Here is a 57,671-nt window from a genome sequence, read left to right as displayed (position 1 = left end):
CTCCACGCGCAGCCCGCTCGCGGCCCTCGTGGCACTCGTGGGAGGAGTGCTGGGCCTCGCGGCCTGCCTCATCGCCAGCCGGGTCGTCTCCGGCGCCGCCGCCGCGGTGCTGGCCTCGCGGCGGGGCCGCGACGTCGCCGGTGTCGGGGGACTGTTGTTCTTCCTCGCCGTGGGACCGCTCCTGGGCTTCATCAACGACGGGGGTGTCACCCGTGAGCGCCTCGTCGGCCTGGCCGACGTCCTCGCGTGGACGCCGCTCGGGTGGGCGTGGGCGGCGTCGGGCGACGTGCTGCTCGGTCACTGGGGCCGGGCCGGCCTGCGTCTTCTCCTCGCAGCGGCCACGGCGCTGGTGCTGTTCCTCGTCTGGGAACGCCTGCTCGTGTCGGTCCTGCGCAACCCGAGGGGGTCGACCGGGGAGGGTGGCGGCGCCCGCCGGGGCCTGGGCCTGTTCGCGGCGCTCCCCGGCACACCGATGGGCGCGATCGCGGCCCGGGCCGGCACCTACTGGATCCGCGACCCGCGCTTCAACTTCCCGGCCATCATGACGGTCCTGCTCCCGGCCGGGCTGCTGTTCCCCGGACTGGCTGGTGACGGGTCGGACGGCCTGCTCGCGGTCATGCCCCTCGTGGCCGCCTACCTCATCGGCTGGGGGCAGCACAACGACGTCGGCTACGACTCCACGGCCTTCTGGCTGCACGTGGCCTCGGGGGTGGACGGGGTGGCGGACCGGGTGGGACGGCTGTTCCCCTCGGGGGTGCTGGCCCTCGTCTGCGTGCCCGGCTACGCCCTCCTGGGACCCCTGCTGGGCGGCTCGTGGGCGTACTTCCCGGCGGCGCTGGGCACCGGCGTGGCGGTGGTGCTCAACGGGTTCGCCGTCGCGTCGGTCACCAGCGCGGTCAAGCAGTATGCCGTGCCCTCGCCGGGTGAGAGCCCGTTCAGCAGCCGCCCGGGTTCGGTCGGCGTGACCTTCGCGGTGCAGACCGTGTGCGGGGGCGCCGTCATGGCGTTGTCGCTGCCGGCGCTGGTGCTGTTCGCGGTGGCCCTGTTCGGGCATGCCTGGGCGGCCTGGCTGGTGCTGGTCCTCGGGCCGGTGCTGGGGGCCGCGGCCTTCGTCGTCGCGGTGCGCGTAGGTGCCGACCTGTTCCGCAGGCGCCAGGCGGACCTGCTCCAGGACCTCGTCTCGATGCGCTGACGTGCCTCGCCCCGTCCGCGCCGTGACGGCCGTGGTCGTGCTGGCCACGGTCACGGTCGTCGGTGCCTGCTCGACGGCGCCGGCGACAGGCGAGTCGTCCGGTCGGAGCGCCACTCCCGGGGGGACCGCGACGACCTCGGTGGCACCTTCCGGAATCACCGCCACCTCTGGTCGGTGAGGTTGGGAACGCTGGTGGGGAACACGCATCGACGCGGCGGCCTACGCGACGCTCCTGGTCGCGGCCGCGCACGCCCGCGGCCTCGCGGTCGCCCAGAAGAACACCGTCGAGCTGCTCGACGCACCCGGGCGACCGGCGTTCGACTTCGCGGTGACCGAGGACTGCGGCCGGTACGAGGAATGTGGTGCGTTCACCCGGGTGTACGGCACCCGGGTCCTCGACGTGGAGTACACGGACCGTGGGTTCGCCGCGGCGTGCCGGACCTCGCCGTCGGTGCGCGTGGTCCGTCGGGACCTCGAGCTGGTGGCGCCCGGTGGGGCCGGGCACGTGCTGCGCTACTGCACGCCCTGACCCGGCCCCGGGGGGACTACTTCTTGCGCCGGTCGTGCTCCTCCTGGGCGAGGTGCGCCGCCCCGATGATGCCGGCCTTGTTCTGGAGGGTCGCTGCCACGATCGGGGTCTTGAGCTCGAGCAGGGGCAGGAACTGCGCGGCGTCCTTGGAGACCCCGCCACCGACGACGAAGAGGTCCGGCCACAGCAGGGCCTCGACGTGGCTGTAGTAGCGCTGGAGCCGCTCGGCCCACTCGGGGTAGCTCAGGCCCTCCTTGTCCTTGATCGAGGAGGCCGCTCGCGACTCGGCGTCGAACCCGTCGATCTCGAGGTGGCCGAGCTCGGAGTTCGGGATGAGACGGCCGTCGAAGATCAGGGCCGAGCCGATGCCGGTGCCGAGCGTCGTCATCACGACGAGACCCTTCTGCCCCTTGGCGGCGCCGTAGTGCAGCTCCGCCACCCCGGCGGCATCTGCGTCGTTGACCAGGACGATGTCGTGGCCGAGCTTCTTCTCCAGCATCGGCTCCGCGTCGAAGTCGAGCCACGACTTGTCGATGTTGGCCGCTGAGCGCACCACACCGTGCGTGACGACGCCGGGGATGGTGACACCGATGGGGGAGTCGCCGCGGACGTCCTCGAAGTGGTCGACGATCTGGTCGATCACCTCGGCGACGGCCTCCGGGGTGGAGGTGGCCGGGGTGTCGATCCGCATCCGTTTCGAGGCGAACGACCCGGAGGACAGGTCGACGGGCGCGCCCTTGATGCCGCTGCCCCCGACGTCGATCCCGAGCGGGAGTCCCTGCGTGGCGTGCTTGGACATGGTGTGCCGCCTCCTTGCGGTCGCCGCGCCGTGCGGCGGGTGGGTGGTGCGTTACGGCAGCGTCAGGATCTCGTTGCCGTTCTCGGTGATGAGGATGGTGTGCTCGAACTGCGCCGAACGCCGGCGGTCCTTGGTGACGACCGTCCAGCCGTCGTCCCACATGTCCCAGTCCGGGGTGCCGACGTTGAGCATCGGCTCGATCGTGAAGGTCATGCCGGGCTCGATGATCGTCGCGTACGAGGGCGCGGCGTCGTAGTGGGGGATGATCAGTCCGCCGTGGAACGCGGTGCCGATCCCGTGCCCGGTGAAGTCGCGGACCACGCCGTAGCCGAAGCGCTTGGCGTAGCTCTGGATCACGCGGCCGATGATGTTGATCTCGCGCCCGGGGACCGCGGCCTTGATGCCCCGCATCATCGCCTCGTGGGTGCGCTCGACCAGCTGGCGCGACTCCTCGTCGACGTCGCCGCACAGGTAGGTGGCATCGGTGTCGCCGTGAACGCCGCCGATGAACGCCGTGATGTCGATGTTGACGATGTCGCCGTCCTCGAGGGGGCGGCTGTCGGGGATGCCGTGGCAGATGACCTCGTTGACCGAGGTGCACAGCGACTTCGGGAACCCCTTGTAACCCAGTGTCGACGGGTACGCCCCGTGGTCCATGAGGAACTCGTGTCCGACCCGATCGACCTCGTCGGTCGTCACACCGGGGGCGATGACGGCTGCAGCGGCGGCCATGGCCTGGGCGGCGATCCGGCCGGCGACGCGCATCTTCTCGATGGTCTCGGCGTCCTTGACGTCGCCGCCCTCTTCGCGCTTCGGGGCCGGCCGGTCGACGTACTCCGGTCGCTCGATGGTCGCGGGGACGGCGCGACGCGGCGACACCTCGCCCGGGGCCACGCTTGCGTAGGTCGTCGGCATACGGTGGAGTCTAGAGAGGTCCACAGATCCGTCGAGTTGGAGGGCACCCCCCATGGCTTACTGGTTCAACGTCGATACCCACCAGGTCGAGAGCGACGACGACAAGAGTCAGGGCGCCCAGCTGATGGGGCCCTACGACTCCCAGGAGGCTGCTGCGTCGGCCCTCGAGAGCGCACGGAAGAACACCGAGGACTGGGACGCCGAGGACAAGGCGTGGAACGAGGGCACCACCGAGGCCTGAGCGGCTCCCGCCTGCCGTGTCAGCTCAGTCGTTGAGGCGGTGCACCGACACGGCATACCCGCCGCCGTCCACCCACGGCGACCGCTCCCAGGTCGCGTAGCGGCGCAGGAACGACAACCCGGCGACGTCGCAGGCCCGGTCGTAGTCCGCGAGCGGCGTGACCGGGCAGCCGCCGGGCAGGTGCGCGGCGTCGAGCCCGAAGCCGGCCACGAGCAGGCCGCCGGGCTGCAGGTGGGCGGCGACCCGGACGACCGCCGCGAGGAGGGTGCCGGGGGCGAGCAGCGGCACGACGTTGCCGGCCAGGACGGCGAGCTCGAACGCCTGCGAGCGCAGCTGGAGCCGGCTGAGGTCCTGGCGCACCCAGGTCGTCGACGGGTCCCGCTGCTCGGCGACCGCGATCATGTCGGCATCGGCGTCCACCCCGACGCAGTGGTAGCCCAGCGCGGTGAGCTGGATCGCCACGCGGCCCGTCCCGCAGCCGCCGTCGAGCACGCGCACCGGGGGAGACACGAGGGAAGCGACGAAGGCCGCCTCCCCGTGGATGTCCACGCCCTGGCCCGCCAGGTCGTCGAAGCGTTGCTGGTATGCCGTGGCGGCGCCGGGCCCACCGGACACCTCGGACCAGCGCGTGCGGGGCTCCATCTCGGTCATGATCGTCCCTCTCGTGCCAGGCTCACCCGGTCGGTCGACCGTCCGTACCCAGCGTAGATTCGGTTGGGGCGCAAGGGAACCCGCGGTCAGCCCAACTCGCGCAAACCGGGCAGCACGCGGTCGGCGAAGGTCGTCAGGAAGCGCGACTGGTCGGCGCCCGGACCGTGGAACACCAGGTGGTTGAAACCGAGGTCGACGTACGGCTTGACCGCCGCGACGACCTCCTCGGGGTCGTCGGTGACGATCCAGCGCGAGGCCACCTGCTCGTCGGGCAGCTCGTCACCGAGCCGCTCCATCTCGAGCGGGTCGCTGGTGCCGTGCTTCTGCTCGGGGGTGAGGGACAGGGCCGCCCAGAAGCGGCAGTTCGCCACGGCCTGCTCGCGGTCGGGGTCCCACGAGAGCTTGACCTCGATCATCCGGTCGAGGTCGTCGCGGGTGCGGCCGGACTTGGCCAGGCCCTCGTCCACGGCCGGCAGCAGCTTGTCGCGGTAGAGCTCCTCGCCCTTGCCGGAGGTGCAGATGAAGCCGTCACCCGCGCGGCCCGCGTAGCGCGCGACGAGCGGCCCGCCGGCGGCGACGTAGACGGGCACCGGCTGGTCGGGCTTGTCGTAGATCGTCGCGTCGGTGGTCCGGTAGTACTCGCCCTCGAAGGTGACCCGGTCCTCGGTCCAGAGCAGGCGCATGAGCGTCACCGCCTCCCGGAGCCGCGCGAACCGTTCCTTGAACTCCGGCCACTCGTCCACCGAGCCGACGACGACCTCGTTGAGGGCCTCGCCCGTCCCGATGCCGAGCATGACCCGGCCGGGTTGGAGGGAGCCGAGGGTGCCGAACGCCTGGGCGACGACCGCCGGGTTGTAGCGGAAGGTGGGGGTCATCACCGAGGTCCCGAGCTGCACCCGCTCGGTGCGCTCACCGAGGGCAGCGAGCCAGGCGAGCGAGAACGGAGCGTGGCCGCCGTGGTGCCGCCACGGCTGGAAGTGGTCCGAGACCATCACGCTGTCGAGGCCCACCTGCTCGGCCTGGACGGCGAACTCCAGCAGGTCGCGGGGGGAGAACTGTTCGGCGGAGGCCTTGTACCCGATGCGCAGCGTCATGACCCCACCGTAGGCTGCGGCCTCTCGGCCCGCGCGGGCCGTGGCAGGCTCGCGCCATGACGTCCCCACTGCAGGCCCTGACCGAGCAGGAGCGCCGCGTCCTCTCTGGCGTCGACACCGACGCACTCCTGGCTGACCTCGCGGCGCTCGTGGCGTTCGCCCCGGTGGGTGGGAGTGCCGGTGAGGTGGCCGTGCAGCGTTGGTGCGCCGGGCGCCTCCGCGAGCTGGGCCTGCACGTCACCGAGTGGGACGTCGACCTCGCGGCGGAGGCGTCCCACCCGGACTTCCCCGGCATGGAGGTGGCACGAGATGCGGTCGTCGGCGTGGTCGGCACCTGGGGACCGGCCGGCCGGGACGACCTCCCCGCACTCGCCCTGTGCGGGCACACGGACGTCGTGCCGGTCGAGGACCCCGCCCGGTGGCGGACCGATCCCTTCGTCCTGGGTGTGGCCGGTGGCACGGCTGCGGGACGCGGAAGCTGCGACATGCTCGGCGGCGTCGCCTCGATCCTGGCGGCCGTCCGGGCCCTGACGACGGTGGGCGTGACGCCGACCCGCTCCCTTGCCGTGCACCTCGTCAGCGGGGAGGAGGACGGGGGAGTGGGTGCGTTCGCCACCCTCCGCGCCGGGCACCTCGCCGACGCCTGCCTCATCGCCGAGCCGACGGGTGGTGCGGTCATCCCCACGAACGCAGGCTCCCTGACCTTCCGGCTCGAGGTCGACGGCCGCGCGGCCCACGGGTCGACCCGCACCGTGGGCGAGAGTGCCCTCGACCACCTGGCTGCGGTGCAGGACTGCCTGCGAGACCTGGAGGCGACCCGGAACGCGGACGCACCAGCCGCGTTCGCCCACCTCGACCTGGTCGCGCCCATCTCCATCGGGATCGTGCGCGCTGGCACGTGGGCGAGCACTGTGCCCGACCTGCTGGTCGCCGAGGGGCGGTACGGCGTGCTGCCCGGAGAGCCGCTCGACGCGGCCAGGCGGGTGTTCGAGGACTCGATCGTGCAGCTCGGACACAGGGATCGGTGGCTGGCCGAGCACCCCGTCCGCGTGACCTGGCCCGGTGGTGCGTTCGCCTCCGGAACGCTGCCGGAGGGCCACGCCCTGCTGGGCGAGACGGTGGAGGCGGCGGTGCACGCAGGGGCCGCGGCTCCCCGCGTGGAGGGTGCGCCGTACGGCTCGGACCTGCGGCACTACGCCGCCCACCGGGTGCCGACCCTGCAGTTCGGTCCGGGGGAGCTGCGCCACGCCCACGCGGTGGACGAGTCGGTGGCCATCGAAGAGCTCGTGGACTGTGCGCGCACCTACGCCCTCCTGGCGTTGCGGCGGTGCGTGGCACCGGCCGCAACGCCGGGTCAGGGCGACGACGCGGCTAGAACCTGATGCCGCGAGCGGCGAACCGGTCCTTCACCAGGGCCGCAGCGGCTGCGCCGTCCTTGGCGAGGGCCTCGGCATACGTGGCCTTCGCGGCTGCGGAGAAGCTCGTGCCGGGGGCGTAGGAGAACTGGCTGTTGACCAGGGTGCGGTCCCAGGCCGCACTGGTCTTCCCCATCGCCTGGTAGCCCTTGCGGATCTCCCAGAGCGCCTGGCTCCAGATCTGGCCGTCGTAGTGGACCTCGCCCTGCTTGTCGGCGACCGTGAGGCCCAGGTCGAACCGGCGGATGCAGTGGGGTGCGCCCGTGTACGAGGTCGAGTCCCAGTCCATCGGGCAGGCCTCCTCGGCCCTGACCGGCCACCCGTACTGCTTCGCCGCGGCCAGCCCGACCGACACGGCGAGGTAGTCGCCGAAGGACTCACCGATCGCCCCGGCCTCCTCGCTGGTGCCGTAGCCGGGGACCTGGGAGGCGTGCACGGCGTGGCCGTACTCGTGGACGATCACCTCGGCGTCCTCAGCGTCGTCGACGCCCCCCTTGCCCAGCCGCACCCGGTAGGGCTTGTCGGTCTGGTAGGAGTTGTCGCCGCCGTACTGGTCCACCTTCACGTCGAACGACTGGTGCACGATGCCCGGCAACGTCGACCCGAACCCGAGCGACTGCAGGTACTCCTGCGCCTGGTTCACCCAGAAGTAGGCCATCACCTGCTCGAACTGGTCCTGGTGCCGGGTGTAGGTGAACGTGTTGGTGGCGCTGTAGGCAGGGGTCCCCGTGGCCGACTGGACCGTCACCCAGGACCCGCGCAGGTAGCCCGAGCCGTCGAGGTTGCGCAGGGCGACCTTCGCGTAGGCCGACGCCGGGACGGCCGCGTCCGAGTCCTTCTGGTCGGTGAGCGACTGGTCGCCGGAGGACTGCACGGGGTTGACCATGAAGACCGAGCCGGACCCGGTCGTGGTGCTCGCGGCCCTGGTCGCCTGGGCCGGTCCGGCAGCGAGGCAGAGGGCGAGGGCGGTCACGCCGAGTGCGGCCAGGGTCGTGGTGCGTCGGTGAGGGGTCACGAAGGTCCTCCGATGACGAGGTGGGGCGGACCCGGTCCGGGTCCTCGGAGGGACGCTAGCCGCGCAGGGCGCTCCTCGGCTCCTACCGTTGCGCGATCTTTCGCGGATCCACCCGGCAGCAGCGCCGGTGCCTACTCGGAGAAGGAGTGCTCCGCCGCCGGGAACGCCCCGGTGGCGACGTCCGCGGCATACGCGGCGGCAGCGCGGCCGAGCTCGCCCCGGAGGTCGGCGTACTTCTTGACGAACCGGGGTGCCTTGCCGCCCCGGAGGCCGGCCATGTCCTGCCAGACCAGGACCTGCGCGTCGCACTCCGGCCCGGCACCGATCCCGATCGTGGGGATCGACAGGACCTCGGTGACGCGGGCGGCCAGCGGCGCCGGCACCATCTCCATGACGACGGCGAAGCACCCGGCCTCCTGCAGGGCCAGCGCGTCCTCGACGAGCCGGTCGGCGGTGTCACCGCGGCCCTGCACCTTGTAACCACCCAGGACGTGCTCACTCTGCGGGGTGAACCCGATGTGCCCCATGACGGGGATGCCCGCCCGGACGAGCAGCTCGACCTCGGGAACCATGGGCGCACCGCCCTCGAGCTTCACGGCGTGCGCCATGCCCTCCTTCATGAACCGCGTCGCGGTGGCGAGGGCCTGCTGGGGGCTGGCCTGGTAGGAGCCGAACGGCAGGTCCGCGACGACCATGGCGCGTCGGGCCGCCGAGGTGACCGCACGCACGAGGGGCACGAGGTGGTCGACGGTGACGGGCACGGTCGTCTCGAACCCGTACACGTTGTTGCCGGCCGAGTCGCCGACGAGCAGCACCGGGATGCCGGCCTCGTCGAAGATCTCGGCGGAGTACATGTCGTAGGCGGTGAGCATCGCCCACTTCTCGCCGCGCACCTTCATGGCCTGCAGGTGCGGGATGCGCACTCGCCGCTGGGGCGCGGCCTGCACCCCGGTGCCGTAGGGAGCGGTGACCTCGGAGGAGGCCGTGGGGGAGGTGGGCTGGTCGCTCATGCCCGCATCCTATGCAGGGCAGCGGGTGCGGGCACCGACTCAGGCCTTCGGGACGTGGCGCTCGATCTCGGCCAGCCACGCGGTCGCACGGGCGTCCGAGGGCATGCGCCAGTCACCGCGCGGCGACATCGTGCCGCCCTGGCTGACCTTCGGCCCGTTGGGCAGCGCGGACCGCTTGAACTGGTTGGCGAAGAACCGGGTCACGAAGACCTCCAGCCAGTGCCGGATCGTGCCGAGGTCGTATGCCGTGTGCCGGCTCTCGGGGTAGCCCGTCGGCCACTGGCCGACCTGGGCGTCGTGCCAGGCGTGCCACGCGAGGAACGCGATCTTGCTCGGCCGGTAGCCGCGGCGGACGACGTGGAAGAGGGTGAAGTCCTGCAACGCGTACGGCCCCACCGAGTCCTCCGTGGACTGGATTCGCTCGCCCTCCTTGGTCGGCACGAGCTCGGGGCTGATCTCCTGGTCGAGGATCTCGGTGAGCGTCGCGTTGACCTCGCCCTCGAACTGCCCGCTCGAGACGACCCAGCGGATCAGGTGCTGCATCAACGTCTTCGGCACCCCGCTGTTGACGCCGTAGTGCGACATCTGGTCGCCGACGCCGTAGGTGCACCAGCCCAGGGCGAGCTCGGACAGGTCGCCGGTCCCGAGGACGATCCCGCCGCGCTGGTTGGCCGCACGGAAGAGGTAGTCCGTGCGCAGGCCGGCCTGGACGTTCTCGAAGGTCACGTCGTAGACCTCCTCGCCCCGACCGAACGGATGGCCGAGGTCCCGCAGCATCTGCGTCGCGGCGGGGCGGATGTCGAGCTCCTCCCACGTCGTGCCGAGCGACTCCATGAGGTGGAGGGCGTTCTTCTTCGTGCCCTCGCTCGTGGCGAAGCCGGGCATCGTCAGGCAGACGATGTCGGTACGGGGGCGACCGAGCCGGTCCATCGCCTTGGCCGCGACGATGAGGGCGTGCGTCGAGTCGAGCCCGCCGCTGACCCCGATGACGATCTTGGGCTGCCACGTGTCCGTGGCCATGGCGCGCAGCCGCTGCTCGAGCCCCGAGACCTGGATGTTGTATGCCTCGTAGCAGTCGAGCGCCAGCCGCTCGGCGTCGTCGGGGACGAAGGGGAAGCGGTCGACCTTGCGGCGCAGGCCGATGTCGGTGCGTGGCGGGTTGAGCGTGAACTCCCTGACCCGCACCGGGTTTCCATCACCCAGCAGCGTCGCGGCGTGGCGGTTGTCGTCGAAGGAGCCCTGCCGGATCCGCTCCTGGCGCAGCCGGTCGAGGTCCACGTCGACGACGGTGGCCCGCGGACCGCGCGGGAAGCGCTCGGTCTCGCCGAGGAGGTCACCCATCTCGTAGACCATCGTCATGCCGTCCCACGAGAGGTCGGTCGTCGACTCCCCGCTGGAGGCGGCGGCATACAGGTAGGCGGCGTTGCACCGCACGCTCGCCGAACGGGCCAGGAGGTGCCGGTCCTCGGCGCGGGAGACGGTGATGGGGGAGGCGGACAGGTTGAGCAGGATCGTGGCTCCCTGCAACGCCGCTCGTGAGCTCGGGGGCACCGGGACCCACATGTCCTCGCAGACCTCCGCGTGGACGGCGAGCCCGGGCAGGTCGACGGCCTCGAAGACGAGGTCCGTCCCGAACATGACGTCGCCGTCCTCGTCGGCTCCCGGCCAGTGCGGCACGTGCAGGTGCTGGTCCTGCAGCTCGGCGCCCGAGGCGAACCAGCGCTTCTCGTAGAACTCCCGGTAGTTGGGCAGGGCCGCCTTCGGGGCCACTCCGAGGACCTCGCCACCCTGGATGACGACGGCGCAGTTGTAGAGCCGGTTCCCGTGTCGCAGGGGCGCCCCCACCACGATCACGGGGCGCAGCTTCGCGCTGGCGCGGGCGAGCTCGACCACCGCGGCGTCGACCGCGTCGAGCAGCACGTCCTGGAGGAAGAGGTCGTCGATGGCGTAGCCGGAGAGGCTGAGCTCGGGGAAGACGGCGACGGCGACACCCTCGTCGTGCAGGGTCCTGGCCTGTTGGAGGATCGCCGCGGCGTTGGCCGCCGGGTCCGCCATCGTCACCGGCGTGGTGCAGGCCGCGACACGCGCGAAGCCCTGGTCGTAGGCCGAGGAGAAGTTCACGGGCGAGAGTCTAGGGAGCCCGTGTCCAGCCGCTGCGATGTGACCTGGGTCACCATGTTCGTTAACACGTCGTCCATCGGCCGAACGGGTGAATTTCTTTACGCTTTCCTGACCAATCCGGACAATCCGCCAGACCTGATCCCGTGTTTGGCTCGCCCTTGTGTGTGCCGGACCCAGGTGCACACGTGGTGAACGTCAATTGGAGGATCAGTGAAGAGACGTTACGTCAGCGTTCTCTCGGGGGTGGCCGTCGCGGCCGTCGCCATGAGTGTGGCTTCCGCCCCTGCGCAGGCAAAACCTGCCCCGGTGGTGGCCAAGGACCCGAACTACACGAACCGGCCGCACGACCTGCCGAACCCGCTCGGTGACGCCCAGCGCGACCTGCGCGAGGAGGCCGTCAACCAGCTCATCAAGGGTGAGGCGACCACCGAGACCCGTGGTGGCCAGCGCGTCATCAAGGTCAAGGGCAGCAAGAACGCCGCGGCCCGCGGTACGAAGGCGGCCAAGGACAAGTACGTCTCGTGGCCGGTCAACCGCGAGGAGGACATCTTCACTGTCCTCGCCGACTTCGGCTCCAAGACCAAGACGACCACCGGTGGCACCGCCGGCCCGGTCCACAACCAGATCCCGGCCCCCGACCGCAAGTGGGACGGCAGCAAGACGGACGACAACTCGACCTACTGGACCAAGGACTTCAACCGCCAGCACTACCTGGACATGATGTTCGGCGAGGGCGAGTCGTTCAAGGACTTCTACACCAAGCTCTCCAACGGTCGCTTCCTCGCCAAGGGTGACGTCTCCAACTGGGTCTCCGTGCCCTACAACGAGGCCGCCTACGGCAGCAACAAGCAGAGCGACGCCGCGGGTTACTGGCCGTTCATCGCCGACACCGCGACCGCTTGGTACAACGACCAGAAGGCCCAGGGCAAGACCGACGCCCAGATCAAGTCCTACCTGTCGCAGTTCGACAAGATCGACCGCTACGACTACGACGGCGACGGCAACTTCAACGAGCCCGACGGCTACATCGACCACTTCCAGGCCATCCACGCCGGTGAGGGCGAGGAAGCCGGTGGCGGCGCCCAAGGCGAGGACGCCATCTGGTCGCACCGCTGGTACGCCTACTCGAACAACCAGGGCAAGACCGGCCCCGCCGGAAACCTGCTCGGCGGTGTGCCGCTCGGCAACTCGGGCATGTGGATCGGTGACTACACGACCGAGCCGGAGAACGGTGGCCTCGGTGTGTTCGCGCACGAGTTCGGTCACGACCTCGGTCTGCCGGACCTGTACGACACCGCGGGTGGCGACAACGGCACCGGCTTCTGGACGCTGATGTCCGGTGGTTCGTGGCTCAACAAGGGCACCGACTCCATCGGCACCACGCCCGGCAACATGGGCGCCTGGGAGAAGCTGCAGCTCGGCTGGCTGGACTACCAGCAGGTCAACCACGGCTTCGACCGCGACGTGAAGATCGGCCCGGCCGACCGCGACGACGCCAAGCTGCCGCAGGCCCTGCTCGTCAACCTGCCGGACAAGACGGTCACCACGACCTACAACAAGCCGCACAGCGGTTCGTTCGAGTGGTGGGGCGGTTCGGCTGACGGCCTCAACTCCACGCTGGCCCGGACCATCGACCTGACCGGCAAGAAGTCCGCGTCGATCTCGGCCTGGCTGCAGTACAACATCGAGCAGGACTACGACGCCCTCTACGCCGAGGTGTCGACCAACGGTGGCGGCTCGTGGGAGCAGGTCGGCGGACTCGTCGACGGCCCGGCCGGCAACGCTGGTCTGACGCCGTGGGCCCAGAAGACCTGGGACCTGTCGAAGTACGCGGGCCAGAACATCACCTTCCGGTTCCGCTACGCCACCGACGGTGGCCTGCACTACGAGGGCCCGTTCCTCGACGACATCGCCGTCACCGCTGACGGTGCGAACGTCCTCACGGACACCGTCGAGAACGGTGACAACGGTTGGACCGCCAACGGGTTCAAGCGCACGGGTGGCTCGACCTCCGAGGTCGTGCAGCACTACTACCTCGCCGAGAACCGCGTCTACAACGGGTACGACAAGACCCTCAAGACCGGCCCGTACAACTTCGGCTGGTCCAACACCCGTCCCGACTGGGTGGAGCGCTTCCCGTACCAGAACGGCCTGCTCGTGACGTACGTCGACGGCCAGTACGGCGACAACAACACCAGCGTGCACCCCGGCCACGGCCAGGTGCTCCCGGTGGACGCGCGCTACCTGCCGGTCAAGTTCCCGAACGGCACGCTGCTCGGCAACCGTCGTCAGCCGTTCGACGCCACCTTCGGGCAGGAGAAGACCGACGCGGTCACCTTCCACATGAACGGTGTGCCGACCACGGTCAAGTCGAGCAAGGCGATCCCGACGTTCTACGACCTCGACAAGAAGAAGTACTGGACTGCGGACAACCCGCAGAACTCGGTCCAGGTCGCCGGCTCGGGCACCAAGATCACGGTGGCCAAGACGACGAACAACGCGCAGGACATGCTGCTCAAGGTCCGCTTCGACCGCTGAGTGCTCTGACCTGATCGTCAGCTCCAGTGAGGCCCCGGGATCGAATGATCCCGGGGCCTCACGTGCTGGTGCTGTCGGCCACCGCCAGGTGGCCCGGTCAGGTCATCCCGTCACGGACACCACGGTCGTGGCCACCCCCACTCCGCCGATGGCGTGGCTGACCGTGCCCAGGTAGTCGGTCCCGGCGGTGAGGCCGGACCAGGCCAGACCGACGGTGGTGCTGCCACCGACCGTTGCGGTCACGGGACTGCCCGAGGTCACCTGGAGGCTGCCGCCGGTGGCGTCAGGAACCAGCCAGCTGCGCAGGTCGTACGCCGTGCCCGGCGTCCCGACGGCCCAGCCGTGGACCACCATCGTGTAGGTGCCGTCAGCCGGGTTCTCCAGGGTGATCTCCTCGTTGGTCCCACCGTTGGTGCTCTGGGCGACGATGCTGCCGTCAGGACCACGCAGGTAGAGGTCGAGGTCGGTGGCGCCGGGGAGCACCAGTGACCACCGGGCGAGGTTGACGCCGCTCACGGTGAAGGGGATCTGGTCGACGCCCGAGCCGTCGTCGGCACTCGGGTACGTCTGGTCGGGATCCTGGTCGATGGTCCCGTTGGTGTCCGTCGCAGGCACCAGCCCGTGCGGGGTGGCCGTGTACGCGCCGGCCCGCCCGAACTGCACGGGGATCGATGCCGTGCCTGACGTGCCCGTGCCCGAGACGGTGGCCGGCGTCGCGATGTCCACGCCCTTGACCGCGATGGCGCTGCGCACGGCATACCCGCTGCCTGCCCAGGTGAGCGAACCGAACCGCCACTCGCCCGACGGAGCCTGCCCCCCGTTGGTGAGGGTGACGGTGAACGTCGCCGACTCGTCGGGTGCGAGCCGCAGGGTCGACGGCGTGACCTTGACCGAGTACCCGGGCGGGGCGCTCGACCGGGCCGTGAACGTGGCCTTCTTGCCGGACACGTTGGTGACCGTCCGGGTGACCGTGGTCGCTCCGGGGACGGCCTCTGCGCCGATGGAGGCGTAGTTGAGGTCGGACGCCACCGTCGGGACACCCGCCGCCCGGAGGCTGGCACAGGTGGCATCCGGGTTGCTGAACGCCTCCGGTCCCTCGGCGCACAGGAAGCCGAGGTAGTCCAGGAACCCGGCGTCGTAGACCAGTCCCGGTCGGAACGCGGATCCCTTCTCGCCCGGCTCACCGACCACGGCCAGACCGGCGCCCATGGCGAACGGCCCGGCCTGGGTCCTGCGGTCGTTGTCGCGGACGCGGGTGTCGGCGGTCGTCATCAGGGCCGACTTGGCGGCGGCGGCCGACCAGTCCGGGTGCGCCTGCTTGAGCAGGGCGTAGGAGCCCGCGACGACCGGCCCGGACATCGAGGTCCCGGCGATGGCCTGGAAGAGCTCACCGGCCGGCTGGGTGCCGGGCGACGGGAACGGCGTGTTGCCGGCCATGATCTGGACACCCGGCGCGCTGATGTCGGGCTTGATGATGTCGCCCGACGTGGGGTTCTCGCCACGGCTGGAGAAGCTCGCGACCGTCGGGGTCGGGAACGGAGCCTTGCTGATGCCACCGTTGACGAGGCTGCCGACCGGGTGCGCAGTCGAGTTCACCCAGGTGCGGATCGCGGTGCCCGGGGAGTTGTCCACCATCACCGTCGGGACGAAGAAGTTGTCCGTGAAGATGTTGTCCACGTCGTTCTGGTTGTAGAGCACCATGCCGATGCCGCCGGCGCGCTGGACCTCGAAGCTCTTCTCGATCCGACCGTTGGTGCCGCGACCGCAGAGCACGATCTTGCCGGTCACCTTGGCGGGGTCGAGGGTGCCGGCGAGGCAGAGGTCGGAGCCGGCAGATCCGGCGCGGGCGCCGTCGACGAACTCGGCCCTGGCCGTTCCCCTGGTCACCGATCCGCCCACGTAGCTGCGTCCGTTGCCGAGCTTGACGACCCCCTTGTAGAAGGTCGGGTAGGTCGTGGCTCCGACGCCGGTCACCCACGGCACGTCTGCGGGACCTCCGATCGTCGCAGCACCGGGTCCGGAGTTGCCGGCCGACACCGCGGTGAAGACGTCGGCGTCCGCCGCGAAGAGGAAGGCGATGGTGTCGGCGCTGACGGTCTGTGCGCCGCCACCGATCGAGTAGTTGATGACGTCCACGCCGTCGGCGACGGCCTGGTCGATCGCGTCCGCGAGGTCGGAGGTGAAGCCACCGAGGTCTCCGAGCGCCTTGTAGGCGATCACCTGGGCGTCGGGGGCGATGCCCGAGACGACGCCCTTGCCGACGCCGAAGATGCTGGCGCGGACGTTGCCGTTGCCGGCGGCGGTCGATGCCGTGTGGGTGCCGTGGCCCTCGTTGTCACGGGCAGAGTCGAACTCGTGCGCCTCGAGACCCTGGTTGGCCTTGTAGGTGTCGAGGAACTCGCGTGCTCCGACGAGCTTGTTGTTGCAGGCGAAGGGCTTGTCGTTGGGGTTCCAGGCTGTGTTGCCGAAGGCGCAGGCGGAACGCTCGGCGGTGTCGAACACCGGTGCGGCGGGAAGTCCCGGCCTGGCGGCGAAGCTGGGGTGCTCGGGCCAGATGCCGGTGTCGATGACCCCGACGAGGACGCCCTTGCCGGTGATCCCCCGGGCATAGGCGTCACCCTTGCCGGTCAGGCCGAGGAACCTGTTGAGGCCGTTGACGGACAGGCCCCGCCCGTCGTCGTGGCCCCGCGAGTCGCTGGCGACCGCCGTGGGCTGTCGCAGCTCGTCCGGCAGGACCAGCGCCACGCCGGGGTCGCGGGCGATCTTCTCGGCGCTGCGAAGGCTGGTGCGCACGGCGAACCCGTTGACGGCGTTGCTGTAGTCGGTGGTCTTCTGGGTGGTGGAGACACCGGCGCGCTTGAGCACCGCGTCGTGGGTCGCCCGCAGAGCGGCCTTGCGTTCCCGTCCCCGGGGGGTGCCCAGGTCCTTGACCTTCATCGAACGCACGAGCGGGTCTGCCTTCATGACGACGATGTAGCTGCCCGTCGCGCTCTTGGTGACACTCGGTACGACCGAGCTCTTTGCCGGGGACGCCGACGTGGGCGACGCGGTCGCCGCCCAGCTCGGTGTCGTGGCCATGCACAGCGCCGCAGCCGCGGCCCCTGCCATTGCAATGATGCGCCTCACGACAACACTCCTCCCGTCCGGCTCACCACCGGACACGGCCAACAGGTGGCGGGGTCTCGCGAAGGGCCGTCGGGACGGTCACACGTGCCCCGTGCCGGAATGTATGCCCGGAAGGAGTTCGAGCACATCCCCCGCCGCTGCACTTTCTTGCGTGACCACGGTGCGGTCGACCCCGACCTGCGGCGGACCGAGGGTACGGGGGTGACCGCTCAGCCGTCGCAGAGGAAGATCGGGCGACCTCCGCCGCCGTGGAAGTGGAAGACCCGTCCGCCCGCGCGGAGGCGGACGTACGCCCCGTCGACCGGCCCCTGGGCATACGACCGGTCGGGCTGGGGGCACCCGCACGAGCTGTCCGACCAGGTCACCGATGCCGCAACCTCCACCACCACCTCGTCCGGTGGGACCCCCACCCGGTCCGCCAGGTCCGTGACGGCACGGTCGATGAGGGGCTGCAACGAGGCATCCACGCCGTCGACCTCCACGGGTCGTCGTGACGGACGGCGTCCCGGCAGCCTGGCGCGCGGGCGCACTGCGGCCCTCAGGGCGTCGCCGTCCGGCGGCGTGGTCTCGTCGCGTCGACCCGAGGGGCGGCTCACCGTCCCACCGTAGGCCCTGACGCAGGGGCGGCCGGGCGGACCGGGTGCCGGACTCCGCCTGCTCGACAGCCCGTAGGCTCGGCGCCGTGAACTACGACGACGTCGTCATCGGTGCCGGCCACAACGGGCTCACCGCCGCCGCCTACCTCGCCCGAGCCGGCCGAAAGGTCCTCGTGCTCGAGGCTGCCGACCACGTGGGGGGCGCGGCCGTGTCTGCCCAGGCCTTCCCCGGCGTGGACGCCCGCCTCTCGCGGTACTCCTACCTCGTCTCGCTCCTGCCCAAGCAGGTGATGACCGACCTCGACCTCGACGTCCGGCTGATCCGTCGCCGGTACTCCTCCTTCACCCCTGTGCCGGCCGACCCCGCCCGCGGCCTGCTGGTCGACCACGGCGACCCGGGCGCGACCGCCTCGGGCTTCGCCGCGCTCACGGGTGGTGCCGGCGAGCACACCGCCTGGGACGACTTCTACGGTCGCGTGCAGCGCCTCGCGGAGAAGGTCTTCCCGACGGTCCTCGAACCCCTGCGGACCGAGGACGACCTGGCCGCCCTCGTGGGCGACGACGAGCTCTGGCAGGCGTTGGTGCGCCGTCCCCTCGGCGAGGTGCTCGAGGCGACCTTCACCGACGACACCGTGCGCGGGATCGTGGCCACCGACGCGCTCATCGGCACCTTCGCCGACCTGCGCGGTGACGACCTGCGGCAGAACGTCTGCTTCCTCTACCACCTGATCGGTGGCGGCACGGGCGACTGGGACGTCCCGGTCGGCGGGATGGGCGCCGTCACCGACGGCCTCGCGCGCGCTGCCGTCGCCGCCGGTGCCGAGATCCGCACGGGGACAAGGGTGCTCGCCCTCGACCCCGAAGGGGAGGTCCGCTGGGACGGCGGCTCCGCGACGGCCTCGACCATCCACGCGGCCTGCGCACCGGTGGTGCTCAACCGTCTGCTCGAGGCCGCGGGGGCAGACCCCGTCGAGACGGAGGCCGAACCCGAAGGGGCCCAGCTCAAGGTCAACATGCTGCTCTCACGACTGCCCCGCCTGCGCGACTCCTCCGTGGACCCGACCGGGGCGTTCGCCGGGACCTTCCACATCAACGAGGGCTACACCCAGCTCCAGGACTCGTATGCCGCGGCGGCGGCCGGGCGCGTGCCCGACCTGCCGCCGTGCGAGATCTACTGCCACAGCCTCTCCGACCGTTCGATCCTCGGTGCCGAGCTCGCCGCCACCGACGCCCAGACGCTGACGCTGTTCGGCCTGCACCTGCCTGCCCGCCTCTTCCGGGGCAGTGCGGAGGAGCACGACGCCGCCAAGGACCTCGCCCTGGCCCGCACCCTGGAGTCGTTGAACTCGGTGCTGGCCGAGCCCATCCAGGACGTGCTGCTCCGGGACGGTGACGGGGCGTTCTGCCTGGAGGCCCGCACCCCGGTCGAGCTCGAGGCGGACCTGGGGCTGCCGGGGGGCAACATCTTCCACCGCTCCCTGCAGTGGCCCTGGGCCGAGCAGGCGAGCGAGGTCGGCACGTGGGGCGTCGAGACCCGGCACCCCAGGGTGCGCATCGCGGGCGCCGGCGCTCGCCGCGGTGGCGGCGTCAGCGGCATACCGGGTCACAACGCTGCGCAGTCGGTTCTCGCCAGCTGAACACCACGGTGGTGCGGCACCCCCCGCGTCACCCTTCTAGGGCAGGATCACCCCCATGGATCGTCAGCAGGAGTTCGTCCTTCGCACCATCGAGGAGCGGGACATCCGCTTCGTGCGGTTGTGGTTCACCGATGTGCTCGGGACCCTGAAGTCGGTGGCCGTCGCGCCGGCCGAGCTGGAGGGCGCGTTCGCCGAGGGCATCGGGTTCGACGGCTCGGCGATCGAGGGCTTCGCGCGCGTCTACGAGGCCGACATGCTGGCCAAGCCGGACCCGGCGACGTTCCAGGTGCTCCCGTGGCGCGGTGAGAACCCGGGCACGGCCCGGATGTTCTGCGACATCACCCTCCCCGACGGCTCGCCCAGCTTCGCCGACCCCCGCCACGTCCTGCAGCGCGCGCTGGGGAAGGCGTCCGACCTCGGGTTCACGTTCTACACGCACCCCGAGATCGAGTTCTACCTCCTCAAGCAGGGCTTCACGCCCGGTGACAGCCCGGAACCGGTCGACCAGGCCGGGTACTTCGACCACGTCCCGCACGGCACCGGGCACGACTTCCGCCGCGCCGCGATCACGATGCTCGAGTCGATGGGCATCTCGGTGGAGTTCAGCCACCACGAGGGCGGGCCGGGGCAGAACGAGATCGACCTGCGCTACGCCGACGCCCTCTCCACCGCCGACAACATCATGACGTTCCGGACGGTCATCAAGGAGGTCGCGCTCGAGCAGGGCATCTTCGCCTCCTTCATGCCCAAGCCGTTCGCCGACCACCCCGGCTCCGGCATGCACACCCACATGTCCCTCTTCGACGGCGACAGCAACGCCTTCTACGAGGCCGGGGCGCCCTACCAGCTGAGCAAGGTGGGCCGTCAATTCATCGCCGGCCTGCTGCGCCACGGCGCCGAGATCACGGCCGTGACCAACCAGTGGGTGAACTCCTACAAGCGCCTCTGGGGTGGCGGCGAGGCGCCGGCCCACCTGACCTGGGGCCACAACAACCGGTCCGCGATGGTCCGTGTCCCGATGTACAAGCCGACCAAGGGACAGAGCAGCCGGGTCGAGGTGCGCACCCTGGACGCGGCCTGCAACCCCTACCTGGCGTTCGCGCTCATGCTGTCCGCGGGCCTCAAGGGGATCGAGGAGGACTACGAGCTGCCGCCCGAGACCGAGGACGACGTGTGGGGCCTGACGTCGGCCGAGCGCCAGGCGATGGGCATCGAGCCGCTGCCGACGTCCCTGCACGAGGCCATCCGGGTGATGGAGAAGAGCGACCTCGTCGCCGACACCCTCGGCGAGCACGTGTTCGACTTCTTCCTGCGCAACAAGCGCGCCGAGTGGGACGACTACCGCGGCGAGATCACCCGGTTCGAGCTCGAGCGCTACCTGCCCGGACTGTGAGGACCGGTATCGCGCCGGGACCGCGTCCGCCACGGCGCGGCCGGCGGCAGGCCGGTCCCCTCCGGTCACGCGGCGCGTGGTCGTGATGGCCGGCCGGGCGGTCTCCCAGACCGCGACCCTGGCTCGGCTCGGCTTCGCCGACCCGCCGCGCGCCGAGCAGCTCCTGGCCGACCGGGCGCTCGCGGGACTCGTCGACCCGTTCGACGACCTCTTCAACGACGGCCTGCCGGACGCCCTGTCCGCGGTCGCCGACCCCGACCTGGCGCTGCTCAGCCTGGTGCGGCTGATGGAGTCGCTGCGTGCCGGCGAGCCGAAGCGACGCGACGCCGAGTCCGGGACGGGCGTGGAGGTCAGCGGCCTCGTCGCGGCCCTGCGCCACTCCGGCCCGGCCCGCGACCGGCTGTTCGCCGTGCTCGGTGCCTCGACCGCGCTCGCCGACCACCTGGTCGCGCACCCCGAGCACTGGCGCAGCGTCACCGAGGCCGCACCCCGCACCCCCGCGCAGCGCGTCCACGACCTCGTGGACGCGGTCCGGGACCCCGGTGACCGCACGGCATACGACGCGCTGCGGATCGGCTATCGACGGCAGCTGCTCGGGATCGCGGCCCTGGACCTCACGACGGACGACCCGCCCGCAGCCCTGCCGGAGGCGGCGGCAGCGCTCGCCGACCTCGCGGAGGCTGCCCTCGAGGCCGCCCTGGAGATCGCCCGTCAGCACGTCGGGGAGGACGCCGACCTGTGCGACTTCACCGTGATCGGCATGGGGAAGACCGGTGGGCGCGAGCTCAACTACGTCAGCGACGTCGACGTCATCTTCGTGGCCGAGCCGCGCGAGGGCGTCGAGGAGGCGCGCGCCATCGGTGCCGCGACCTCGCTGGCCACCCACCTCATGCGCGCCTGCTCCACCTCGACCGGCGAGGGCACCCTGTGGCCAGTCGACGCGGCGCTGCGCCCCGAGGGCAAGAACGGGCCCCTGGTGCGGACCATCGAGAGCCACCGCGCCTACTACGAGCGCTGGGCGAAGACCTGGGAGTTCCAGGCCCTGCTCAAGGCGCGTCCGGTGGCCGGCGACCGCGCGCTCGGGGAGGCCTACCTCGACGCCGTCCGCCCCATGGTGTGGCAGGCCGCGTCCCGCGAGAACTTCGTCGAGGACGTCCAGTCGATGCGGCGCCGCGTGGAGCAGCACGTCCCCGCCGCTGAGGCGGACCGCCAGCTCAAGCTCGGTCCCGGCGGGCTGCGTGACGTCGAGTTCAGCGTGCAGCTGCTCCAGCTCGTCCACGGCCGCTCCGACGACTCGCTGCGCTCCGGCACGACCCTCGAGGCCCTGGACGCGCTCGCGCGGGGCGGGTACGTCGGGCGCGAGGACGCCGCCACGCTCGACGACGCCTACCGCCTGCTGCGCACCCTCGAGCACCGCATCCAGCTGTTCCGGCTCCGGCGGACGCACCTCATGCCGACGGGGGAGGCGGACCTGCGCCGCCTCGGTCGGGCGCTGGGACACCGCTCGGACCCCGCCAAGGCGGTCGTCACGCAGTGGCAGCAGCAGGCGCGCGAGGTCCGCCGCATCCACGAGCGCCTCTTCTACCGGCCCCTGCTGGCTGCCGTCGCCAAGCTGAGCAGCTCCGAGGCCCGCCTCGGTCCGGAGGCCGCCCGCGAGCGGCTCGCGGCGCTCGGCTTCCGTGACCCCGCCGGTGCCATCCGCCACCTCGAGGCACTCACCTCAGGCGTGAGCCGCCGTGCGGCCATCCAGCGCACCCTCCTGCCGGTGATGCTGGCGTGGTTCGCCGACGAGGCCGACCCCGACGGAGGGCTCCTGGCCTTCCGGAAGGTGAGCGAGGAGCTCGGCTCGACCCACTGGTACCTGCGCCTCCTGCGCGACGAGGGCACGGCCGCCGAGCGGCTGGCGCACGTCCTCGGGCGCAGCCGGTATGCCGCCGACCTCCTCGTCGGTGCCCCCGAGTCCGTCGCGATCCTCGGCGAGACCGGGGGGCTCACGCCCCTGCCGCGCGCCGACCTGGTCAAGCGGATGACCGCCGCTGCAGGTCGTCAGGAGGACCCGGACCGGGCCGTCCGCGCAGCGCGGAGCCTGCGCCGCCAGGAGCTCTTCCGGATCGCCGTCGCCGACCTGACGGGGCAGCTGGACCTGCGCGAGGTCGGCACCGCGCTGACGGACCTCGTGGCCGCGCTCCTCGAGGCCGCGCTGTCCGTGGCCGTCCGCGTCGTGGCGGAGCAGCACGGCCCGCCCGCCACCCGGCTGCTCGTCGTCGGCATGGGACGGCTCGGGGGCGGCGAAGTGGGGTACGGCTCCGACGCCGACGTGCTGTTCGTCCACGAGCCCGTCGAGGGCGCCTCCGAGGCCGCCGCCCAGGACCAGGCCCTCGCCACGGTGCAGGAGCTGCGCCGCCTGCTCGGCGGTGCCGGACCCGACACCGGGCTGGGGCTCGACGCCGACCTGCGCCCCGAGGGCAAGAACGGACCCCTCGTGCGGAGCCTGGAGAGCTACCGCGCCTACTACTCGCGCTGGTCGCTCACCTGGGAGTCGCAGGCGCTGCTGCGCGCGACCCCCATCGCCGGCGACGTGGGGCTGGGGGAGCGGTTCGTCGAGCTGATCGACCCCTTGCGTTGGCCGGACGCCGGGCTCACCCCCGATCAGGTCCGGGAGATCCGCCGCCTCAAGGCGCGCATGGAGGCCGAACGGCTGCCCCGCGGGGCCGACCCCAAGAGCCATTTCAAGCTCGGGCGCGGTGGCCTGACCGACGTCGAGTGGACGATCCAGCTGCTCCAGATGCAGCACGCCCACGACGTGCCGGGCCTGCGGACCACGAGCACATTGCCTGCGCTCGAGGCGGCCGAGGGCGCCGGACTCATCAGCGCCGAGCACGCCGAGGCCCTGCGGGAGTCCTGGACCCTGGCCTCCCGGCTGCGCAACGCCGCGGTGCTCTACCGCGGCCGGCCCGTCGACAGCGTGCCCTCCGACCTGCGGGTCGCCGACGGCGTGAGCCGCATCCTCGGTGGCGATCCGGGCTCCGGAGCAGACCTCGCGGGCCGGTACCGCCGGGCGGCCCGACACGCCCGGACGGTGACCGAGTTCGACTTTTACGGTTCGCGGTAGCGAGGTACGGTCGGCGCATGGTCAGGGGCAGGGACGGTGCCGTTGTGGTGCCCTCGTACACCGAGGTGCTTCGCGCCCCGGTGTTCCTGCCCGTCTTCATGGCCGCCACGCTGTCGACGTGGGGCGACTACATCGCCCGCATCACGATCGCCTCGGTCGTGTTCGCCTGGACCGGTTCGGCCCTCGCCACGGCGGCCACGTTCGCCGTGTCCTTGGTGCCGAGCATCCTCGGCAGGGCACTGCTGTCGCCCCTGTGCGACCGCTGGCCCGCACGGACCGTCATGGTCGGCACGCACCTCCTGCGCGCGCTGCTCGTCCTGGCCCTGATCGCGACCGTGTCGACGACCGAGTCGCTCGCGCTCGTGCTGTCGATCGTGTTCGTGCTCGAGTTCGTCGGCGGTCCGGCCATCACGGCCGGCCAGGTGCTGCTCACCGACATCTTCCCCGACCGCCGGCTCTACGCCCGCGCGTTCGGGCTGAACACCCTCGCCACCCAGATCAACCAGGCCATCGGCTTGGCCATCGGTGGTGTCATCGTCGGGGTCATCGGGGACACCCAGGCCCTCCTGCTCGACCTGGCCACCTTCGTGCTCGGTGCCGCCCTGCTCATGTGGATCACTCCGCCGAGGTCGCTGGCCGAGACCACGGAGACCCCGCTCTACAGCCTGGCCGGCGACCTGGCCCACGGCTGGCAGCAGATCCGTTCCAGCCGCGTCCTGACCATGCTGCTGCTGCTCTCGCTCGCCAGCGCCCTGGCCATCGCCGCACCCGAGGCCGTCGCCCTGCCGTACGGCACCCAGCACAGCGGCTCGTCCTCGTGGGGCGGCCTGCTCATGGCCGCGCCCATCCTCGGTGCAGTCGTCGGTGTGCTGCTCATCGCCAGGCTCCCCGCCGAGCGCCAGTTCCGGCTCGTCATGCGCCTCGCGGTGCTCATGCCGCTGCCGTTGCTCGCGACGATCTTCGAGCCGCCGCTGCCCGTGGTGTGGGTGGCGTGGTTCCTCTCGGGCGCCCTCCAGTGCTACATGCTGCCGCTCCAGTCGGCCTTCACCCTGCTGGTCCCACCCACGATGAGGGGCCGCGTGTTCGGTCTCGCGGGGGCCATGTCCGTCGGCGTGACGGGCGTCTGCTTCCTCGCGGCGGGGTGGATCTCCGAGCACACCTCGGCCGCGGCCGCGGTCGGTATCTGCGCGGTGATCACCCTCGGCGTGCTCGTACTGCTGGCTGCTCGGTGGCCCCGCGACGAGGTGGCCGACAGCATCGAGGCGACCTTCCGCCACGACGCCCGCAGCGCTGACGGGCAGGTGGACCCCGACGGCTCCACGAGCCGCCCGGGTGCGGGCGGGCTTGGCCCGGACCCGCGGGTGGGCCCCGAGGTCCCGACGGACCCGCTCATGCCACGCCAGGGCTCCGGGGGCTGAGACCGCCACAGGAGCCGCGAACGGCCCCGCCTAGACTTGGCCCCATGATGTCCACGATCGACCTGCGCGGACGCGTGCTCGGTGTCCGCGAGCTGCGCCACCTCCTGCCCCGCGCCGAGTTCGACGTCGCGGCGGCGGTCGAGACCGTCCGGCCGCTGTGCGAGGACGTGCGCCACCGCGGCGCCGAGGCCCTCTACGACCTCGGGGAGCGGTTCGACGGGGTCCGCCCCACGAGCCTGCGCGTGCCCGCCGACGTCATCGCCGCGGCCCTCGACACCCTGGCCCCGGACGTGCGGACCGCGCTCGAGGAGTCGATCCGCAGGGCGCGCATCGTCCACGAGGACCAGCGCCGCACCACCACGACGACCACGGTCGCCGAGGGTGGCACCGTCAGCGAGCGCTGGGTCCCCGTCGACCGCGTCGGCCTCTACGTGCCCGGTGGCCGTGCGGTCTACCCCTCCAGCGTCGTGATGAACGTCGTCCCCGCCCAGATCGCCGAGGTCGGCTCGCTGGCCGTCGCCAGCCCGCCCCAGCGCGAGAACACGGGCGTCTTCACCGGTTACCCCCACCCGACCGTCCTCGCCGCCTGCGCGCTGCTGGGCGTCGACGAGGTGTATGCCGTGGGTGGTGCCCAGGCGGTCGCCGCGTTCGCCTACGGGTTCACCGACGGAGAGGGCGAGGAGGCCGTCGTGGCCGAGCCCGTCAACCTCGTCACCGGCCCCGGCAACGTCTACGTCACGGCCGCCAAGCGCCTGCTCAAGGGCCTGATCGGCATCGACTCGGAGGCCGGGACCACCGAGATCGCCGTCCTCGCCGACGACTCCGCCGACCCGGTGCACGTCGCGGCCGACCTCATCAGCCAGGCCGAGCACGACCCGAACGCCGCATCGGTCCTCGTGACCGACAGCCCGGAGCTCGCCGCTGCGGTCGCCGCGGCCGTGGAGCGCCGGGTCCCGGCGACCAAGCACGCGGAGCGCGTGCGCACCGCCCTCACCGGCCCGCAGTCCGGCGTCGTCCTCGTGGACGACCTCGAGCGAGGCCTGGACGTCGTCAACGCCTACGCCGCGGAGCACCTGGAGATCCAGACGCGGGACGCGTCCTCGGTCGCCGCCCGGGTGCGCAACGCCGGCGCGGTCTTCGTCGGCCCGTACTCACCCGTGAGCCTGGGCGACTACATCGCCGGGTCCAACCACGTGCTGCCCACCGGCGGGTGCGCCTGCCACAGCAGCGGCTTGTCCGTGCAGTCCTTCCTGCGTGGCATCCACGTCGTCGACTACAGCCGGTCCGCCCTCGAGGAGGTCGCGCACCACGTCGTGACGCTCTCCCAGGCCGAGGACCTGCCCGCACACGGCGAGGCGGTCACGGCCCGCTTCGACGCATCCTGAGCGGGGCGGACGTCGTGAGCGACCTGACACCCCTCGAGGAGCTGCTGCGCCCCGACCTGCGTGGCGCGAGCCCCTACGGCGCGCCCCAGCTCGACGTGCCCGTGCGCCTCAACACCAACGAGAGCTCCTACCCGGTGCCGCCCGACGTCGTGGCCGACATCACCGCCCGCGTGGCCGCCGTGGCACCGGACCTCAACCGGTACCCAGACCGGGAGTTCACGGACCTGCGGACCGCCCTCGCGGCATACCTGTCCTCCACCACGGGGGTGGCGCTGGAGCCGGCCCAGCTGTGGGCCGGCAACGGCTCCAACGAGGTCCTCCAGCACCTCGTGCTGGCCTTCGGCGGCCCGGACCGGACGGCCCTGGGCTTCACCCCCGCCTACTCCATGCACCCGCTCATCAGCACCGGCGTGGGCACGACGTGGGTCGACGGGCTGCGAGGGCAGGGGACCGACGCACCGTTCGACCTCACCGTGGAGTCGGCGGTGGAGCAGGTGCGGGCGCACCAGCCGCACGTGGTCTTCCTCTGCTCACCGAACAACCCCACCGGCACCGCGTTGCCGCTCGACGTCGTCGAGGCCGTGTATGCCGCGGCGGAGCGGGCCGTGGTCGTCGTGGACGAGGCCTACGCCGAGTTCGCCCGCCCCGGCACCCCGAGCGCCCTGACCCTCCTCGAGGGACGACCGAGGCTCGTCGTGACGCGCACCATGAGCAAGGCGTTCGCGTTCGCGGGGGGACGGCTCGGCTACCTCGCCGCCGACCCCGCCCTCGTGGACGCGCTGCGGCTGGTGCGTCTCCCGTACCACCTGTCGGCGCCGACGCAGGCCATCGCGCTGGGGGCCCTCGCGCACGCCGACCAGATGCTCGGGACCGTCGAGGTCATCAAGGAGCAGCGCGATCGGATGGTCGCCGAGCTGGCCGCCCTCGGCTACGACCCGGTCGCCAGCGACGCCAACTTCGTGCTCTTCGGCGGACTCGTCGACGCTGCCGCGACGTGGCGCGCGCTGCTGGACCGCGGGGTGCTGGTCCGCGACGTCGGCATTCCCCACTATCTTCGTGTGACGGCCGGGACCCCGGCCGAGACGGACGCGTTCCTGGCCGCCGTGGCCGAGATCGCTGCAACAGCCACGGACAGGAGCCCGTCGTGACCGCAGGTGACCGCAGGGTCTCGCTGAGCCGCTCGACGTCCGAGTCGAGCGTCGAGCTCGAGCTGGACCTCGACGGCACGGGCGTCGCCGACGTGTCGACCGGTGTGCGGTTCTACGACCACATGCTCACCTCGTTGGCCAAGCACTCGCTGATCGACCTGCGCATCAAGGCCACGGGCGACGTCGACGTCGACGCGCACCACACCGTCGAGGACGTCGCGATCGTGCTCGGCGACGCGCTGCGGGAGGCGCTCGGCGACAAGAGCGGGATCTCCCGGTTCGGTGACGCCACCGTGCCCCTCGACGAGGCGCTGGTGCAGGCCGTCGTCGACGTCGCGGGCCGGCCCTACGTCGTCCACACCGGTGAGCCGGAAGGCCAGGCCTACGTCCTCATCGGCGGCAACTACGTCGGCTCCCTGACCCGTCACGTCTGGGAGTCCCTCGCCTACCGCGCCGGCATCGCCCTGCACGTCCGGGTGCTGTCCGGACGCGACCCCCACCACGTCGTCGAGGCGCAGTTCAAGGCGGTCGCCCGCGCGCTGCGGGCCGCGGTGGCCCGCGACCCGCGGGTGGTCGGCGTCCCCAGCGCGAAGGGCAGCCTCTCCACGTGAGCGTCCCGTGGCAGCCTGCGCGGGACTCGCGCGGACTGCTCCTGGTGCGGGCCAAGCCCGGCCCCGTGTCCGGCTGGGTCCGCAGGGGGCTCGTCGCCTGCGACGTCGTGCCGCTGGGGGAGTGGACGGCGCTGCTGCCGGCCGAGCGCTCCTCGCGCGCCCGGGCCCCGTACGACGACGCGGTCACGGTGCTCGCGGGACGGCCCGTGCCCCTGCGGCTGCGGCCGTCCATCGGGGTGTTCGTCATCGACCACCGCGCGGTGGTCAGCCTGCAGGCCAAGGGGTTCCGCGCCGGCCACCGGTGGCTGGTGTGGGAACCCGAGAACGGCCCGCTGCGCACGCCGGGACTCGACCCGGCCCGTCCGCCCGAGCTGGTGGCGGCCGCGCACAGCCGGACCAGCCCTTCCGCGGTCCACGCGGTCCTCAAGGACGGCTCCGGCGACGCTTTGCGGTACCTGCGGCGGGTCCTCGAGGTCCTGTCCCTGCCCGGCGGCGACCTGCTGGCACCGTCCGACCACCCCCGCGGACAGGTCGTCGCACCCACCGCGCAGGCGGTGGCGCGCTTCGAGTCCCGCATGGCAGAGCAGGCGCAGCACCGCGCCGAACTGGAGGAGAGCTGATGGCACACGTGGTGGTGTTCGACTACGGCAGCGGCAACGTCCGCTCCGCGGTGCGTGCCCTCGAGCACGTCGGCGCGCAGGTGACGCTGACGGGTGACCGTCGCCTCGCCCTGGAGTCCGACGGGCTGTTCGTCCCCGGTGTCGGCAACTTCCACGCGTGCATGGCCGGCCTGCGTGCCGCCGACGGGCCGCTCGTCATCGAGACCCGCCTGGCCGGGGGGCGGCCCGTCCTCGGGGTCTGCGTGGGGATGCAGGTCCTGTTCGACGGTTCCGACGAACCCACCGGCACGCCCCAGGAGGGCCTCGGGGAGTGGCCCGGCACCGTCGCCCGGCTCCGCGCCGAGGTCGTGCCGCACATGGGTTGGAGCGGGGTCGAGGCACCGGGCGACTCACGGCTGTTCTCGGGCGTCGAGTCCGAGCGCTTCTACTTCGTCCACTCGTATGCCGTGCAGGACTGGGTCCTGGAGCCGCCCACCGGCGCGTTCGCCGCGGTGGCGCCCAAGGTCACGTGGGCCGACCACGGTGGCCGCTTCGTCGCGGCCGTCGAGAACGGCCCCCTGTCGGCGACGCAGTTCCACCCCGAGAAGTCCGGGGACGCCGGGCTGGCGCTCCTCGAGAACTGGGTCCGCACCCTCTGAGGTGTCCCCCACCCTGTCGAAACAGCCTGTCCCTCAGGCAGAACAGTCACCATCGACCGACACCACTGACGCACCCCACCGACCGCCGCACGACACGTGAAGGACATCGCATGACCACGCCACGCCTCGAACTCCTGCCCGCCGTCGACGTCGCCGACGGCCAGGCCGTCCAGCTCGTGCAGGGGGTGGCCGGCACCGGTGGCCAGTTCGGCGACCCGTGGGAGGCGGCGCTCGCATGGCAGGAGCAGGGTGCCGAGTGGCTGCACCTCGTCGACCTCGACGCGGCCTTCGGGCGTGGCTCGAACCGCGACCTGCTCGCTGACATCGTCGGGCGCCTCGACATCAAGGTGGAGATGAGCGGCGGCATCCGCGACGCCGCCTCCCTCGAGGCTGCCCTGGCCACCGGCTGCTGCCGGGTCAACCTCGGGACGGCGGCGCTGGAGGACCCGGAGTGGACCGCCGCCGCGATCGCCGAGCACGGTGACCGGATCGCGGTCGGCCTCGACGTCCGGGGCACCACGTTGGCCGCACGCGGCTGGACGCAGGAGGGTGGCGACCTCTGGGAGACGCTCGAGCGGCTCGACCGCGAGGGCTGCGCGCGCTACGTCGTCACGGACGTCAACAAGGACGGCATGCTCAAGGGGCCGAACCTCGAGCTGCTGCGGGACGTCTGCGCCCGCACCGACCGCCCGGTCGTCGCCTCCGGCGGAGTCTCGACGCTGGCCGACATCGAGGCCATCCGTGGCCTGGTCGCCGACGGCGTCGAGGGTGCCATCGTGGGGTCCGCGCTCTACCGCGGGGCGTTCACGCTGCCCGACGCGCTCGACGTGGCGGGACGACCGTGAGCGGATCGACGCCCTCGCAGGACTCCGCGGGCATTCCCTTCGGCGGTCGTGAGCTGACGGGAACGGGGTTCGACGGTGACACCGGCGCCGCCGACCCGGCACTCGCGGCCGCGCTCGCCGACCCGTCCGACGAACGCGCCCTGATGGCCGCGGTGGCCGGCGCCCGGCTCCTCGTCCCCATCGTCGCCGAGCCGGTCTCGGTCGACGACAGCGGCGAGCACCTGGTCGAGAAGCAGACGGACATGGCCGCCGTGACGCTGGTCGCGCCGGACGGTGCCCGGGCCCTGCCCGTCTTCACCTCGATGGACGCGATCTCCGCCTGGGACCCGCAGGCGCGCCCCGTGCCCGTGACCGCCGCCCGCGCAGCGCAGGCCGCCGTGAGCGAACGGTGCGACGTCATCGTGGTCGACGTCGCGGGCGAGCAGCCGCTCGCCCTGCGCCCGAGCATGGTCTGGGCGCTGGCCCAGCAGCGCGAGTGGCTCCCGGCGCACGAGGACCCCCAGGTGGCGGCCGCCGTGGCGGACGCCCTGCACGAGCAGCCCGACGTGGTCGGCCACGCCCTCACCGGCGGGACGCCGGGTGAGGGCGTGCTGCGCGTCGCCCTCACGCTCGTGCCCGGCCTCCCGGCTCAGCGGGTCCAGGAGATCGCCACGGCCGTGGGGGAGCGGCTGGCGACGGACGGCGAGATCCGCGCCCGCATCGACGGGCTGGCCTTCTCGATCAGCTGAGCGGCCGCGGGTCGACGTCCTCGCCGTGCGGGGGCGCGAGCTCGGTCACGTGCACGACCGCGGACGTCGGCAGCGCTGCATACAGGTGGGGGAAGGTCTCGCCGGTCGTCGGGTTCCCGACCTCGACGACCGGCGGCTCGGCGAGCGCGTCGACGTCGATCTCCAACAGCAGCAAGGGTTCTGGCACGTCGGCGTAGAAGTTGCGGCGCACCACGGGCCACTGCTCCGCGGACGAGCAGTGGATGAACCCCTCCTGCTCCATCGTGCGTCCGCGTGTCGACTGCGTGTAGCTGCCCGAGAGCTGGGCGGCGGCCCAGTGGGCGGGTTCGGCGAGGTGGAAGATCGTCACGACGACCACGGTATGCCGCGTGCCCCGGGTGGTTCCGGGGGCACGCGGCACACGGTGTCGTGGGACTAGCTGGACGCCTGCGTGTTCGTCTCCACGATCGGGTCCTGGACGACCTTGGCGTCGTCGGCCATGCCGCCGGGGTTGTCGCCACCCAGACCGGCGCGGACGAGCTCCTCGATCTGCTTGCCCGTGTCGGCGTCGACGTTCTTCCAGTAGTCGAACGCCTTCTCGAGCACCGGCGACTTCACGCCACCGAGCAGGTGACCGGCCACGGTCTCGACGAACGACTCGCGCTGCGCGTCGTCCCAGACCTCGCGGACCAGCGTGCCGGCCTGACCGAAGTCGTCGTCCTCGGCGCGCAGCGTGTAGGCCTGGCGCACCATGGCGCCGTCGGCCTCCCAGCCGTCCTCGACCTCGCCGACCTGGTCGGCGTAGCCGCGGCCCTGGCTGTTGGGGGCGTAGACCGGGGCGTCACCGCGGTGCTCGAACGCCATCGCACCGTCCTGCGTGTAGGTGTTGAGGTTCTCCACGCGGGGACGGTTGACGGGCAGCTGCAGGTAGTTGGCGCCGATCCGGTAGCGGTGGGTGTCGGAGTAGGCGAAGGCCCGACCGAGCAGCATCTTGTCGGGGGAGAAGCCGATGCCGGGCACGACGGCCGACGGCTCGAACGCCGCCTGCTCGATCTGGGCGAAGAAGTTGTCCGGGTTCTTGTTCAGGGTCATCGTGCCGACCTTGATCAGCGGGTAGTCGCTGTGCGGCCACACCTTGGTCAGGTCGAACGGGTTGAACCGGTAGGTCTTCGCGTCCTCGTAGGGCATCGCCTGGATCGAGAGCGTCCAGCTGGGGAAGTCACCGGCCTCGATGGAGTCCCAGAGGTCGCGGCGGTGGTGGTCGGCGTCCTGCCCGGCGATGCGGGTGGCCTCCTCGCCGGTCAGTCCCTCGACGCCCTGGTTGCTGTGGAAGTGGTACTTGACCCAGTGCTTCTCACCGGCCTCGTTGATCCACAGGAACGTGTGCGACCCGTAGCCGTTCATGTGCCGGAACGTCTTCGGGATGCCGCGGTCACCCATGAGGTACGTGACCTGGTGCGCCGACTCCGGGTTGAGGCTCCAGAAGTCCCACTGCATGTGGTTGTCGCGCAGGCCCGAGCCGCCGAGGCGCTTCTGGCTGCGGATGAAGTGCGGGAACTTCATGGTGTCGCGGATGAAGAACACCGGGGTGTTGTTGCCGACGAGGTCGTAGTTGCCTTCGGGCGTGTAGAACTTCAGCGCGAACCCACGGGGGTCGCGCCACGTGTCGGGGGAGCCCTGCTCACCGGCGACCGTCGAGAAGCGCGCGAGCATCTCGACCGTCGAGCCCTGCTGGAACAGCGCGGCCTTGGTGTACCGCGAGACGTCCTCGGTGGTCTCGAACGTGCCGAACGCTCCCGAGCCCTTGGCGTGCACGTTGCGCTCGGGCACGCGCTCGCGGTTGAAGTGCGCCATCTGATTCAGGAAGTGCACGTCGTGCAGCAGGATCGGGCCGTCGGCGCCGAGGGTCAGGGAGTTGCGGTCGCTGGGGGCCGGTGCGCCGTTGTCGGTGTGGGAGCCGAGCCGGGCCTCGTCGGAGGGTGCGGTCTGGATGGACTCGCCGGTGTTCTGGGTGGTCATGGTGCTCCTCGGGATCGTTCGTTGCGGTCAGGTCGGTCAGGTTCGGGTATGGCGGGGAGCCTGCCTCCACCCTCGCCGATCCGGGCGGGGTCCGCATCCGAGGGAGCCCGGCCGCGCCGTGGGGGTGAGCTGGTCACGGACGGGGTGTACGGCCTGCTCGTCCCGGTGGGGACGTCGCGGCGTTGGCCGGGGCGCTGGACAGGGGGATGGGCGACGCAGCTCTTCGCGAGCGCCTCGGACGGGCGGCTCCTGCTTCCACCTCGGCCTACTCACGCGACCGGGTGGACGTGCTGCGGGAGGAGCGGTTGTCCGGCCGGTAGGTCGCCTGGAGGAGCCGCGTCGACACCCTTGAGCCCGGTCCCGGGTGTCAGGAGCGAAACCCATTTGGCTGGTGTCGGTCCCGACTGCGACAGTGGGGGAGTGCTCCACCGCTACCGCCGCGTCCTCGCCAGCTCCGCCCTCCGCCGGGCGCTCGTGCTGGGCTTCCTCGTGCGCATGCCGGTGTTCGCCGGAGGCATCGTCCTCACCCTCCACGTCGTGTCCGCCCTCGACCGCCCCTACGCCGCGGCCGGCCTGGTCTCGGCCGCTGCCACCATCGCCATCGCCGTGAGCGGCCCGTGGCGTGGGCGGCTGCTCGACCGGATGGGCCTGCGCCGGGTGGTCGTGCCGTCGATCGTCGTGGCCGCGGTCTGCTGGTCGATCGCGCCGTTCGTGTCGTACTGGCCGCTGCTCGTGCTGGCCTCGGTCGCCGGACTCTTCGTCATCCCCGCGTTCTCCATCATCCGGCAGGCGATCATCGTCGCCGTCCCCGAGGACGACCGCCGCACGGCCATCTCGCTCGACTCGGTGGCCGTGGAGCTGTCCTTCATGGTCGGCCCCGCACTCGGGGTCTGGGCCGCGACGGTCTGGCCGACCACGTGGGTCCTCTTCGCCATCCAGATGCTCGGCGTCGCCGCGGGCATCCTGCTGTGGGCGGCCAACCCGGTCATCCGTGAGGACGCACCGCGCGAGGTCGACGACCAGGGCGTGGCCGTCGCCGCGGCGGCCTCCGTGCCGCGCTCGTCGTGGCTGCGGCCACAGTTCATCGCCATCTGCCTGGGCGCCAGTGCGGCCACCCTCGTCCTCGGCGGCTCCGACATCGCCTTCGTCGCGGCCCTGCGTGACTTCCAGTCGCCCGGGTCGATCGGCTGGGTGCTGGCGGTCTGGGGCCTCGGGTCGCTCGTCGGCGGGCTCGTCTACGGCGGGCTGCGCCGCTCCATCTCGGCCTTCTGGCTGCTCGGGGGGCTGGCCCTGGTGACCGCACCCATGGCGCTCGCGTCCGGGGCGCCGTCGCTGGCCGTCCTCGGGTTCGTGGCGGGGCTGTTCTGCGCGCCCACCATCACCGCGACCGTCGACCAGGCGAGCCGCGTGGTCCCCGCGGACGCCCGCGGGGAGGCGATGGGCTGGCACGGGTCGTTCATGACGGCCGGAGGGGCCATGGGTGCGCCCCTGGCCGGCGTCGCCATCGACCACGTCGGGTGGGGTGCGGGGTTCCTTGTCGTCGCGGCGGCAGGGCTGGTCATCGCGCTCGTGGGAGCTGTCGCCACCTCCGGCCGCGCCCGCCGCCACCGGGCCGGACGGGCGAAGCAGTCCGCCGAGCGCGCCCGCGCCGCAGCCACCGTCTGAGCTCCCGCGCCATACCGGTCCGGCCTGGCGGCTCGGCGCCGCTCCGGCGAGGTCAGACGACGGAGCCGGTGAGCTTCTCCCCGGGACCCTGACCCGGCGCGTCGGGGATGACGGAGGCCTCGCGGAAGGCGAGCTGCAGGGACTTCAAGCCGTCGCGCAGGGGAGCGGCGTGCTGGCTGCCGAGGTCGGGGGCCGAGGCCGTGATGAGACCGGCCAGGGCGTTGATGAGGCGACGGGCCTCGTCGAGGTCGAGGTGGTCGGCGGCGTCGGGGCCCTCCGCGAGCCCGCACTTCACCGCGGCAGCGCTCATCAGGTGGATCGCCGCGGTGGTGATGACCTCGACGGCCGGCACCTCGGAGATGTCACGGGTCTGCTGCGCGAGCTGTCCGTCGTCGGCAGGGGTGGTCTCGTCGTAGCGGGAGGTGGTCGGGTGGGGATTGGGAGATTCCGTGCTCACGCTGGTAGCCTTGCAGATCGACCGGCCGTGACCACTCACGGGGTCGCCTTCGGGTGGCCACACAGGTGGGCGCGGTGTGCAAGAGAAGCAGCACCTGCTTCCACCCGCGTCGACCACTTCGGTCGCCGGGTTCCCGGGTCCACCGAGGCGTGTGCCGCGGGCGTCAGCCCGCACCGCACACGGTACTCGGGGCACCCGTGACGGAACTGGTGAGGCTTCTCGCGCGACAGCGGCGGGGAGCCTCTTCTCGTTGGGTGCGGTCGGACGATTCCCTGACCGAAGGAGCACCACCATCAGCGAGCCTCGCATCAACGACCGCATCCGGGTGCCGGAAGTGCGGTTGGTTGGCCCCAACGGAGAACAGGTCGGCATCGTGCGCGTCGAGGACGCGCTGCGGCTCGCCGCCGAGGCTGACCTCGACCTCGTCGAGGTGGCCCCGATGGCCAAGCCTCCAGTCGCCAAGCTCATGGACTTCGGCAAGTTCAAGTACGAAGCGGCACTGAAGGCGCGCGAAGCGCGTAAGAACCAGGTCAACACGGTCATCAAGGAGATCAAGCTCCGCCCGAAGATCGACCCGCACGACTACGGCACCAAGAAGGGCCACGTCGAGCGCTTCCTCAAGGGCGGCGACAAGGTCAAGGTGACGATCATGTTCCGCGGACGCGAGCAGTCGCGCCCCGAGCTGGGCTTCCGCCTCCTGCAGCGCCTCGCCGAGGACGTCATCGAGCTGGGCACGGTCGAGTCGGCCCCCAAGCAGGACGGCCGCAACATGATCATGGTGCTCGGTCCGACGAAGAAGAAGTCCGAGGCGATGGCCGAGCAGCGCCGCGCGCGCACCGCCGCCCCGGCCTCCGACGCGGACCAGGCCCAGGACGTCTCCACCGAGACGGCCGCCGAGCCCACCGCCCCCGAGGCAGAGACCACCGAGCCGGCCACCTGAGCCCGGTTCCACCCCTGCACCACCCGCACGAACGACACGGTTACACCAACAGCAAGGAGATCGGCCTCATGCCGAAGATGAAGACGCACTCCGGTGCGAAGAAGCGCTTCCGGATCACCGGCACGGGCAAGGTCATGCGCGAGCAGGCTGGCGGTCGCCACCTCCTCGAGCACAAGTCCTCGCGCTTCACGCGCTCGATCGCGAACGACGTCGAGGTGTCCAAGCCGGACTCCAAGAAGGTCAAGAAGCTCCTCGGCCGCTGAGCCGAGCCCCACCCAACCCCATTGTTTGGCCGGGCTCGACAAGCAGCCTCGCAAGCAGTTAGACAGCAAGGAGAACTCACGTGGCACGCGTGAAGCGGGCAGTCAACGCCCAGAAGAAGCGCCGGGTCGTCCTCGAGCGCGCCAGCGGTTACCGCGGACAGCGTTCGCGCCTCTACCGCAAGGCCAAGGAGCAGGTCACCCACAGCCTCGGTTACGCCTACCGTGACCGTCGGGCCAAGAAGGGCGACTTCCGTCGCCTGTGGATCCAGCGCATCAACGCCGGCGCCCGCGCCAACGGCATGACGTACAACCGCTTCATCCAGGGCCTCAAGGCTGCTGAGATCGAGGTCGACCGTCGCATGCTGGCCGAGCTGGCCGTCAACGACGAGGCTGCCTTCGCCGCCCTCGTCGAGATCTCGCGCGCGAACGTCCCGGCCGTGGCCGAGACCGCGAACGCCTGATCCAGCGCGTCACAGCACTCCACCCGAGCGCCGGGACATGCCCCAGCCGAACACCCTTCTGACCAACACCAGGTCGGACCGGGTCAAGTCGGTCAGGGCACTGTCCCGGCGCTCGGTGCGTGACCGGACCGGCCGGTTCCTCGTCGAGGGGCCGCAGTCCGTCCGCGAGGTGGTCCGCCACCACCCGGAGCTGGTCGTCGACCTGTACCTCACCCCCGACGCCGCGGAGCGGTACGTCGAGGTGGTGACGGCGGCCTCCGCTGCCGGCCTGTACGTCCACGAGGTCACCGACGAGGTGCTCGCCGCGATGAGCGAGACCCCGACCCCGCAGGGGCTCGCGGCGGTCTGCCGCACCCCGGTGGCGACCCTCGACGACGTCCTCGTGGGGTCGCCGCGGCTGCTGGTCCTGCTGACCAACGTCCGCGACCCCGGGAACGCCGGCACCGTGATCCGGGGAGCCGATGCCGCCGGGGCCGACGCAGTCCTCGTGAGCGACGCCTCGGTCGACGTCCTCTCCCCGAAGGTCGTGCGTTCCACGGCGGGCTCGCTCTTCCACCTCCCGGTCGTCACGGGGTTGCGCGTCGACGCGACGATCACCCGACTCCGGGACGCCGGGATCCGTGTCCTGGCCGCCGACGGCGCCGGCACGGTGCTGCTCCCGGACGTCGACCTCGTCCCGTCGCACGCCTGGGTCATGGGCAACGAGGCGTGGGGACTGGAGGAGGAGGTCCGGGCGCAGTGCGACGAGGTCGTGCGCGTCCCGATCTACGGAGCGGCCGAGTCGCTCAACCTGGCCATGGCTGCCACGGTCTGTGTCTACGCCTCCGCAGCGGCACAGAGGGGCTAGGGTTCCCCGCATGGACTACCGGCCCGGAGCCATCCTCGACGCCGAGCGGGCCGCCATGGCCAGCGAGGTCCTCCCCGACGGCCTCATCGCCGCCGAGGCGGACGCGAGGATCAGCTTCCTCAACCGCCGCGCGGCGAAGGTCCTCGGCATGCGTGCCCGCGACCTCGTCGGCCGCGACATCCGTGAGGCGCTCACGCTGCGCGACAGCGACGGCACCGACTGGTGGGACGTCACGGACCCGTGGCGCGGGCTCAACATCCGCACGGGCCACCGCGAGAAGTTCCTCATGCTCGAGGGTGGCCGCGAGGTCCTCGTCACCGCGAAGTACCTGCGGCCGGGGCGCAACCAGCCGGTCAACCGGGTCATCGTCATGGTCCGCGACGCCGAGGCCCGCCGCCGCCTCGAGGCCGACCACGCCGCCCTCATCTCGACCGTCGCCCACGAGCTGCGTTCACCGCTGACGTCCGTCAAGGGCTTCTCGTCGACGCTGCTGCGTCGCTGGGACCGCTTCACCGACGACCAGAAGCGCCTCATGATCGAGACGATCGAGGCAGACGCCGACCGGGTCACCCGGCTCATCACCGAGCTGCTCGACATCTCGCGCATCGACGCGGGCCGCCTGCAGATCCGCCCCCAGCCCGTCGACGTCGCCGCGGTCTACGGACGGCACGTCGAGCGCGCGGTGGCCTCCGGGCAGGACCGCGAGCGGTTCGCGATCGAGGTCCAGGACGACCTGCCCGAGGTGTGGGCGGACCCCGACCGGCTCGACCAGATCCTGTCCAACCTCATCGAGAACGCGTTCCGCCACGGCGAGGGTGTCGTCACCCTCGCGGCGAGCAAGGCCTGCGGGGACGCCCAGGAGCTGCTCGAGTCCAAGGGCCACCACCACCAGGGGATCGACCTCGTGGTGAGCGACCAGGGCAAGGGCATCCCCGACGACCACCGGGACATCGTCTTCAGCCGGTTCTGGCACGGCGCGAGCCGGGGGAGCACCGGCTTGGGCCTCTACGTCGTCAAGGGCCTGGTCGAGGCGCACGGTGGCCAGGTGCAGGTGGAGTCGGCCCCCGGCGGTGGGGCGCAGTTCCGCCTGAGCCTGCCGTCGGAGCCGCCGGACTACCTCGCGTGAGCGCGTCAGCCGCCCACGGAACCCGGTTGCGTGGCCACGCGGTCCTGGGTCAGGCTGGTGCCATGACCCGTCTCGCCGAGCGATTTACCGCGCCTTCGGACGCGGTCGCACGGCTGCGCTGAGGGCACCCACCGCGGACGGTCCCGTCCCGCGCGCGCCGGCTCGGCGCCATACCCGTATGCGGGGTGGCCACCACCGAGCCCCCGCTCCGCCCCGCGCCTGCTCGCCGCCACCGAAGGCGCAACCCAGCCCCCAACCCAACACCGGGGACGCCGTCGTGCGCCCCTAGACTCGGTGGGCCCGACCCGGGCGCCGAGCCGTGCGCGCCCACGGGTGGAGAGCCCCCGAGGCTGCGCCGACAGAGGAAGTGGCATGTCAGGACCCAACAAGCAGTACGACCCGGTCGAGGTCGCAGCGCTCGACCCTGCGGTGATCGACCAGGCCGTCGCCGACGCCGTGGCAGCGATCGCGGCAGCCGACTCGCTCGACGCGCTCAAGGCGGCCCGCCTCGCGCACCAGGGGGAGAAGAGCCCTCTGGCGCTGGCGAACCGTGAGATCGGTGCCCTGCCGCCGAGCGCCAAGGCCGAGGCCGGAAAGCGCGTCGGGCAGGCGCGTGGGCGTGTCGGCCAGGCGCTCACGGCCCGGCAGGCCGAGCTCGAGGGCGAGCGCGACGAGCGGATCCTCGTCGAGGAGACCATGGACCTCACGGTCCGCGCACCGCGGCGCCCGCTGGGGGCCCGCCACCCGATCAGCCTCGTGTCCGAGCGGATCGAGGACATCTTCGTGGCCATGGGCTGGGAGATCGCCGAGGGTCCCGAGGTCGAGTCCGAGTGGCTGAACTTCGACGCCCTCAACCTGTCGCCGGACCACCCCGCCCGTGGTGAGGCCGACACGTTCTTCGTCGCGCCGGCCGGCAGCGGCCTGGTGCTGCGCACGCACACCTCTCCGGTGCAGATCCGCACGATGCTCGACCGCGAGCCGCCCATCTACGTCCTCTGCCCGGGCAAGGTGTTCCGCACCGACGACCTCGACGCGACCCACACGCCGGTGTTCCACCAGTTCGAGGGCCTGGTCGTCGACGAGGGCATCACGATGGCCCACCTCAAGGGCGCGCTCGACGCGTTCGTGCAGCGACTGTTCGGTGACGGCATCGTCACGCGGCTGCGCCCCAACTACTTCCCCTTCACCGAGCCCAGCGCCGAGATCGACTGCCAGTGCTGGGTCTGCGGCGGCCAGGACCCGTCCTGCCGCACGTGTGGCGGCACCGGCTGGATCGAGCTCGGCGGCTGCGGCATGGTCAACCAGCGGGTGCTGCGGGCCGCCGGCGTCGACCCCGAGCGCTACTCCGGGTTCGCCTTCGGCCTCGGCATCGAGCGGTCGCTGATGCTGCGCCACGGCGTGGGGGACATGCACGACATCGTCGAGGGAGACGTCCGTTTCTCCCGCCAGTTCGGAATGGAGATCTGATGCACGCGCCCGTGTCCTGGCTTCGTGAGCTGGCCGACGTGCCCGCCGACGCCACCGGTGCCGACATCGCCGCCGCCCTCGTCCGCGTGGGGCTCGAGGAGGAGGGACTGAGCGGTGGCGACATCAAGGGCCCCATCGTCGTCGGCCGCGTCCTGACCGTCGAGCCCGAGCCGCAGAAGAACGGCAAGACGATCAACTGGTGCACCGTCGACGTCGGGGAGCACGGCCAGCGGGTGACCGAGGGCAAGGCCCAGGAGATCGTCTGCGGGGCGCACAACTTCGGTCCCGGCGACCTCGTGGTCTGCGTCCTCCCGGGTGGGGTGCTGCCCGGCGGTTTCGAGATCTCGGCGCGCAAGACCTACGGCCACGTCTCCAACGGCATGATCTGCTCGGCCCGCGAGCTCGGGCTCGGCGACGACCACGACGGCATCATCGTCCTGTCGACGCTCCTGGGCGCCGAAGCCGCCGCCGCGCTCACGCCCGGTGACGACGCCATCGAGCTGCTCGGGCTGGCCGACGAGGTCGTCGAGGTCAACGTCACCCCGGACCGCGGCTACTGCTTCTCGCTGCGGGGCATCGCCCGCGAGTACGCCCTGTCGACCGGTGGTGTGTTCCGTGACCCGGCCCACCTCGACGTCGCAGCAGCCAACGACGACGGGTATGCCGTGAACGTCACCGACGGGTCGCCGATCGACGGCGTCCCCGGGTGCGACCGGTACGTCGCGCGCATCGTGCGCGGTGTCGACACCACGGCCGCCACGCCGCAGTGGATGAGCAAGCGCCTCACCCAGCTCGGCATGCGGCCCATCTCGCTGGCTGTCGACGTCACCAACTACGTGATGATGCTGCTCGGCCAGCCGTTGCACGCCTTCGACCTGTCGACCCTGTCCGGTGGGGTCGGCACGCGCCGGGCCCGGCCGGGCGAGAAGCTCACCACGCTGGACGACGTCGCCCGGGCGCTGGACCCCCAGGACCTGCTCATCGTCGACGGCGACGACCGACCGCTGGCGATCGCCGGCGTCATGGGTGGCGAGTCGTCCGAGGTGACGGCCGCGACGACCGACGTGCTCATCGAGGCAGCGCACTTCGACCCGATCTCGGTGGCCCGGTCCTCGCGACGGCACAAGCTCACCACCGAGGCGTCCAAGCGGTTCGAGCGCGGGGTCGACCCGGCGGTGGCCGCTGCCGCCGCCCAGCTCGCCGTCGACCTGCTCGTCACCCACGGTGGTGGCACGGCGGACCCCGGTGTCACGGACGTGGACCAGCGCTCGTCGCGCGGCCCCATCACCTTCGACACGACGCTGCCCACCCGCTACGTCGGGCTCGACTACCCCCAGGACGAGGTCGTCGGCACGCTGCGTGCCATCGGCTGCGACGTCACCGACGAGGGCGTCGCCGAGGGTGGTGTCGTCGTCGCGGTGCTGCCGCCGACCTGGCGCCCCGACCTGACCGACGGGCCGGACCTGGTGGAGGAGGTCGCGCGCGTCCGCGGGTACGACCAGATCCCGTCCGTCCTGCCGACCCCCAGGGCCGGGCACGGACTGACCCACGGCCAACGGGTTCGCCGGGTCGTGGCCAACACGCTCGCGCAGCAGGGGCTCGTGGAGGTGCTGACCTACCCGTTCGTGGCTCCCGGCCTCTTCGACGCCCTGGGCTACGCGCCCCAGGACGTCCGGCGCCGCGCCGAGTCGCTCGTCAACCCGCTGTCCGACGAGCTGCCGCTGCTGCGCACCTCGGTGCTCGACACGTTGCTGGAGGCGTTGCGGCGCAACGTCGCCCGCGGTCAGCGCGATGTCGCGGTCTACGAGCTCGGACTGGTGACCATCGGTCGTGACGAGCCGTCGAAGGCGCCCGTCCCCGGCATCGAGGTCAAGCCGGACGACGAGACGCTGGCACGGATCCGCGCTGCCGTGCCGGACCAGCCACGGCACGTCGCCATGGCGGCCGCCGGCGACGTCGAGCGGGGCGGCCCGTGGGGCCCCGGCCGCAAGGTGGATGCCTCCGACGCGGTCGCCTGGGCGCTGTCCCTGGGGACGGCCCTCGGCCTCGACCTGGTCGTCACCGCCACCGAGCGTGCGCCCTGGCACCCCGGCCGGGTGGCAGGCATCACGCTCCAGGACGGCACGGTCGTCGGGTACGCCGGCGAGCTGCACCCGAAGGTCACCTCCGCCCTCGACCTCCCGGCACGCACCGTGGCCGCCGAGCTCGACGTGGACGTGCTCGTGGCCGCCACCGGGGTCCCGCTGCAGGCGACCGAGCTGTCGACCTACCCGCCGGCCCACACCGACGTGGCGCTGGTCGTCGCAGAGGACGTGCCTGCGGCTCACGTCGAGGCGGCGCTGCGGTCGGGCGCCGGCGACCGGCTCGAGTCCGTGCAGCTGTTCGACATCTACCGTGGGGAGCAGGTGGGCGACGGTCACAAGTCCCTGGCCTACCGGCTCACCTTCCGGGCCGCCGAGCGCACCCTGACCACCGACGAGGTCAGCGCCCTGCGCGATGCCGCCGTCGCTGCAGCCACGGAGCGCACCGGCGCGGTGCAGCGGTGATCGTGGCCGCGATGTCGAGCGCCCCGGTCGTCGTCGTCACCGGCGCGTCCCGGGGGATCGGCCGACACCTCGCCGACGCCTTCGAGCAGGCCGGGTATGCCGTGGAGCGGGGCTCCAGCGCCGTCGCGGACGTGACGGACCGGGTGGCCGTCGAGCGGTGGGTGGGCGAGGTGCTGGGCCGTCATGGCCGGATCGACGTGCTCGTCAACAACGCCGGCGTCATCGACACCGAGGTGCCGATCCACGAGGCGGACCCCGAGGAGTGGTGGCGCACCATGGAGGTCAACGTCCGCGGGCCGTTCCTCGTGACCCACGCCGTCCTGCCGCACATGGTGGCCGCAGGCTCTGGCCGGGTGATCAACGTCAACAGCGGTGCCGGGGTGCGTCCGGGCGCCGTGGCGTCGGCCTACAACGCCAGCAAGACGGCCCTGGCCAGGCTGACCGGTTCCACGGACCTCGCCGGGCGTGACCACGGCGTCTTCGCCTTCGACCTGGCCCCCGGGGTCGTGCGCACCGACATGACCGAGGCGATGGTGGCGCACGTGAGCCGGACCGAGTGGACCGACCCGGGCGAGGTCTCCGCCCTGGCCCTGGCCCTCGCGGCCGGGGAGCACGACGTGTGGTCGGGCCGCATGGTCCGGGCCGGGGTGGACACCCCGGCGTCGCTGCGCGACCGGGCCGCGGGTGGGCTGGATGCTGCGGACCGCACGATCACGCTCGTGCCGTGGGGGGACGACGACCCGCTGGGTTGAGACCCGGCACGGCACCCGCACGGAGGGTGTCCGGACAGCGAGCACGACTGCATGAACTCTCATAGGGGTGTATGTTCATGCACATGCAGCGCGTGGCAGTCGCCGGAGCCAGTGGCTACGCCGGGGGAGAGATCCTCCGGCTCCTGCTGGCGCACCCCGACGTGGAGATCGGCGCGGTCACGGCCGCCTCGAGCGCCGGGCAGCTGCTCGGGGCCGTCCACCCGCACCTCACGCCGCTCGCCGGCCGCGTGATCGAGGAGACCACGCCCGAGACGCTCGCCGGCCACGACGTCGTCCTGCTCGCCCTTCCGCACGGGCACTCCGGTGCCCTGGCATCCCAGCTCGCGGACGACGTCGTCGTCATCGACTGTGGCGCCGACTTCCGGCTGGCGAGCTCCGCGGCCTGGGAGGCGTTCTACGACACCCCGTACGCCGGCGCCTGGGCGTACGGCCTCCCCGAGCTGCCGGTGGGTCACGGCGAGCAGCAGCGCGCGGTCCTCGCGGGGGAGCAGCACGTCGCCGTGCCCGGGTGCTACCCGACGGCGGTGTCCCTGGCCCTCGCGCCAGGCTACGCGGGCGGCGTCCTCGCCCCGCAGGACGTCGTCGTGGTCGCCGCGTCGGGCACGTCCGGCGCCGGGAAGTCCCTCAAGCCCCACCTGCTGGGCGCCGAGGTCATGGGTGCCATGTCGCCATACGGAGTCGGCGGCACGCACCGCCACACCCCGGAGATCGAGCAGAACCTCACCCGCGCCGCGGGTGAACCCGTCACCGTCTCGTTCACCCCCACGCTGGCTCCGATGCCCCGCGGGATCCTCGCGACGTGCACGGCGCCGCTCGCCGAGGGCGTCGACCCCGCGAGCGTCCGGTCCGTGTGGGAGGAGGCGTATGCCGCGGAGCCGTTCGTGCACGTGCTGCCCCAGGGGTCCTGGCCGTCGACGGGCAGCGTCCTCGGGAGCAACAGCGTCCACCTGCAGGTCGTCGTCGACGAGCGCGTCGGCCGCGTGGTCGTCGTCGCGGCGATCGACAACCTCACCAAGGGGACCGCCGGCGCAGCGGTCCAGTGCCTGAACCTCGCCCTCGGCCTCCCGGAGACGACCGGCCTCCCCGCAGCGGGGGTGGCACCGTGAGCCTGCCCCTGCACCTCATGCGCCACGACCAGGCCGTCGCCTTCGTCCGGCTGCCCGCCGGCGAGGAGCCGTCGTGGGACTGGCGGACCGGCCCGTTGGCGTCGATCACGTACACCGACAGCGAGACCTCGATCGTCTCGGCGTTCGACACGCTCCCCGACGGGGTCCAGAAGGAAGGACCGCTCACGGCGTTCGAGATCGCCGGGCCCCTCGACTTCACCATGGTCGGCGTCCTCGCCGGCCTGCTGGAACCCCTGGCACGCAAGAAGATCAGCATCCTCGCGCTCTCGACCTACGACACCGACTGGATCCTCGTGGACAGCGACCGTGCCGACGACGCGATGGACACCTGGCGCCGCGGTGGGCACACCGTCGCGCCGGCCAAGCTCTCCGGAGGCCTCTCGTGAGCACCACCACCCCAGCCGGGTTCCGCGCTGCCGGCGTCGCCGCCGGGCTGAAGAGTACGGGTGCACCGGACCTGGCGCTCGTCGTCAACGACGGGCCCGACCACCACGCCGCAGCCGTCTTCACGAGCAACCGGGTGGAGGCCGCCCCGGTGACGTGGTCGCGACAGGTCCTCACCGACGGTCGCGTCGATGCCGTCGTCCTCAACTCGGGCGGGGCGAACGCCTGCACCGGGGCCCAGGGCTTCGCCGACACGCATGCCACCGCGGAGAAGGTCGCCGACGTCCTGGGTGTCTCGGCGGGGGACGTGGTCGTCTGCTCGACCGGGCTCATCGGTGAGCTCCTCCCGATGGACAAGGTGCTCGGGGGCGTGGACGCCGCCGCGGCCGCCCTGCACGCCGACGGCGGCGAGGATGCGGCCGTGGCCATCAAGACCACGGACACCGTGCACAAGCAGGCCGTCGCGCAGCGGGACGGGTGGAGCGTCGGCGGGATGGCCAAGGGCGCGGGCATGCTCGCCCCGGCCCTGGCCACGATGCTGGTCGTCGTGACCACGGACGCCGTCGTCACCGGCGGGGAGCTGGACGCGGTGCTGCGGGCGGCGACGGCTGCGACGTTCGACCGGATCGACTCCGACGGCTGCCAGTCGACCAACGACACCGTGGTGCTGCTCGCGTCCGGTGCGTCGGGCGTCACCCCCGGCGCCGACGAGCTCACGACCGCGGTCACGGAGGTCTGCGCCGGCCTGGCCCGGCAGCTCATCGCCGATGCCGAGGGTGCCCACCACGACATCGCCATCGAGGTGCGGGCGGCCGCGAGCGAGGCGGACGCGCTCGAGGTGGCCCGCTCGATCGCTCGCAACAACCTCTTCAAGTGCGCCGTCTTCGGCAACGACCCCAACTGGGGGCGGGTGCTGGCAGCCGTCGGCACGACCCGGGCGGCCTTCGACCCCCACCAGCTCGACGTCGCGATGAACTCCGTCCAGGTGTGCCGGGCCGGCGGGGTGGGGGAGGACCGCTCCCTGGTCGACCTCACGGCACGCGAGGTGCACGTCCTCGTCGACCTCCACGCCGGCGACGCGACGGCGACGGTCTGGACCAACGACCTCACCCACGACTACGTCCACGAGAACTCGGCCTACTCGAGCTGAAGGCAGCCCAGACCCCATGACCGACACCACCACCCCGGCCACCACCGCCCCGACACCGAACGGGGCCACGACCACGAGCACGGTCCGCGGCCACATCGGGAAGGCCGCCCTGCGCGTGGCGCGGGGCAAGGCCCAGACGCTCGTCGAGGCCCTGCCGTGGCTCGAGCGTTTCCGCGGGTCGCTGGTCGTCGTCAAGTACGGCGGCAACGCCATGGTCGACGACGAGCTCAAGGCGGCGTTCGCCCAGGACGTCGCGTTCCTGCGCTACGCCGGCCTGCGTCCCGTGGTCGTCCACGGCGGCGGCCCCCAGATCGCCCAGATGCTCGGGCGCCTCGGCCTCGAGAGCGAGTTCCGCGGTGGCCTGCGTGTCACGACCCCCGAGGTGATGGACGTCGTCCGCATGGTGCTCACGGGTCAGGTGGGCCGTGAGCTGGTCGGCCTGCTCAACCAGCACGGCCCCGTGGCCGTCGGTCTCTCGGGCGAGGACGCAGGCCTGTTCGGCGCCCGTCGCCGAGGCACGGAGGTCGACGGCGAGGAGGTCGACCTCGGGCTCGTCGGCGACGTCGTCACGGTGAACCCCGGCGCGGTGCAGGACATCCTCGACGCCGGGCGGATCCCGGTGGTCTCGACGGTGGCGCCGGACCTCGACGTCGAGGGCCAGGTCCTCAACATCAACGCCGACACCGCTGCCGCTGCGCTGGCGGTCGCCCTCGGCGCCCACAAGCTCGTCATGCTCACCGATGTCGAGGGGGTGTACGCCGACTGGCCGGACCGCGACTCGCTCCTGTCGTCGCTGTCGGTCAGCGGAGCCCGTGAGCTCCTCGGTCGTGTCGACGCCGGCATGATCCCCAAGCTCGAGGCCTGCGTCCGCGCCGTCGACAACGGGGTCCCGCAGGCCCACGTCATCGACGGACGCCAGCCGCACTCGTTGCTGCTCGAGGTGTTCACCTCCGAGGGGATCGGCACCATGGTCGTCCCCGACTCCGCGGCGCCGGCGGCTGCCTCCGCCGGAACCTCCACCGCCACGACGGAAGGCGACGCCTGATGGCCACCCGCAACGACGAGCTGCTCGACCGGTACGAGCACGCCGTCCTGGGCGTCTTCGGGCGTCCGCCCCTGGTCCTCTCCCACGGCGACGGCTGCTGGGTCTGGGACGTCGACGGCAAGCGCTACCTCGACCTCGTCGGCGGCATCGCGGTCAACTCCCTGGGCCACGGCCACCCGGCGCTGGTCGCGGCGATCAGCAAGCAGGCCGGCGAGGCGATCCACGTCTCCAACCTGTTCACCTCGCCCGGCCAGATCGCGCTGGCGGAGCGGATCCTCGGCATCGCCGACGCCCCGGCAGGGTCCGCGGTCTTCTTCGCGAACTCCGGCGCGGAGGCGATCGAGGCGGCCATCAAGCTCAGCCGGCGCACCGGCCGCAGCGGCATCGTGGCCGCGGAGGGCGCCTTCCACGGGCGCACCACCGGCGCCCTCGCCCTGACCCACAAGGCCGTCTACCGCGAGCCGTTCGCCCCGCTCATGCCCGGCATCAGCCACGTGCCGTACGGCGACGAGGCAGCCCTGCGCGCGGCCGTGGGACCCGACACGGGAGCACTGGTCCTCGAAGCGGTCCAGGGCGAGGCGGGCGTCATCGAGGCGGACGCGACCTACCTTCGGCTTGCCCGCGAGCTCACCACCGAGCACGGTGCCCTGCTCGTTGTCGACGAGATCCAGACCGGCATCGGGCGGACGGGCACGTGGTTCGCGTTCCAGCAGGCCGGGATCGTCCCGGACGCGATCACGCTGGCCAAGGGGCTCGGCGGCGGGGTGCCGATCGGCGCCCTGGTGACCTTCGGGTCCGACGTGTCCGGCCTCCTCACGGTGGGGCAGCACGGGTCGACGTTCGGCGGGAACCCGCTGGCCGCGGCTGCCGGGCTCGCCGTCATCGACACGATCGAGGAGCAGGGCCTGCTCGCGCACGCGACGGCAGCGGGCCAGCACCTCGCGGACGCCGTTGCAGCACTGCAGCATCCGCTCGTCACCGGGGTGCGGGGGAAGGGTCTGCTCCGGGCGATCACCCTGGCCGAACCCGTGGCGGCGCACGTCGCGGCCGCCGCCCGGGACGCAGGGTTCATCGTCAACCCGGTGGCCCCCGACGCGCTTCGGCTCGCACCACCGCTCGTCGTGACCACCGACCAGCTGGACCTGTTCGTGGCAGCCCTCCCCGGTCTGCTCGACGCAGCCCTCGACGCCACCCGTGCCGCCGCGCCGGCCGCCACCACGAAGGACGCCCGATGACCCGCCACTTCCTGCGTGACGACGACCTCACCGCCGACGAGCAGGCGCTGGTCCTGCAGCGGGCGCTGGAGCTCAAGGCCGCGCCATACTCCCGCACCCCGCTGGCGGGGCCGCGCATCGTCTCCGTCGTCTTCGACAAGCCCACGCTCCGCACCCAGGTGTCGTTCGCGGGGGCGATCAGCGGCCTCGGCGGCCACCCCATGGTCGTCGACGGGAACCTCGCCCAGATCGGCACCCGCGAGTCCATCGCCGACGTCGCGCGCATCCTCGGTCCGCAGTCGGCCGCCATCGTCTGGCGGACGCATGGCCAGGAGCGGATCGAGGAGATGGCGCGGTACGCCGGGGTGCCCGTGGTCAACGCCCTCACCGACGAGTTCCACCCGTGCCAGATCCTCGCGGACCTCCTGACCGTGCTGGAGCACAAGGGATCCCTGCGCGGCCTGTCCTTCGCCTACGTCGGTGACGGGGCGAACAACATGGCGCACTCCTACCTCCTCGGCTGCGCCCTGGCGGGCATGCACGTGCGCATCGGCACGCCCGCGAGCCACCAGCCCGACGCCGCGATCCTCGCTCGCGCGCAGGAGATCGCGGCCGAGCAGGGTGGCTCGGTCGTCGTCACCGGCGAGGCGTCGGAGGCCGTCGCCGGGGCCGACGTCGTCGTCACCGACACCTGGGTGTCGATGGGCATGGAGGAGGAGAAGGGCGACCGCCAGGGAGCGCAGAGCCCGTTCGTGCCGTTCGCCGTGACCGAGTCGCTCATGGGCGGGGCGGCCGCGGATGCCGTCTTCCTGCACTGCCTCCCGGCCTACCGTGGGTACGAGGTCGAGGCCGCCGTCATCGACGGCCCGCAGTCGCTCGTCTGGGACGAGGCGGAGAACCGGCTGCACGCCCAGAAGGCGCTGCTGTCCTTCCTCCTGGAGGACGCATGACGATCGCCGCGACCCGCACCGGGCGCCAGCGCCGGATCGTCGAGCTGCTCGGACGGCACGAGGTGCGTTCGCAGGGCGACCTCCTCACGCTGCTGGCCCAGGACGGCATCGAGGTCACCCAGGCCACGCTCTCCCGGGACCTCCTCGAGATCGGCGCCGTCAAGGTCCGCGCCGGCCGCTCCCTCGTGTATGCCGTGCCGGGGGAGGGCGGGGACCGCACCGCCCGCCCCGCCGCTGACGGGACGGCCCTCACCGCTCGGCTCCGGCGGGTGTGCGAGGAGCTGCTCGTCACCGCCGAGCCGTCCCACAACCTCGTCGTGCTGCGGACCCCGCCCGGAGCGGCGAACTTCCTCGCCTCCGCCATCGACCACGCGAACCTGGCAGGGGTCCTCGGCACCATCGCGGGCGACGACACCATCATGATCATCACGACCGGCCCGGCCGCCAGCCGCCGTACGGCGGGCGACCTGCTGGCCCTCGCCGGCACGACCGACTGACGTGGGCCCGGCCGTGCCCCGAGCACGACCGCACCTCACCGCGGACCCGACCGCAGACCCGACCGCAGACCGCACCGCAGACCCGACCGCAGACCCGACCGCAGACCCGACCGCACGCCCTACCCAGGAGCACCTGTGAGCCCCGACAGCCCGACCCCCACCGCCGAGCCCGACCAGCCGCAGACGGGCAAGGTCAGCCTCTGGGGTGGTCGCTTCGCCGGTGGTCCCGCCGACGCCCTGGCGGCGCTGAGCAAGTCGACCCACTTCGACTGGCGCCTCGCGCCCTACGACCTCGCCGGCTCCCGCGCCCACGCCCGGGTGCTGCACACCGCCGGCCTGCTCGACGACGCCACCCTCGAGGCGATGCTCGCCGGGCTGGCCCAGCTGGCCGCCGACGTCGAGTCCGGGGCGTTCGCACCCGCCGAGGACGACGAGGACGTGCACACCGCCCTCGAGCGCGGGCTCATCGAGCGCGCCGGAGCGGACGTGGGTGGGCGCCTGCGCGCCGGCCGTTCGCGCAACGACCAGGTCGCCACGCTGTTCCGCATGTACCTGCGCGACCACGCGCGCTCGGTCGCGGCGCTGGTCCTCGACGTCGTCGACGCCCTCGTCTCTCAGGCGTCCCGCCATGCCGAGGTCGCCATGCCCGGCCGGACCCACCTCCAGCACGCCCAGCCCGTCCTGCTCGCCCACCACCTCCTCGCGCACGCCTGGGCGCTGCTGCGCGACGTCCAGCGGCTGCAGGACTGGGACGTGCGGGCGGCGGTGTCGCCGTACGGCTCCGGGGCCCTGGCCGGCTCGTCGCTCGGTCTCGATCCGGAGGCGGTGGCGGCCGACCTCGGGTTCACGTCCGCGGTCGAGAACTCCATCGACGGCACCGCGTCGCGGGACTTCGTCGCCGAGATGGCGTTCGTCGCAGCGATGACCGCGGTGGACATCTCGCGGCTGGCCGAGGAGGTCGTCCTCTGGGCGACCAAGGAGTTCTCCTTCGTGGCGCTGGACGACGCCTACTCGACGGGGTCGAGCATCATGCCGCAGAAGAAGAACCCCGACGTGGCCGAGCTGGCCCGGGGCAAGGCCGGTCGGCTGGTCGGCGACCTCGCCGGGTTGATGACCACCCTCAAGGCGCTGCCGCTGGCCTACAACCGCGACCTGCAGGAGGACAAGGAGCCGGTGTTCGACGCGGTCGACACGCTCGAGGTCCTCCTGCCTGCGTTCAGCGGCATGGTGGAGACGATGGAGTTCAACACCGAACGACTGGCCTCCCTTGCGCCGCAGGGCTTCTCGCTGGCCACCGACATCGCGGAGTGGCTCGTGCGGGAGGGGGTGGCCTTCCGGATCGCCCACGAGGTGGCCGGTGCCTGCGTGCGCGTGTGCGAGGGGCGCGGGATCGAGCTGTGGGACCTCACCGACGCCGACCTCGCAGCCATCTCGCCGCACCTCACCCCGGGCGTCCGGGACGTCCTGAGCGTCGAGGGGTCCCTGGCCTCGCGCAGCGCCAAGGGCGGCACGGCGCCCGTACGGGTCGCCGAGCAGCTGACCCGCGTCCAGCAGCAGGCCGCCGCGGCCCGCACGTGGGCCGGCACCCCCATCACGGTGCGCTGACGCCCCACCCCGCTCGGGGCGCTCCACGGCCGTCCGCGAGCCGGGTCACGCACGAGGACGAAACACGTTCGGCGCAGTCCCACGATTTCGGGCGCCCTTCGCGCTAGGTTCGGTGACGTGGGTCACAGGCGACCCGCCTCGACCTTCGCGACAAGGACGGTGCCATGGGTGTCAGCGACGACCTCACTGCGGCTGCGGGTCACGTGGCCGGACTGCGACGGGCGGTGACCGCGCTCTCCAAGGAGCTCGGCAACACCCTCGACGTCCAACGACTGCGCGACGACGTGGTTCGGCTGGCCGACGACGTCGACCTGCTGGCCCGCGGCGCCGGGGTGGGGTCGCAGGACCGTGCCGGTGGACCCGGCGAGATCGTCTTCATCACCGACGAGGAGTACGACCCCGCGTTGTGGTCGGACGCCGAGGACGAGGGCGTCGGCCCGTCCCGGGGCCACTGACGTGTCGAACGCCCCCTTCGGCGGAGGCGTCCACGCTCCCGGTCGGGCCCGCGTGGCCGAGCGCACGCTGCGCGAGGACCGGTGGTGGCTCCAGCCGCTCGTCACGTTCGTCTGCTTCACCGCGTGGCTGCTCTACGGCCTGGTGCGGGCGAGCCTGCAGAAGGACTACTTCGTCGCCGACTACGGCTACCTCACCCCGTTCTACTCCCCGTGCCTGTCGACCTCGTGCGTGCCGGGCTCGACCCACTTCGGCACGCCGTTCGGCCCGTGGCCGGCGCTCATCCCGTTCGCGGCCCTGACGCTGCCGTTCCTGCTGCTGTTCCGGTTGACCTGCTACTACTACCGCAAGGCCTACTACCGCTCGTTCTGGATGAGCCCGCCGGCGTGCGCCGTGCCCGAGGCGCACCGCTCCTACTCGGGCGAGACCCGCTTCCCCCTCATCATGCAGAACCTGCACCGCTACTTCTTCTACGCTGCCGTGCTCATCAGCCTGATCAACACGTATGACGTGCTGCACGCCTTCCGGGGCAAGGACGGCGGCTTCGGGCTGGGCCTGGGCACGTTGATCCTGCTCGCCAACGTGGTGCTGCTCTGGTGCTACACGCTCGGCTGCCACTCGTGCCGCAACATCGTCGGCGGCCGGCTCAACCACTTCAGCAAGCACCCGTTGCGCTACAAGGCCTGGGGGCTCGTGGGCAAGCTCAACGCCCGCCACATGACGTTCGCCTGGGTGACGCTCGGCAGCCTCGTCGTCACCGACGCCTACATCGCCCTGGTCTCCTCGGGGACCCTCTCCGACCTGCGCCTCATCAACTAGGAGCCTGCGTGACCGACGTCGAACCCCTCGAACGGCACGACTACGACGTCATCGTCATCGGTGCCGGTGGTGCCGGCCTGCGTGCGGCGATCGAGGCGCGGGAGCAGGGCCTGCGGGTCGCGGTCATCTGCAAGAGCCTCTTCGGCAAGGCGCACACCGTCATGGCCGAGGGTGGCATCGCGGCCTCGATGGGCAACGCGAACGAGAAGGACAGCTGGCAGGTCCACTTCCGCGACACCCTGCGGGGCGGCAAGTTCCTCAACAACCCGCGGATGGCCGAGCTGCACGCGAAGGAGGCCCCCCAGCGCGTGTGGGAGCTGGAGACGTATGGCGCGCTGTTCGACCGCACGCCCGACGGCCGGATCAGCCAGCGCAACTTCGGCGGCCACGAGTACCCGCGCCTCGCCCACGTCGGCGACCGCACCGGCCTGGAGCTGATCCGCACCCTCCAGCAGAAGATCGTCAGCCTCCAGCAGGACGACCACCGCGAGACCGGCGACTACGAGTCACGGTTGCGGGTGTTCGCCGAGCTCACCGTCACGGACGTCCTCAAGGACGCGTCGGGGGCCGTCTCGGGGGCCTTCGGCTACTGGCGGGAGACGGGCAGCTTCGTGGTGTTCTCGGCACCGGCGATCATCCTGGCGACCGGCGGCATCGGGAAGTCGTTCAAGGTCACCAGCAACTCGTGGGAGTACACCGGCGACGGACACGCCCTGGCCCTGCGCGCGGGTGCGGCCCTGGTCAACATGGAGTTCATCCAGTTCCACCCGACCGGCATGGTCTGGCCCCCGTCCGTCAAGGGAATCCTCGTCACCGAGTCGGTGCGCGGCGACGGGGGAGTGCTGCGCAACTCCGAGGGCAAGCGCTTCATGTTCGACTACGTCCCCGACGTCTTCCGTGGGCAGTACGCCGACACGGAGGAGGAGGCGGACCGCTGGTACAAGGACCCGGAGAACAACAAGCGGCCACCCGAGCTGCTGCCGCGCGACGAGGTCGCGCGCGCGATCAACAGCGAGGTGAAGGAGGGGCGGGGATCGCCGCACGGCGGGGTGTTCCTCGACGTGTCGACCCGGCTCCCCGCGGAGGAGATCACCCGCAGGCTCCCGTCGATGCACCACCAGTTCAAGGAGCTCGCCGACGTCGACATCACGGCCGAGCCGATGGAGGTCGGGCCGACCTGCCACTACGTCATGGGTGGCGTCGAGGTCGACGCCGACACGGCGGCCACGGCCGTGCCCGGTCTGTACGCCGCCGGCGAGGTGGCGGGCGGCATGCACGGCTCGAACCGGCTCGGTGGCAACAGCCTGTCCGACCTCCTCGTGTTCGGTCGGCGGGCGGGAGCTGGAGCGTCGGAATACGTTGCGGCTCTGGGGGATTCCCGCCCCACGGTGAGCGAGGCGGACGTCCGGGCATCGGTGCAGACAGCGCTGGCGCCCTTCCGGGAGGCTTCGGAGAACCCCTACACCCTGCACAGCGAGATGCAGCAGAAGATGAACGACCTCGTCGGCATCATCCGGCGCGAGGGTGAGGTCCGCGAGGCGCTCGGGATGCTCGACGAGATGGACGAGCGGGTGAAGAGCGTCGGGGTGCAGGGGAAACGTCCCTTCAACCCCGGGTGGCACCTCGCCCTGGACCTGCGCAACATGCTGGCGGTGTGCCGCTGCGTCGCCCTGGCCGCGCTCGAGCGCACCGAGTCCCGCGGCGGTCACACCCGCGAGGACTTCCCGAAGATGGACCCCCAGTGGCGAGGGGTCAACCTCATCTGCACGCTGGACGACGCGGGGGACGTGGCCCTGAAGAACCAGCCGGTGCCAGAGATCCGCCAGGACCTGCTCGAGCTGTTCGAACGCAGCGAGCTGGCCAAGTACCTCACCGACGCGGAGCTGGCCCGCCGCGACGGACCGCCGGCATCACAGCCGGGGGCAGCGCAGGGGCCCGACGACGGGAGCGGGGCATGAGCTACGACGCGAAGTTCAGGGTCTGGCGCGGGGACGCCGATGGTGGCGACCTGCAGGACTACACCGTCGAGGTCAACGAGGGCGAGGTCGTCCTCGACATCATCCACCGCCTCCAGGCGACGCAGACCCCGGACCTGGCCGTCCGGTGGAACTGCAAGGCCGGCAAGTGCGGATCGTGCAGCGCCGAGATCAACGGCCGCCCGCGACTGCTGTGCATGACCAGGATGAGCACCTTCGAGGAGGACCAGACCATCACGGTGACGCCGCTGCGGACCTTCCCCGTGCAGCGCGACCTCGTCACCGACGTCTCGTTCAACTACCAGAAGGCGCGCGAGGTCCAGGCGTTCTCGCCACCCGAGGGTCTGCAGCCGGGCGAGTACCGCATGCAGCAGGTCGATGTGGAGCGCAGCCAGGAGTTTCGCAAGTGCATCGAGTGCTTCCTGTGCCAGGACGTCTGCCACGTGGTGCGCGACCACGAGGACAACAAGCAGGCCTTCGCCGGGCCGCGGTTCCTCATGCGGGTCGCCGAGCTCGACATGCACCCGCTCGACAGTGCCGACCGGCGGCCGGCGGCACGCGAGGAGCACGGCCTCGGCTACTGCAACATCACCAAGTGCTGCACCGAGGTCTGCCCCGAACACATCAAGATCACCGACAACGCGCTCATCCCGCTCAAGGAGCGTGTCGTCGACCGTCACTACGATCCCGTGGTGTGGCTGGGCAACAAGATCCGTCGGCGCAAGGACTGAGTCCCGTCCGGCTCGGGCGCCGCCTCTCACGGTCCTTCTTCGCGCGTGACGTCCTCACCGTCGCCCCGTCCCTGCTCGGTGCCACGATCAGCCATGCCGGCGTGACGGTGCGGCTCACCGAGGTGGAGGCGTATGCCGGGGAGTCCGACCCCGGGTCGCACGCCTTCCGGGGTCCCACCCCGCGGACGGCCGTGATGTTCGGGCAGGCGGGCCACCTCTACGTCTACTTCACGTACGGGATGCACTGGTGCGCCAACATCGTGTGCGGCGACGACGGCGCGGCGAGTGCCGTGCTGCTGCGGGCCGGCGAGGTGGTGGAGGGGGAGGACGTGGCCGCGCTGCGACGGCACGGGATCCGCCGTCGCGACTGGGCCCGCGGACCGGCGCGGCTCGCGACGACGCTGGCCCTCGACGGTGCCCAGACGGGCCTCGATGCCTGTGCCGCCGGGACGGGAGTGGTCCTCCGTGCGCCCGGCACCCCCACCGACCCAGCGCTCGTACGGACGGGGCCACGGGTCGGGGTGGCCGGAGCCGGGGGCGACGGCGACGCGCACCCGTGGCGGTTCTGGCTCGCGGACGAACCGAGCGTCTCGGTGTACCGACCGGCACCGAATCGACCAACCACGTCCCGTGCACGCCATACCGGGTCATAGGGCAGGCTGTGCTCGTGCCTGCGGTTCCGCGGCACGACCCACCAGACAAGGAGAACCCACACCGTGAGCGACATCTTCGACGAGCTGCAGTGGCGAGGACTGGTGGCGCAGACCACCGACGAGTCCGCGCTGCGCCAGGCACTCGCCGACGGGCCGATCACGGCGTATTGCGGTTTCGACCCGACGGCTCCGTCGCTGCACTTCGGCAACCTCGTGCAGCTGATCGTCATGCGACACCTGCAACGGGCCGGGCACCGGATCATCTGTCTCGTGGGGGGATCGACGGGACTGATCGGCGACCCACGGCCGTCGTCCGAGCGGATCCTCAAGACCAAGGAGCAGACGGCCGAGTGGGTCGCCGGCATCCAGGAGCAGGTCCGTCCCTTCCTCGACTTCGAGGGGGACAACGCGGCGGTGATGGTCAACAACCTCGACTGGACGGCCCCGCTGTCCGCGCTGGACTTCCTGCGCGACATCGGCAAGCACTTCAGGGTCAACCAGATGATCAAGAAGGACGCCGTCGCGGCACGGCTGAACAGCGACGAGGGGATCTCGTACACCGAGTTCAGCTACCAGATCCTCCAGGGGCTGGACTACCTGCAGCTCTACCGGGACTTCGGCTGCACGCTCCAGACCGGCGGCCAGGACCAGTGGGGCAACCTCACCGCCGGGTCCGACCTCATCCACCGGGTGGAGGGGAAGTCGGTGCACCTGCTGACCACCCCGCTGATCACCGATGCCGCGGGGACCAAGTTCGGCAAGAGCGAGGGCAACGCCATCTGGCTCAACAGCGAGATGACCAGCCCGTGGGCCTTCTACCAGTACTGGATCAACGTCGAGGACGCCTCGGTGGTCAAGCTGCTCAAGGTCTTCACCGACCGAGGGCCCGATGAGATCGCGCGCCTCGAGCAGTCGCTGGCGGAGAAGCCGTTCCTGCGGGAGTGCCAGAAGGCGCTGGCCGCTGACGTCACCACGCTCGTCCACGGAGCCGCAGCCACGGCAGCGGTGCAGGCGGCATCGGAGGCGCTGTTCGGGAAGGGCGACCTGACAGGGCTGGACGCTCGCACCCTGCGCGACGCCACCGGGGAGCTGCCGGGGGGTGAGGTCTCCGTCGGCATGTCGGTGACCGATGCCCTCGTCGCCGTCGGGCTGGTCGACTCCCGCAACGCGGCTCGCCGGGTCATCGGGGACGGGGGAGCCTCGCTGAACAACGTCAAGCTCTCCGACCCCGAGCAGGTCCTGGGGGAGGACGACTTCCTGCACGGCGAGGTGGCCCTGTTGCGCCGAGGTCGCAAGTCCCTGGCCGCGGGACGACGCGGAGCCTGAGCGCCCCGGATCCCGCCGTGGGAGACCTGCAGGGCGCTGACCTGCGGATTTGTCTTCTGCGGCGGGATCCGTCTAATGTTCTCGACGTCAGCCCGACAGGGAGGAACGGACACCACCGCGGTCACCACCGCGAAGAAGGCCGGTCCCGGGGCTGAACCCCACATGCAGTACAGTTCGACTCCGGCGCGATTCGTTGCGCCGAACAGAGAAGGACGTGGGGGCTTTCCACCACGGTTTTCCCGCCGCGAAGCGGATTTGGGGAAACGACGCAGGAAAGCATACGATTGACAGGTTGCCCCAGAGGCTTCGCCACACGGCGAACTGATGGTGTGCGTCCGATCCTTGAGAACTCAACAGCGTGTCAAAAATCGATGCCAATTACCTCGTCTCTGGGGTGCCGGCTGCATGGACCGTTTGGTTT

The 57,671-nt window shown here is 71.6% G+C and carries 51 protein-coding genes (1 of these 51 running past the window's edge); 39 read left to right on the top strand and 12 right to left on the bottom strand.

The window, feature by feature from the left end:
* Together ASC58_RS15010 and ASC58_RS20710 are read left to right on the top strand one after the other, a co-directional pair.
* Positions 1-1,192, top strand: partial view of a hypothetical protein gene (locus tag ASC58_RS15010; protein WP_056919881.1) — the 3' portion only. It extends 383 nt beyond the left edge of the window; only the last 1,192 of its 1,575 coding nucleotides appear in the window; its start codon lies beyond the left edge, outside the window; the stop codon is at positions 1,190-1,192.
* A 205-nt stretch (positions 1,193-1,397) separates the two neighbouring features.
* Positions 1,398-1,721, top strand: coding sequence for an endo alpha-1,4 polygalactosaminidase (locus ASC58_RS20710; RefSeq protein ID WP_082553354.1), 324 nt, complete (start codon positions 1,398-1,400; stop codon positions 1,719-1,721).
* A 16-nt stretch (positions 1,722-1,737) separates the two neighbouring features.
* Here the strand turns inward: ASC58_RS20710 and ppgK are convergent, their stop codons facing one another.
* Together ppgK and map are read right to left on the bottom strand one after the other, a co-directional pair.
* Positions 1,738-2,520, bottom strand: coding sequence for a polyphosphate--glucose phosphotransferase (ppgK, locus tag ASC58_RS15000; RefSeq protein WP_056917536.1), 783 nt, complete (start codon positions 2,518-2,520; stop codon positions 1,738-1,740).
* A gap of 51 nt (positions 2,521-2,571) precedes the next feature.
* Positions 2,572-3,435, bottom strand: a complete 864-nt coding sequence (map, locus tag ASC58_RS14995) for a type I methionyl aminopeptidase (protein ID WP_056919879.1) — start codon at positions 3,433-3,435, stop codon at positions 2,572-2,574.
* Between the two features lie 52 nt (positions 3,436-3,487).
* On the opposite strand from map, the gene ASC58_RS14990 reads away from it, so the two are divergent.
* The gene (locus ASC58_RS14990) at positions 3,488-3,676 is read left to right on the top strand and encodes a hypothetical protein (RefSeq protein WP_056917534.1); all 189 of its coding nucleotides are present in this window, start codon (positions 3,488-3,490) and stop codon (positions 3,674-3,676) included.
* Positions 3,677-3,700: 24 nt separating this feature from the next.
* On the opposite strand, the gene ASC58_RS14985 is transcribed toward ASC58_RS14990, so the two are convergent.
* Both ASC58_RS14985 and fgd read right to left on the bottom strand, forming a co-directional pair.
* Positions 3,701-4,327 carry a class I SAM-dependent methyltransferase gene (locus tag ASC58_RS14985; RefSeq protein ID WP_056919878.1) on the bottom strand — a complete coding sequence of 209 codons (627 nt, stop codon included), beginning with the start codon at positions 4,325-4,327 and terminating at the stop codon, positions 3,701-3,703.
* Between the two features lie 86 nt (positions 4,328-4,413).
* The gene (fgd, locus tag ASC58_RS14980; protein ID WP_056919877.1) at positions 4,414-5,421 is read right to left on the bottom strand and encodes a glucose-6-phosphate dehydrogenase (coenzyme-F420); all 1,008 of its coding nucleotides are present in this window, start codon (positions 5,419-5,421) and stop codon (positions 4,414-4,416) included.
* Between the two features lie 56 nt (positions 5,422-5,477).
* Between fgd and ASC58_RS14975 the strand changes: the two genes are divergently transcribed.
* A complete protein-coding gene (locus tag ASC58_RS14975; RefSeq protein WP_056919876.1) occupies positions 5,478-6,803 on the top strand; it encodes an ArgE/DapE family deacylase in 1,326 nt (441 codons plus the stop codon).
* Here the strand turns inward: ASC58_RS14975 and ASC58_RS14970 are convergent.
* From ASC58_RS14970 to ASC58_RS14960, 3 genes are all read right to left on the bottom strand, one after another.
* Positions 6,793-7,851 (bottom strand): M36 family metallopeptidase, encoded by a 1,059-nt coding sequence (locus ASC58_RS14970; RefSeq protein ID WP_056919875.1) that lies wholly within the window; start codon positions 7,849-7,851, stop codon positions 6,793-6,795. The genes ASC58_RS14975 and ASC58_RS14970 overlap by 11 nt on opposite strands.
* 131 nt (positions 7,852-7,982) lie before the next feature.
* Entirely contained in the window at positions 7,983-8,861 is an 879-nt protein-coding gene (panB, locus tag ASC58_RS14965; protein WP_056919874.1) for a 3-methyl-2-oxobutanoate hydroxymethyltransferase, read from the bottom strand.
* 39 nt (positions 8,862-8,900) lie between these two features.
* Positions 8,901-10,982: an NAD(+) synthase gene (locus ASC58_RS14960; protein WP_056919873.1), complete on the bottom strand. Its 2,082-nt coding sequence runs from the start codon at positions 10,980-10,982 to the stop codon at positions 8,901-8,903.
* A gap of 210 nt (positions 10,983-11,192) precedes the next feature.
* Between ASC58_RS14960 and ASC58_RS14955 the strand changes: the two genes are divergently transcribed.
* A complete protein-coding gene (locus tag ASC58_RS14955) occupies positions 11,193-13,520 on the top strand; it encodes an immune inhibitor A domain-containing protein (protein ID WP_235529261.1) in 2,328 nt (775 codons plus the stop codon).
* Between the two features lie 102 nt (positions 13,521-13,622).
* On the opposite strand, the gene ASC58_RS14950 is transcribed toward ASC58_RS14955, so the two are convergent.
* Together ASC58_RS14950 and ASC58_RS14945 are read right to left on the bottom strand one after the other, a co-directional pair.
* Complete coding sequence (locus ASC58_RS14950) at positions 13,623-16,646, bottom strand: S8 family serine peptidase (RefSeq protein ID WP_157598539.1); 3,024 nt, start codon at positions 16,644-16,646, stop codon at positions 13,623-13,625.
* 209 nt (positions 16,647-16,855) lie between these two features.
* Complete coding sequence (locus ASC58_RS14945; protein ID WP_157598538.1) at positions 16,856-17,242, bottom strand: hypothetical protein; 387 nt, start codon at positions 17,240-17,242, stop codon at positions 16,856-16,858.
* 86 nt (positions 17,243-17,328) lie between these two features.
* Here ASC58_RS14945 and ASC58_RS14940 point away from each other — a divergent pair, with 86 nt between their 5' ends.
* The 11 genes from ASC58_RS14940 (at position 17,329) to ASC58_RS14890 (ending at position 30,777) form a co-directional block, all read left to right on the top strand.
* Positions 17,329-18,879, top strand: coding sequence for an NAD(P)/FAD-dependent oxidoreductase (locus tag ASC58_RS14940; protein WP_056919870.1), 1,551 nt, complete (start codon positions 17,329-17,331; stop codon positions 18,877-18,879).
* A 55-nt stretch (positions 18,880-18,934) separates the two neighbouring features.
* The gene (gene glnA, locus ASC58_RS14935) at positions 18,935-20,272 is read left to right on the top strand and encodes a type I glutamate--ammonia ligase (RefSeq protein WP_056917524.1); all 1,338 of its coding nucleotides are present in this window, start codon (positions 18,935-18,937) and stop codon (positions 20,270-20,272) included.
* Between the two features lie 85 nt (positions 20,273-20,357).
* A complete protein-coding gene (locus ASC58_RS14930; protein WP_056920103.1) occupies positions 20,358-23,384 on the top strand; it encodes a bifunctional [glutamine synthetase] adenylyltransferase/[glutamine synthetase]-adenylyl-L-tyrosine phosphorylase in 3,027 nt (1,008 codons plus the stop codon).
* A 17-nt stretch (positions 23,385-23,401) separates the two neighbouring features.
* The gene (locus ASC58_RS14925) at positions 23,402-24,802 is read left to right on the top strand and encodes an MFS transporter (protein ID WP_082553353.1); all 1,401 of its coding nucleotides are present in this window, start codon (positions 23,402-23,404) and stop codon (positions 24,800-24,802) included.
* Between the two features lie 44 nt (positions 24,803-24,846).
* On the top strand, positions 24,847-26,187 hold the full coding sequence (hisD, locus tag ASC58_RS14920) for a histidinol dehydrogenase (protein WP_056919869.1): 1,341 nt from the start codon (positions 24,847-24,849) through the stop codon (positions 26,185-26,187).
* A gap of 23 nt (positions 26,188-26,210) precedes the next feature.
* On the top strand, positions 26,211-27,335 hold the full coding sequence (locus ASC58_RS14915) for a histidinol-phosphate transaminase (protein ID WP_056920102.1): 1,125 nt from the start codon (positions 26,211-26,213) through the stop codon (positions 27,333-27,335).
* Positions 27,332-27,946 (top strand): imidazoleglycerol-phosphate dehydratase HisB, encoded by a 615-nt coding sequence (gene hisB / locus ASC58_RS14910; protein ID WP_056919868.1) that lies wholly within the window; start codon positions 27,332-27,334, stop codon positions 27,944-27,946. The genes ASC58_RS14915 and hisB overlap by 4 nt, the downstream gene beginning before the upstream one ends.
* Positions 27,943-28,566 (top strand): hypothetical protein, encoded by a 624-nt coding sequence (locus ASC58_RS14905; RefSeq protein ID WP_056919867.1) that lies wholly within the window; start codon positions 27,943-27,945, stop codon positions 28,564-28,566. Before hisB ends, ASC58_RS14905 begins: the two co-directional genes overlap by 4 nt.
* Positions 28,566-29,204 carry an imidazole glycerol phosphate synthase subunit HisH gene (hisH, locus tag ASC58_RS14900; protein ID WP_056917519.1) on the top strand — a complete coding sequence of 213 codons (639 nt, stop codon included), beginning with the start codon at positions 28,566-28,568 and terminating at the stop codon, positions 29,202-29,204. Before ASC58_RS14905 ends, hisH begins: the two co-directional genes overlap by 1 nt.
* 110 nt (positions 29,205-29,314) lie before the next feature.
* Positions 29,315-30,049, top strand: a complete 735-nt coding sequence (gene priA / locus ASC58_RS14895; RefSeq protein WP_056919866.1) for a bifunctional 1-(5-phosphoribosyl)-5-((5-phosphoribosylamino)methylideneamino)imidazole-4-carboxamide isomerase/phosphoribosylanthranilate isomerase PriA — start codon at positions 29,315-29,317, stop codon at positions 30,047-30,049.
* Positions 30,046-30,777 carry an SseB family protein gene (locus tag ASC58_RS14890; protein WP_056917517.1) on the top strand — a complete coding sequence of 244 codons (732 nt, stop codon included), beginning with the start codon at positions 30,046-30,048 and terminating at the stop codon, positions 30,775-30,777. Before priA ends, ASC58_RS14890 begins: the two co-directional genes overlap by 4 nt.
* On the opposite strand, the gene ASC58_RS14885 is transcribed toward ASC58_RS14890, so the two are convergent.
* Together ASC58_RS14885 and ASC58_RS14880 are read right to left on the bottom strand one after the other, a co-directional pair.
* Positions 30,770-31,126 carry a DUF952 domain-containing protein gene (locus tag ASC58_RS14885; protein ID WP_056917857.1) on the bottom strand — a complete coding sequence of 119 codons (357 nt, stop codon included), beginning with the start codon at positions 31,124-31,126 and terminating at the stop codon, positions 30,770-30,772. The genes ASC58_RS14890 and ASC58_RS14885 overlap by 8 nt on opposite strands.
* Before the next feature lie 65 nt (positions 31,127-31,191).
* Positions 31,192-32,775, bottom strand: a complete 1,584-nt coding sequence (locus ASC58_RS14880) for a catalase (RefSeq protein ID WP_200947839.1) — start codon at positions 32,773-32,775, stop codon at positions 31,192-31,194.
* Positions 32,776-33,195: 420 nt separating this feature from the next.
* On the opposite strand from ASC58_RS14880, the gene ASC58_RS14875 reads away from it, so the two are divergent.
* Positions 33,196-34,440 (top strand): MFS transporter, encoded by a 1,245-nt coding sequence (locus tag ASC58_RS14875; RefSeq protein ID WP_056919865.1) that lies wholly within the window; start codon positions 33,196-33,198, stop codon positions 34,438-34,440.
* Positions 34,441-34,492: 52 nt separating this feature from the next.
* On the opposite strand, the gene ASC58_RS14870 is transcribed toward ASC58_RS14875, so the two are convergent.
* Complete coding sequence (locus ASC58_RS14870; protein WP_056917515.1) at positions 34,493-34,897, bottom strand: DUF1844 domain-containing protein; 405 nt, start codon at positions 34,895-34,897, stop codon at positions 34,493-34,495.
* Positions 34,898-35,222: 325 nt separating this feature from the next.
* On the opposite strand from ASC58_RS14870, the gene infC reads away from it, so the two are divergent.
* The 22 genes from infC (at position 35,223) to tyrS (ending at position 57,250) form a co-directional block, all read left to right on the top strand.
* Entirely contained in the window at positions 35,223-35,837 is a 615-nt protein-coding gene (infC, locus tag ASC58_RS14865; RefSeq protein WP_369796242.1) for a translation initiation factor IF-3, read from the top strand.
* Positions 35,838-35,905: 68 nt separating this feature from the next.
* Positions 35,906-36,100, top strand: coding sequence for a 50S ribosomal protein L35 (gene rpmI, locus ASC58_RS14860; RefSeq protein WP_056917513.1), 195 nt, complete (start codon positions 35,906-35,908; stop codon positions 36,098-36,100).
* Positions 36,101-36,180: 80 nt separating this feature from the next.
* Positions 36,181-36,561 carry a 50S ribosomal protein L20 gene (gene rplT, locus ASC58_RS14855; RefSeq protein ID WP_056917512.1) on the top strand — a complete coding sequence of 127 codons (381 nt, stop codon included), beginning with the start codon at positions 36,181-36,183 and terminating at the stop codon, positions 36,559-36,561.
* A 37-nt stretch (positions 36,562-36,598) separates the two neighbouring features.
* Positions 36,599-37,408, top strand: coding sequence for an RNA methyltransferase (locus ASC58_RS14850; RefSeq protein ID WP_056919863.1), 810 nt, complete (start codon positions 36,599-36,601; stop codon positions 37,406-37,408).
* Positions 37,409-37,418: 10 nt separating this feature from the next.
* Positions 37,419-38,534 (top strand): ATP-binding protein, encoded by a 1,116-nt coding sequence (locus ASC58_RS14845; RefSeq protein WP_056917510.1) that lies wholly within the window; start codon positions 37,419-37,421, stop codon positions 38,532-38,534.
* A gap of 372 nt (positions 38,535-38,906) precedes the next feature.
* A complete protein-coding gene (gene pheS / locus ASC58_RS14840) occupies positions 38,907-40,001 on the top strand; it encodes a phenylalanine--tRNA ligase subunit alpha (protein WP_056919862.1) in 1,095 nt (364 codons plus the stop codon).
* Positions 40,001-42,547: a phenylalanine--tRNA ligase subunit beta gene (gene pheT, locus ASC58_RS14835; RefSeq protein ID WP_056919861.1), complete on the top strand. Its 2,547-nt coding sequence runs from the start codon at positions 40,001-40,003 to the stop codon at positions 42,545-42,547. Before pheS ends, pheT begins: the two co-directional genes overlap by 1 nt.
* Before the next feature lie 11 nt (positions 42,548-42,558).
* Entirely contained in the window at positions 42,559-43,299 is a 741-nt protein-coding gene (locus tag ASC58_RS14830; protein WP_056920101.1) for an SDR family oxidoreductase, read from the top strand.
* 83 nt (positions 43,300-43,382) lie between these two features.
* A complete protein-coding gene (gene argC / locus ASC58_RS14825) occupies positions 43,383-44,426 on the top strand; it encodes an N-acetyl-gamma-glutamyl-phosphate reductase (RefSeq protein ID WP_056917854.1) in 1,044 nt (347 codons plus the stop codon).
* On the top strand, positions 44,423-44,833 hold the full coding sequence (locus ASC58_RS14820; RefSeq protein WP_235529260.1) for an ACT domain-containing protein: 411 nt from the start codon (positions 44,423-44,425) through the stop codon (positions 44,831-44,833). The genes argC and ASC58_RS14820 overlap by 4 nt, the downstream gene beginning before the upstream one ends.
* Positions 44,830-45,981, top strand: coding sequence for a bifunctional glutamate N-acetyltransferase/amino-acid acetyltransferase ArgJ (gene argJ, locus ASC58_RS14815; protein WP_056919860.1), 1,152 nt, complete (start codon positions 44,830-44,832; stop codon positions 45,979-45,981). The genes ASC58_RS14820 and argJ overlap by 4 nt, the downstream gene beginning before the upstream one ends.
* Positions 45,982-45,997: 16 nt before the next feature.
* Positions 45,998-47,026 carry an acetylglutamate kinase gene (gene argB / locus ASC58_RS14810; RefSeq protein WP_082553351.1) on the top strand — a complete coding sequence of 343 codons (1,029 nt, stop codon included), beginning with the start codon at positions 45,998-46,000 and terminating at the stop codon, positions 47,024-47,026.
* The gene (locus ASC58_RS14805; RefSeq protein WP_056917506.1) at positions 47,026-48,261 is read left to right on the top strand and encodes an acetylornithine transaminase; all 1,236 of its coding nucleotides are present in this window, start codon (positions 47,026-47,028) and stop codon (positions 48,259-48,261) included. The genes argB and ASC58_RS14805 overlap by 1 nt, the downstream gene beginning before the upstream one ends.
* Positions 48,258-49,190, top strand: a complete 933-nt coding sequence (gene argF / locus ASC58_RS14800; RefSeq protein ID WP_056917505.1) for an ornithine carbamoyltransferase — start codon at positions 48,258-48,260, stop codon at positions 49,188-49,190. The genes ASC58_RS14805 and argF overlap by 4 nt, the downstream gene beginning before the upstream one ends.
* Entirely contained in the window at positions 49,187-49,687 is a 501-nt protein-coding gene (locus tag ASC58_RS14795) for an arginine repressor (RefSeq protein ID WP_056919859.1), read from the top strand. The genes argF and ASC58_RS14795 overlap by 4 nt, the downstream gene beginning before the upstream one ends.
* 135 nt (positions 49,688-49,822) lie before the next feature.
* The gene (gene argH / locus ASC58_RS14790) at positions 49,823-51,292 is read left to right on the top strand and encodes an argininosuccinate lyase (RefSeq protein ID WP_056919858.1); all 1,470 of its coding nucleotides are present in this window, start codon (positions 49,823-49,825) and stop codon (positions 51,290-51,292) included.
* 164 nt (positions 51,293-51,456) lie between these two features.
* Complete coding sequence (locus ASC58_RS14785) at positions 51,457-51,747, top strand: hypothetical protein (protein WP_056917502.1); 291 nt, start codon at positions 51,457-51,459, stop codon at positions 51,745-51,747.
* Position 51,748: 1 nt separating this feature from the next.
* Positions 51,749-52,564 (top strand): hypothetical protein, encoded by an 816-nt coding sequence (locus tag ASC58_RS14780; RefSeq protein WP_056919857.1) that lies wholly within the window; start codon positions 51,749-51,751, stop codon positions 52,562-52,564.
* Between the two features lie 8 nt (positions 52,565-52,572).
* On the top strand, positions 52,573-54,522 hold the full coding sequence (locus ASC58_RS14775; RefSeq protein WP_082553350.1) for a fumarate reductase/succinate dehydrogenase flavoprotein subunit: 1,950 nt from the start codon (positions 52,573-52,575) through the stop codon (positions 54,520-54,522).
* Positions 54,519-55,271 (top strand): succinate dehydrogenase/fumarate reductase iron-sulfur subunit, encoded by a 753-nt coding sequence (locus tag ASC58_RS14770; RefSeq protein WP_056919856.1) that lies wholly within the window; start codon positions 54,519-54,521, stop codon positions 55,269-55,271. Before ASC58_RS14775 ends, ASC58_RS14770 begins: the two co-directional genes overlap by 4 nt.
* Positions 55,235-55,924, top strand: a complete 690-nt coding sequence (locus ASC58_RS14765; RefSeq protein WP_235529259.1) for a DNA-3-methyladenine glycosylase — start codon at positions 55,235-55,237, stop codon at positions 55,922-55,924. Before ASC58_RS14770 ends, ASC58_RS14765 begins: the two co-directional genes overlap by 37 nt.
* A 63-nt stretch (positions 55,925-55,987) precedes the next feature.
* Positions 55,988-57,250, top strand: a complete 1,263-nt coding sequence (gene tyrS / locus ASC58_RS14760; protein ID WP_056917499.1) for a tyrosine--tRNA ligase — start codon at positions 55,988-55,990, stop codon at positions 57,248-57,250.
* The last annotated feature ends 421 nt before the right edge of the window (positions 57,251-57,671 follow it).

Origin of the sequence: Phycicoccus sp. Root101 (genome assembly GCF_001426245.1) — a bacterium.
Lineage (GTDB): Bacteria > Actinomycetota > Actinomycetes > Actinomycetales > Dermatophilaceae > Pedococcus.
The sequence above is the reverse complement of the archived record's forward strand: the minus strand, read 5'-3'. Positions and strand labels throughout refer to the sequence as shown.

Excerpts from the sequence above, each read along its gene's own strand:
- ppgK (WP_056917536.1), bottom strand. The coding sequence starts at position 2,520 with ATGTCCAAGCACGCCACGCAGGGACTCCCGCTCGGGATCGACGTCGGG.
- map (WP_056919879.1), bottom strand. The coding sequence starts at position 3,435 with ATGCCGACGACCTACGCAAGCGTGGCCCCGGGCGAGGTGTCGCCGCGT.
- ASC58_RS14990 (WP_056917534.1), top strand. The coding sequence starts at position 3,488 with ATGGCTTACTGGTTCAACGTCGATACCCACCAGGTCGAGAGCGACGAC.
- ASC58_RS14985 (WP_056919878.1), bottom strand. The coding sequence starts at position 4,327 with ATGACCGAGATGGAGCCCCGCACGCGCTGGTCCGAGGTGTCCGGTGGG.
- fgd (WP_056919877.1), bottom strand. The coding sequence starts at position 5,421 with ATGACGCTGCGCATCGGGTACAAGGCCTCCGCCGAACAGTTCTCCCCC.
- ASC58_RS14975 (WP_056919876.1), top strand. The coding sequence starts at position 5,478 with ATGACGTCCCCACTGCAGGCCCTGACCGAGCAGGAGCGCCGCGTCCTC.
- panB (WP_056919874.1), bottom strand. The coding sequence starts at position 8,861 with ATGAGCGACCAGCCCACCTCCCCCACGGCCTCCTCCGAGGTCACCGCT.
- glnA (WP_056917524.1), top strand. The coding sequence starts at position 18,935 with ATGGATCGTCAGCAGGAGTTCGTCCTTCGCACCATCGAGGAGCGGGAC.
- ASC58_RS14930 (WP_056920103.1), top strand. The coding sequence starts at position 20,358 with ATGGCCGGCCGGGCGGTCTCCCAGACCGCGACCCTGGCTCGGCTCGGC.
- ASC58_RS14925 (WP_082553353.1), top strand. The coding sequence starts at position 23,402 with ATGGTCAGGGGCAGGGACGGTGCCGTTGTGGTGCCCTCGTACACCGAG.
- hisD (WP_056919869.1), top strand. The coding sequence starts at position 24,847 with ATGATGTCCACGATCGACCTGCGCGGACGCGTGCTCGGTGTCCGCGAG.
- hisH (WP_056917519.1), top strand. The coding sequence starts at position 28,566 with ATGGCACACGTGGTGGTGTTCGACTACGGCAGCGGCAACGTCCGCTCC.
- priA (WP_056919866.1), top strand. The coding sequence starts at position 29,315 with ATGACCACGCCACGCCTCGAACTCCTGCCCGCCGTCGACGTCGCCGAC.
- ASC58_RS14880 (WP_200947839.1), bottom strand. The coding sequence starts at position 32,775 with ATGACCACCCAGAACACCGGCGAGTCCATCCAGACCGCACCCTCCGAC.
- rpmI (WP_056917513.1), top strand. The coding sequence starts at position 35,906 with ATGCCGAAGATGAAGACGCACTCCGGTGCGAAGAAGCGCTTCCGGATC.
- ASC58_RS14850 (WP_056919863.1), top strand. The coding sequence starts at position 36,599 with ATGCCCCAGCCGAACACCCTTCTGACCAACACCAGGTCGGACCGGGTC.
- ASC58_RS14845 (WP_056917510.1), top strand. The coding sequence starts at position 37,419 with ATGGACTACCGGCCCGGAGCCATCCTCGACGCCGAGCGGGCCGCCATG.
- pheS (WP_056919862.1), top strand. The coding sequence starts at position 38,907 with ATGTCAGGACCCAACAAGCAGTACGACCCGGTCGAGGTCGCAGCGCTC.
- pheT (WP_056919861.1), top strand. The coding sequence starts at position 40,001 with ATGCACGCGCCCGTGTCCTGGCTTCGTGAGCTGGCCGACGTGCCCGCC.
- ASC58_RS14830 (WP_056920101.1), top strand. The coding sequence starts at position 42,559 with ATGTCGAGCGCCCCGGTCGTCGTCGTCACCGGCGCGTCCCGGGGGATC.
- argC (WP_056917854.1), top strand. The coding sequence starts at position 43,383 with ATGCAGCGCGTGGCAGTCGCCGGAGCCAGTGGCTACGCCGGGGGAGAG.
- argB (WP_082553351.1), top strand. The coding sequence starts at position 45,998 with ATGACCGACACCACCACCCCGGCCACCACCGCCCCGACACCGAACGGG.
- ASC58_RS14805 (WP_056917506.1), top strand. The coding sequence starts at position 47,026 with ATGGCCACCCGCAACGACGAGCTGCTCGACCGGTACGAGCACGCCGTC.
- argF (WP_056917505.1), top strand. The coding sequence starts at position 48,258 with ATGACCCGCCACTTCCTGCGTGACGACGACCTCACCGCCGACGAGCAG.
- ASC58_RS14795 (WP_056919859.1), top strand. The coding sequence starts at position 49,187 with ATGACGATCGCCGCGACCCGCACCGGGCGCCAGCGCCGGATCGTCGAG.
- ASC58_RS14785 (WP_056917502.1), top strand. The coding sequence starts at position 51,457 with ATGGGTGTCAGCGACGACCTCACTGCGGCTGCGGGTCACGTGGCCGGA.
- ASC58_RS14770 (WP_056919856.1), top strand. The coding sequence starts at position 54,519 with ATGAGCTACGACGCGAAGTTCAGGGTCTGGCGCGGGGACGCCGATGGT.